A 57,671-nucleotide genomic window follows, 5' to 3' on the forward strand; every position below is an offset into this window, starting at 1 on the left:
ACGAAAATTATTAACAATTTGGTTCTAATGTGAATATAACATTAAGAATGCCCCAGGGAAGTTTTTCATTTTCACTGTCTTATAGATAGAAGTATCTGTGAATACATGAAAGACCCCTATGAAAAAACTTTTACCATATAAAAATATTGAAGCCTTTGTTTTCAGACTTTGGGAACGGGAAGTTTCGGAAGACTCAATTTCCAAAAAAGAAAATGAACTTTTAAAACAGTGGAAAAATCTTGCAGAAAAAGATCTGGACATTGTTCATCTTAAAGAATCCAGAGAAAGGGTATTGTCCGGACTGGAAAATTACTTTTCTCAAAAAGATATTGTATCTATCCCGTCAACAAAAAGCTTTAGAACACATCTTTATAAAATTGCGGCGGTTATTATTCTGCTTTTAACATTGGGCGGAGTTTTTACCTACTCCTTATTCATTAAGCCAGATGTTTATCTTGCAAAATCCGGAAATAGTATTGTTCGTCTTGAAGACGGATCTGTGGTTACTCTTTTACCAGGCGCTGTACTGACTGTAGAGAAATCTTTTCCTGCGTCCACCAGAGTCGTGGATTTAAAAGGCGATGCAATATTCTCTGTGGCAAAATCTAAAAAACATCCATTCATCGTTCGTGCGGATGGTTTTAGTACCAAAGTATTGGGAACGGTATTTAAGATTTCACAGTCAGGTAAGAAAAAAGCGGTTGATCTTTACGAAGGAAAGGTGGCTGTATCCACTCCCGGGGTTCCGGTTTCTTTCCTTAAGCCTAATCAGAAGTGGACCAACTTCGGAGTTGCTCATACTACAGCAGTTATTTCCCTGAAACCTGTAAAAAATTCAGCAGGCAGAATTACGTCAATATTGTCTCTGAGTTTTAACGATGTTCCTTTAAAGGAAGTAGTGACGGTCCTGGAAAGCAATTATCATACAAAGGTTCAATATCCTAAGGAAGCTGAAGATAAAAAAATTACTGCTGATTTTACGGGAGGAACGGTCGGAGAAAATATTGAATCACTGGCTTTCATCCTGGGACTGGAAGTACAGAAAAAAGAAAATACCTATATCCTTAAGAAATAAATCATTATAAAAAATAAATAATCATAATCAAGAGAACACTATTAAGTATGAAAAGTTTGAAATGTGGGATTACCATAGCAACCTTATTTTTTACTGTAGCCGCAGAAGCTCAGGAGCTGGTTCAGAAAGTAACATTTTCTGTACCTGCCAACAGGCCGTTGATTGAAGTTTTGGAAGAATTTGCCGGAAAAACGGGAATGAGACTGGCATATTCCAAGGTAGACATTAAAGAGCTGAAGGTAAAAGGAGTGAAATGTGAAAATACTTCTATCAACAACTGTCTGAAGGACATTACCAATGGACTTCCTATTATTTACCGACTGCATGGTGATCTAATTTCGATAAAATATGAAAGCTCTACTATTTCCGCATTGGGAAACGGACGAATTTCCGGTAAAATAGTGGATGAAGTAGGAAATCCCGTTACCGGAGCAGAAGTCACTGTAGCTCAGAAAACAGTGGTCACTGATAATAACGGTGACTTTACCATAGATCTTCCTTCCGGAACTTATAATCTGACCATAAAAGCTCCTAAATATAATACGCTGAGAGTTGAAAAATTGTCTGTTATCAATAACGAAACCAGTTCTGTCTCATTTGCTTTAAATAAAGCTTCTGATAAAATTACAGATATCAAAGAAGTTGTGATTACGGCAGCCCGTAAAGCAGATACTCAGGCGGGACTTCTTGCCCAGCAGAAGAAAGCAGCCCAGATGAGTGATGGTATTTCAGCGGAACAGATTTCCAAGACACCCGACAGCGATGTGGGAGGAACTTTGAAAAGGGTAACAGGAATTACCACCATTGATAATAAATATGTAGTGGTAAGATCCATGGGAGAACGTTGGAACACCGCGGCCATGGACGGAATCAACCTGCCAAGCACGGAAGCGTATAACCAGAACTTCTCATTTGATATAATTCCTACAGCAATGGTAGAAAGTGTGGTGGTAAGCAAATCAGCCACTCCTGATATGAATGCAAGCTTTGCAGGAGGTTACGTAGAAGTGAGAACCAAGGATATTCCCAATGAAAACTTTACAACCGTTACGTTAGGAACTTCGTATAATGACCAGTCGGCTTTCAAAGAATTTCTGACCCGCAAGCGAGGAAAGTACGACTATTTCGGGTATGATGACGGTACAAGAGATTTTCCCAAAGGACTGGAGCCGATGAACTGGACAGATCCAAGGTTTTTTGAACAGTCCAGGCAGTTTACCAATGACAATTTCAGCACCTATAAAACCAGAGGTGATATGGGATCTAATATACAGCTGGCATTGGGAAGAACCTACGCGCTAAAAAACAATAATAAATGGGGATTTGCCGGAGCATTTGTCATCAGAAATGAACAGAATAAACTGGATATTGACCATACGGGAAGAGGAAACTGGCTGGATACTACCGGAATGCCTGATGCAAACGGAGAGATTCCATTCTATAATTTCAAAAACAGTGGGGCCTCCTATAATTACAATTCGACACTGGCAGGAATGCTTAATTTTGGATTGCAACTTGGGAAAAACAGAATCTCATTCCGTAATTCATATACCCATATTTTTGATAATACGCTCACAAGAGTAACAGGCTGGAACGAATACTCAACGGGTAGTGGAATGGCATCCAATGCAGAATTAGCTTATAATTATTTTTATAACGGTGTCATCCCCAATAATGATCCGGCTCAGATCAAAAACTTAGACAGGCCTTATACAGATAATACCAATTACCCGATTTTTCAGACCCTTTTACAAAATAAACTGGAAGGAAGCCATAAAATAGGAAATACAGAGATCAGTTGGTTTGCGGCCCGTACAGGAGTAGCTTCTGATACTAAAGACTACACACAGTATATTACCAGGTACGACTTTATCGGAAATGAAATTCTCACATTTCATAAGATCTATAATTCCGGAGCCGATTTTTACAGAGGATATATAGAAAACAAAGAAACAGATTACAATTACGGTGCGTCTGTTAAGTGGGATATGGATGCAGGAAGCTTTAAAAATACCATTAAAACAGGATATGCCGGTGCTATAAAAAACAATACCAACCAGCAACAGAAGTTTTTTCTTCGTGTTGACGAAAACCGTGACGTTCCGAACAGCGAGAAGAACTATTTGACGATGTATGGTTCACTTGCTGACTGGTTTAATGGCTCCCATTATGTTCCGGGTGGTATTGGCTGGGAAACCAAAGCATTGTATAAAAATGACAAGTATGAAGGAGAGGTTAATCAACATGCGGTTTTTGTCATGTTTGATAACCGTTGGAAGAAATTAAGGTTAGTCTGGGGCCTTCGTGCAGAGTACTTTAAATATGATCTTATCTCACAACAATTAGATCCAAATGATACAAAGAATGTGGAAAGAGCAGCCGTTGAAGATAAACCGTGGCAATGGATGCCCTCAGCGAACTTTACCTACAGTCCTACCAATAAAATTAATCTAAGGCTTGCTTACAACAGATCTGTTATCCGCCCTCAGTTCAATGAAAGAACAGGACTTCCTTATTTCGATCCGATAGCTAATGGTTTAATTTATAATACAGAAATGACGTCCTCTGTCATTAATAATTATGATTTCAAATTTGAATGGTTTCCAGGATTGGGAGAAATATTTTCGGCAGGACTGTATTATAAAAATATAGACAGACCTATCGAACGTGAAGGCCATATTTCCAGCGAGGGAAATCTTTTCCTGTATAATGGAAATTCAAAAAATGCAAAACTGATAGGAGTAGAGGCTGAGGTAAGAAAAAGTTTAGGCTTTATTGCTGACGTAACTTTTCTGGAAAAGCTTTTCATAAGCGGAAATTTTACGTATAACCATACCAAAGTAGTGGCTTTTAAAGATCTGTACAAAACAGGTGATAATGATGAAACCTATGAAGTGAAACGCCCGCTTTACGGACAGACTCCTTATGCTTACAATCTTGGACTGATCTATGATGGAAACCGTTTAGGGATGAGTTTTTTGTATAACGCAAAAGGAGACCAGTACATCACAGTAGGATATGCGTACAAAGGAGAAGAAATCCAGCGGCCTTATGCAGTGGCAGACGCTCAGATCTCTTATAAATTACTTCGTAACAGAAATCTGGAAGTAAAATTAAATGTAAGAAACATTTTTAACAGGGTAAAAGAATATTATAACAATTTCAATTCTTATCTGGCTGCAAAAGATGGAGGAGGAAGTAATGTAGGGACAGAAAGAGAAGCCTGGGATCTGCTTCCGGGAGCAACAGACAGATATGATAAAAATATTGACAAGATCATGTTCAGGGCATACAGTGGAAGAATGTTCAGCCTGAGTGTGAATTATACTTTTTAAAGAAGTATACCAGCGATACAGAAAGATATCTTAAATATAGAAGCGTACAGGTTTCGGGAACCTGATCAAAAACTGAAGAATACTGATGATGCGCACAGCAGTACAGTTCTGAAAAAACCGGACGTTAACAGCTTTTCCCAGGTATTAACGATTCTCATGGGAACGCCCGCAATGCAGTTCCTCCTGCAGCGATGGGATGAACACCAAAAAACAAATCGAAGGAATAGAGAGGAAGATATTCCTGAATAAAAAACTGATCTGGTATAAAAATAATACAGCCGGATTTATTAAAAATTATAACAATGAAAAGACTAACTCTAATTGCAGTGGCAGCATTATCTCTTACAGCTTGTCAAAATGATCAACTGGCAGATTCATCTTCTCCATTCGAAATGAAATCTACTTCTGCTGAGTACCTTACAGCTTCTGCGCTTCCGGTAACCAGTGTAAGTGGTGATATTACTTCAAATACTACATGGAGTGGAGTAGTTGAACTAAATGGAATTGTAACGGTAAAAAATGGAGCTACATTAACAATCCAGCCGGGTACATTCATTAAAGCCAAGCCAAGCGCAAACAATACAGCTACCGGAGTTTTGGTAATTGCTAAAACAGGAAAAATCAATGCAGCGGGTACAGAGGCTCAGCCTATTATTTTCACCAGCTACAAATTGTTAGACGGAAACGAAGATACAACTGCTGCTCCTGGTGACTTCGGAGGTGTTGTTATATTAGGTGATGCGCCTACAAACACTCCATTCACAAAAACAATTGAAGGATTATCCGGTCCTGATTTCTATTACGGAGGTACCAATGCTTCCCATAACGGAGGAACATTAAAATATGTTCGTATCGAGTTTGCAGGATATGATCTTTTAGCTCCGAATTCAGGTAACGAAATCAACGGTCTTACGTTAGGAGGAGTAGGAAACGGAACTACTTTGGATCATATTCAGGTTTCTTTCGGGAAAGATGACTCTTTTGAATTCTTCGGAGGTACTGTAAACGCTTCAAACCTTGTTTCTTTTGCTGCAGATGATGATAACTTCGACTTCGATAACGGATATACAGGAACAATCACTTGTGCATTAGCTTTGGCAGATTACAACTCTACACACAGTCTTAGCGGATCAAGCCCGGATTCTAACGGTATCGAGCTTGATAACAACGCAGAAGGTTCTTCTACAACATTGTTGACTCATCCGGTGATCAACAACCTTACTATCGTTGGTTCTAAGAATTCTACTAAAGGTGCTTTATATGAAAACGGTATCCACATCAGAAGACACGGAAGATTAACATTAAATAACGCTGTCGTTACAGGTTATCCTGTGGGTATCAAAGTAGAAGGTACAGGTTCTGAGCTTTCTTCAGCTTCAGCATACAGCACCATCCAGGTTCACGGATTTACTACTTCAGTTACAGGTACAGGTACAGCAGGAATCCCTGCAGCTAACCTGGCGACTGGTACTCCTGCAACTCTATGGGGTATGAGCCAGCCTTTCTTCAACGAAGGTGGTTGGAATGTTTCTCCAAGAAACTGTGGAAACTTCCAGGGACTTTGGACAAAATACAACTTCTCCATTGTAGAATAATAAAAACTTTAAAAAGCAGGGAACAGCACATGCTGATTCCTTGCTTTTACTTCAAAAATTTTAATCATCAGCATTATGAAAAAAATAATTTTATCATCTGTTCTGTTTTTATCCCACCTGGCTGCAGCACAGTCTCTGGTATGGGGAAATTCGTTTGATACTCCTGCCGATCTTCAGGGCTGGACTTTTCATGACCTTAATAGCAATGGAAACGGATGGGTACAGGGAGAAAACATCTATCACAACGGAACTACCTTGGCCTATGGAACTGCAGGTGTTCTACGCCATTCTATCAATTTGGTTCCAACTGGAAATGCTAACGGATTCACCACAGAAAATGACTGGATTATTTCTCCTCAGATTGACCTTACCAATACTGCAGGAACCATTACACTGGCCGCCTATATCGGGAGACAGAGATCTACTCACACGATTGTTGCCAGAGAACTTTTTATCTATGTAAGCACACCGCAGAAAGAAGTTCCAACGTTATCGGACTTTCAGGCGATGACGGTAGATGCAGATGGAAATGATGTTCAGAGTATCTATAAAATACAGGTAGGTGACTCAGCCAATCCTTTTCCGGCAGATCTTACCCAGTTTGTAGAATCTCTTGTAGATCTTTCTGCTTTTGCGGGAAAAAAGATCTATATCGGAATGTGGTCAAACAGAAAAACAAGCGGAAATAATGTCCAGAACATCAATATTGATGAAATCGGAATTTATGCTACTTCATTTTTGGGAACTAAGGATGTAAAAAGAAACAAAATTGTAACACAAATAGCAGAAAATCCGGTAAGAGAATCTTTACAGCTGCAGCTTAATCCGGCGTTGAAAGAAAATACAACCGTAGTTAACATTTACAGCGCAGCAGGACAGAAAGTTCTTACCACTCAGTATTCTAAAGCGATCAACACAGAAGGGCTTACATCAGGAGCGTATATCGCAGAAATTACAGATGGAAAGACTACGGAAAGGCTGAAGTTTATTAAAAAATAATCATTCTATCCCCTTGGAATCTGATTTTAGGAACACCATGAAATTTTAAATAAATAACGGAGAGTCTTTGAAAAAGCTATCCGGAACATATCCAACTAGTTTTTTTATAATTATATATTGCCCGGCCCACGGGCCGGGCAATATTTTTAAGTTTTACAAGAAATAATTGAAGAAAGATGAATAAAATCTTCGCATTACTACTGTTTTTCACTGCACTTTTTTCATGTACAGACAGCAATACGATGGAGCTGTATGATAAAGTACAGAAACCCGGAGAGGTAAATATCAAAGGATTTTCCAAACCTGATGTCCTTCAGTTGAGGTTGAACGGGCAACCTGTATCTATTGATGGAAAAGCATCTTACACCAATAAAATTGAAACCCAGCTTCAGTTTGTTCTGGATCAGGAAGAAACTAATAAATTGTCTGTCTATAATCATGAAACAGGCGCTGAAATTGCAAAATACAATATTACCTATGACAATATAAATGATTATAAAAACCTCTACTTTTTTAATCTTCCCGGAATCTATCTGCAGACCTATGCCGTAAAACCCCAGGTGAATCTGGGGAAAGTAGGTTTTGAGTTTATTTTTCCCAACCTGGGTGAATTTTCCGGAACCTCTCTGAAAGAGGTAAAAGGTATTTTGAAAAGAGAAAACGGAGTGGTGCTTGCCGAGTTTGATAATATTGGAAAAGACAACTTTACGGCAGTGAAAATCTATAGTTTTTTCAGCTCAACAGCTCCCATATATCTTGAATTATACAAACCGGGAACTACAGAGCCTTACGCAGGATCTAAAATGATTCAGGTGAATTTAAAACAACATACGGGCGCTAATATGATTGTACTTCAGGAAAAAATGGAAAATGGAGAATGGGGGGTAAAAGGAGATATCGATATAGCAGAGTATCTGTGATTTGCATATGAAAAGCTTTTTAAAACTTCAATGTATTGCGGCCGCAGTCTTTCTTATTTCGTGTACCAATAATAATGACGAAAGCGCACCCGTTTTTCCGGAGGGAAGTACAGAATTTGTGAATCTATGGGTTCAGGACAGTATGAAACGGTATTATTACTGGGCAGATGAGATGCCTGCAAAACCGGATTATCAGCTTCCTGTAAAAGATTTTTTCAAAAGTCTGCTGTCTCCCAAAGATCGGTTTTCTTTTATGGTGAATACGGAAGATTCTTCTTCTTATCCACGTTCGATAAGGAATATGTACGGTTTTGATTATACCATTGTTCAGCTTGCTAATAATGAAGTGGTTACTGTAGTGAAGCTGGTGCTCCAAAATTCCCCGGCTTTCAATGCAGGGCTGGAGAGAGGAATGATCATTACCAAAGTCAATGGAAAAGTAATGACAGCCGCGAATGCCGAAGCAATGGCTTCATTCATTAAAGACCAGACGGTTGTAGAGCTTACCGTTGGAAAGTGGCAAAACGGAAGCGTTACGGATGAAAAAAACATCACCGTTTACTATGGTTTCTCTTTTGAACAGCCTGTTTTATCCAAAGTTTTTGAAAAAAATGGTAAAAAAGTAGGTTATATGTACATCTATGATTTCCCTGACGGAATGACTCAAACGCTATATCAAAAGTTTGGGGAATTGAAGGCCGCCGGAGTAAAGGAATTAATTCTGGATCTTCGATACAATTATGGAGGTTCGGTGTCATCTGCTGCAGCTCTTTGCTCCCTGATTCCTTCAGGATTATCATCCGGTTCACCGTTCATCATTTTTAAAGGAAATAAAAACGGAGGGGAAGTAAAAAGAACATTTGCCCAACAGATTGCTTACGATCCCAAAGCTTTGGACTTTACAACTTTGCGTGCGAATGCTTTGGGATTGCAGAAAGTTTTTATCCTCACATCGAACAGTACGGCATCTGCCGCCGAGATTGTTGTGAATAATCTCAAACCTTATATGCAGGTGATTCAGATAGGAGATACTACGCTGGGAAAAGATATGGCAGGATTTGTTGTGGAAGACAAACGTAAACCCAGAAAAATTTCCTGGCAGATTCATCCGGTGATTTATAAAGTCTTTAATGCCAGCGGAGCCGGAGAATACAGTAGTGGAATTTCCCCGCAGAGCAATGTCAATGAATTTGCCGGACTGCCATTATTACCTTTGGGAGATCCCAATGAAACCCTTATTTCTTCTGCACTTAACGGAGGTTATTTCAAATCAGCAGACCACGAAAAGAATGGAAATATCAAAATTTTATTTCAGAGTGACGTGCCTCCGGTTATGATGGAGAAATAAGCTGGATTCAAAAAACAAAAAATAATATAAAAAATATCTTTATCCTTTACCCATTCACAAAATAACTAAAATGATAAAATCATGCAGGGAATAGAACCAAAACTTCACATGAACCTGACCAGCCGTATTGAATATTACCGTCTGCTGATAGAAGCTGCAGAAGATCCTGAAAGCCAGCCTTCAGAGGTTATTACTCAGATTTCAGAACTGGGACATCTGTACGAAGAGTATCTGCTTAACAAGAAAAATTTGGAAAACAGCATCAAAAACTACCGTGCCTATCATAACGATTTGAGAAAAAAGCTCACGTCAAGACTTAGGGAGCTCAGAAGAAAGGATAGACAGAAATAAAGCCCGGAATGTACTTTATCGGTTGGTTTTACGGTGAAATTCATATCTTTATGACCACTAAGCTGAAGGATGAAAAACTTATGAATTTTAACCCAACAGAACTTTCCGGTTATTTACAGGTATTCTGGCAGTTTTCCTGGCCACAATGGTTGATATTCAGTCTGATCGTTAATATTTTCCTATATCTGTTTTCGATAGGGTTGTATATTTTTATCGAAAAGACTTGCCGTAAAAGTCAGTTGCAGGAGAAGAATCATCCTGTTACCCGATCTGACTTTTATCTTAGTCTGCTTACCATAGGATGTAACAGTTTTGTTATGCTTTTGGGGGCTTTTTTATGGAAAAAAGGATGGATTGTGCCGGGGCAGACAGAATCAGTAATTGGAATAATAGCGGAAGTAGCTGTTTTACTCCTCTTAATGGATTTTCTGATGTATTTATTTCATTTTGCAGCACATTTACCTTTGGTCTATAAAGTTCTACACGGAAAACACCATGAACATATCAGTACCAACTTTTTAAGTCTTTTTGTTCTGCATCCTTTGGAAACCATAGGGTTTGGACTGATGATGCTGGTTTTACTTGTAGGCCATGATTTTTCTGTGATTTCGATTTCAATATATCTTTTGCTTAATCTCATCTGGGGAACGATAGGACACTTGAACAGAGAGTTTTTTCCATCCTCTTTTGACCGTTTCTTTGTGGGAACAACGAGGTTTCATAACCAGCACCATTTGGATGAAAGTAAAAACTTTGGGTTTTATACTTCGATATGGGACAGGTTATTCGGGACATATAAGTAACTATGGATACTACAGTTTTATATTATTCAAAACTTTACCCAGCAGATAATTAAAGTTTTTTAATTCTTCAGAGGTAAGTATGGAAGCCGTCTGATGAGTGATAGCCTTACGGAAAGTTTCAGAATTATCTACAATAAACCTTCCTTTATCCGTTACTGAAAGATTGAATTTCCTGTGGTCTGCTTTCTCTTGTTCCCGGACAATCAAATCTTGACCGATCAGAAATTTCAGCTGTTTTGAAATGGCTGCCTGGCTAATGTTGAAAGCCAGTGATATTTCCCTTCCTGTTGCTGTTCCTTTCCTCATAATAAATTCAATAATATTATAATGAGCAGCAGTTACTCCGTTAATGTCACCCCGGTTCATATGAGCCAGAATAAGGCATTGGAAATCAGTAAATGTGTTAAAAAATTCTTTTTCAATGAGTTTCATTACAAATATGCTTAACTTAGTTAAATATTAACAAAGTTAAACATTTTTATCATGGAAAATATAGAAATTACGAACGCTCGTCAGAATAATCTCAAAAATATTTCCATAAAAATTCCAAAGTACAAGATCGTGGTTTTTACGGGAGTATCGGGATCCGGAAAATCATCTTTGGTCTTTGAAACGATTGGAGCTGAAGCACAAAGACAGATTAATGAGACCCAGAACAGCTTTATCAGAAACCGCCTGCAGCATTATGGCCTTCCGGATGTAGATAAAATTGAAAACCTTAATGTTCCAATCATTATCAATCAAAAACGGTTGGGCGGAAATGCCAGATCTACGGTGGGAACGGCAGCGGACGTGTCTGCTTCTTTAAGACTTTTGTTTTCCAGAATGGGAGAGCCGTTTGTAGGATATTCCAATGTATTTTCATTCAATCACCCGCAGGGAATGTGTCCTGAATGTGAAGGATTGGGATTTGTTCAGACATTGAATGTGAATACCTTGATTGATCGTGAAAAATCTTTAAACGAAGGTGCAGTCCGTTTCCCAACTTTTCAACCTGGAGGATGGCGTTTAACAAGATATACTTTGTCAGGCTATTTCGATAATGATAAAAAACTAAAGGATTTCACCGATAAAGAATGGGAAACTTTGCTGTATGCACCGGAGCACAAACCTAAACATCCACATAAAGAATGGGGAAAAACGGTAAAATATGAAGGTATTGTTCCAAGAATTGAAAAAGCATTTCTGAAAAAAGATTCTAAAGAAAACATCACAAGAAAAGACGCCCTGAAGAATATTGTGATTACCAAAACCTGTCCGTCTTGCCAGGGAAAACGTCTGAATGAAAAAATCCTGTCCTGTAAAATTCAGGGAATGAATATCGCAGACTGTATGACTCTTTCTGTAGATGAATTACTGGAATTTATCAGTTCTCTGGACTCCGGTGCCTATGAAGTTATTATTAAGGAGCTTTCCGCAAAGCTGCAGAATATCATTACGATAGGATTGCAGTATCTGACTCTTGACAGAAGTACCAACACGCTTTCTGGAGGAGAATCTCAGCGTATAAAAATGGTGAGGAGTTTGGGAAACAGCCTGGTAGATCTGTTGTATATTTTTGATGAACCCAGTATTGGACTTCATCCGAAGGATCTGCAGAATATCATCACTATCATTCAGCAGATCAGAGACAAAGGAAACTCTGTTTTAATCGTTGAGCATGATCCGGATCTGATCAAAATGGCGGACAGGGTGATTGATATTGGCCCCGGTTCAGGAAGAAACGGAGGAGAAGTGATCTATGACGGGGCGTTTAAAGATTTAAAAAAATCGGTAGGTAAAACAGGTTCTTATTTCGCAACAAAACCTTCCATCAAACAAGAATTCAGAAAACCTGATGGCTATCTGGAAATTAAAAATGCCAACAGATATAATCTTAAAAATGTGACGGTAAATATTCCGACAGGAGTAATTACAGTGGTTACCGGAGTGGCAGGATCCGGCAAAAGTACCCTGATAAATCGTATTCTCCCGGAACTCTATCCGGATGTAACTATTATTGATCAATCTTTGTTTGCTGCAAGTGCCCGCTCCAATTTGCTTACTTATCTCGGAATATCAGATATTGTACGTAAGCTTTTTGCACAATCTAACCATGTTTCAGATAAACTCTTCAGCAGAAACAGTGACGGAGCCTGTAAAAACTGTAAAGGTTTGGGAATAGAAAAGATTGACCTGGCTTTTATGGATGATATTGAGCAGCCATGCGAGGTTTGCGGAGGTTCAGGATTTGATCCTGATGTACTTCAATATACCTACAGCGGAAAAACAATTGCAGAAGTCATGAGCATGACAGTTTCTGAGGCCGCTGATTTTTTTAAGGAAGAATTGGTGCTCAGAAATTTTGATCTGCTGATACAATTAGGACTAGATTATCTGACATTAGGACAAAGACTGGACAGCTTTTCCGGAGGCGAAAGACAACGCCTGAAACTGACAAGAGAACTGAAAAATACCAATCAGATCATTATTCTTGATGAACCGAGCACAGGACTGCATCCAAGTGATACTCAAAAGCTTCTTAGGTTTTTTAATGGTCTTGCAGATCAGAATAATACGCTGATTGTTATCGAACACAATCTTGATATTATTTCTCAGGCAGACTGGATTATTGATATGGGACCGGGCGCAGGAAAATTTGGAGGTGAAGTATTGTTTGAAGGAACTCCGGTGGATCTTTTGAAAAATAAAAAATCATTCACTGCAGAGTTTTTGAGGAAACATATCCAATAAAAACAAAAGAAAAGCATTAAGTTGAACTGAACCATGAGATTGCTTCACCTATGGTTCGCAATGACAGTACAGTTCAACTTAATGCTCCTAAAACCTTATCAGCCTTAATGGTTCAAGATTTTTTATTTTCCAGCCTTTACCGCAGATTTAATGGCTTTTTCAATCACTCTCCAGTCATAATAATGAAATACTCTGCCATTGCTCATCGCAACAAAAACGCCTTTCGGGAATTTTGGACCCAAGTTAACATGGGTCACTTCAGAACCATCACTTTCTAATGTAGAAACCGGAATTTCTGCAATTCTCCCCTTTGATTGGTCTTCTCTTAAGTAGACATTGAAGGTATCATTCTGCTGATTCGAAACCAGAATATAACCTTTCCCTTTATCAGTAGGATAGATGGAAATTCCTTCCACATCAGATTTAAAATCACCTTTTCCGAAAACAGCTAATTCCTCATTACTTTTTTCCGGATCAGCATAGTATTTGTGAACCCCGAACTGCTCATCAGAATAGTAGATATAGCCCATTTCGTCATCTACAGCAATGCTTTCAATCTCTTTCAGGCCACTGTATTTTCCGAATTTACGGACAACTTCTCCGGTGATAGAGCCATTTTTCTCCGTAAGCTTATATTGCCATAGGTAGCCATCAGCAGGACCAGATTTTCTTCCTACAATGACAAATATTTCTTCTGTCTGCGGATTTTTATACATGGAAACTCCCATCGGACCACGTTCCGTTTCTCCTTCAAATACAGAGACTTCTCCCACTTCTTTCAGTTCAGGAAGCGAATATAATTTTACTTTGTTCGTTTCCCTTTCCGTTACGGCAGCGATGTCTGTTTTCTTTCCATTTAAAATAAAACCATATTCAAGATCAACATTGTTGGGACGCTTCAATCCTAATACTTTATGGATGATTTTTCCGTTAAGATCAAAGGCGTACAAACCTCCATCTGTATCTTTATCTGTTCCGATGATAATACTTTTTGAAGGATCCTGAGAATTGATCCATATGGCAGGATCATCTGTATCATGAATCACTGTTTCTGTAATAACGGTAGGTTTTAATTTTTCTATAACTTCTTTCTGCCCTGTACAGCTGACCACAAAAGGAAGAACTGAAAGAGCCAGTATATAATGTAGGTTTTTCATGTTTATTTTAAAAATCAAATTTCACTCCCATTGTAAACCTTGGTCTGTAATATTCAGCCTGTGCGGTTCTGCTTGGGATTCCCTGGTAGTATCTTAACGGCTGGTTCGTCAGATTATTGGCTTCTGCAAAAACTCTGAGCTGGGTCGTAATCTTGTAGGAAGCATTAGCATCAAGGAAAAACTGTTTGTCGTAATAACGGTCATCAAATGCCTTGCCACCAAGCTCATCAATATAATGAGAAGCATAGTTCATGGAAACTCTTGCTGAAAAACGTTTGTTTTCCCATGAAAGAGATCCGTTGAACATATGAGGAGCAGATCCCGGAAACCCTACATCTGTTCTTTCAATGCCTTCTTCATTGGTAATTCCTTTTGCTTTGGATTTAGTATAAGTATAGTTGACATACACTCCAAGTCCTTTCCAGAAAGCTCCGGGAATGAAATCAAGCTGTCTTTGCAAAGCAACTTCAAACCCATAAATATCTACATTGTCACCATTACGCTGCTGGGTAAATTTCCAGTTGCTTTCTCCGGCCGGAATTGGGTTGGTTTGTCCCGCAAAATCATTGGCAAAGTCATTCGCGGTATAATTTCTTTTGGAATACGTATAAATGAAATCGTTAAGATTTTTATAGAAAACACCTCCGGAAAGAATCCCTACAGACTTGAAATATTTCTCTGCCATGAAATCAAAATTGTAGGCATAGGTTGCCTTCAGGCCAGGGTTTCCGGCTGCAACGATTTCATCTTCTGAAATAACATTCAGGTAAGGAACTAAAGAATAATAGTTAGGGCGGGCAAGAGCGGTAGTAAATGCTGCACGAAGTACAAGATCCTGCACCGGAACATATTTGAAGGAAATATTCGGAAGGACATTGGAATACGTATTGGTATTATTGATTTGCCCTACCAGATCCTTCTCATTCATCACATAGTTTCCGGTGTAATCAATCTGGGTTGTTTCAATACGGGCTCCAACGATCATCGATAGTTTATCATTAAAATCCTGATCCCAACGGATATAACCTGCATAAATCTGCTCCTTTGCATTGTAGTTGCTGGAAAGATACTTTTCAGGTTTCAGCTTACCATTAAATAAAGTTGGATTGAATAAATCCAATCCGCCAAGGAAGGAAGGATCAACAAATGTTCCCGGAACATAATTTCCCGGCTGGAAGTTTTCACCATTAAGATGTATGGTTGGTACCGATAAAAGGCTTCCCATATTGTTAACAGGGGTAAAAGCATAGAAATCATTCTCTCTTTCCTTTTTCTTCAAACGCATGCGGAAACCGGTACGAAGACGTCCTTTTTGCCCATCAATTACAGAAAACGGAAAACGTACATTTACTTTTGCGCCTAATTCTTTTTCCTGAGTAAAGTTATTGGCATCCGAAAGATCACTCAGTTTATAGCTTCCCGGATTGTCTGCTGCGAGAAGATTGAACATTGGTTTTTCAGGATTGCTAAGGTCAGGAGCGAAGTTCATTTTGCTGTTTTCAAACTCTATATAACGCTGATGAGGCTTATCTTCACTTGCGATGGCGTAATTGACAGCCCAGTCGAGGTCAACTTTAGAACCTAATAAATGTTCTCCTCGTAAAGCATAGTTCTGAACTTTTTGTTTTTCCAGACGGGTATTGTCATTATCGGCATCACCTCCTTTGTTTTGTCTTGTGATACTTCCTTTCCAGTCTGTAATCTCAGTTTCGTCGGCATTATAGACTGGTTTTATTTTATATCCTAAGGCATATCGGTTTTCTTTATCATTTCTGAAGTTATACATCGCAGAAGCATAGATCTTGTTTTTGGAATTGAACTCATAATCCATATTGAGATCAAAGCTGTGTCTGATACGGTGTTCATTATAATAGCGAACTCCCATTTTGCTTACATAAACCGTTTGGGCAAGATCATTGGCCTGGCTCCATACGGGTTCTATATTGTCCGAACCAAAATTGTTGTTGTTATAGGAAAAACTGAATACCGCGCCTAATTTTTTATCCAGAAAACGGTTTCCGTACACAAATCCGGCAGTGTAATTTCCTTTTTCACGGATGGGATTGTATCCTCCGGCAACGGTTGCGGAAATCCTCTGTCCGTTCGGGGAAGCCCTGGTAATAAGGTTTACGGAACCTCCGATGGCATCGGCGTCCATATCCGGAGTGAGGGTTTTATTAACTTCTATAGTAGAAATCATATCGGAAGGGATCAGGTCCATCTGTACATTACGGTTATCTCCTTCAGCAGACGGAATCCGGTCGCCATTCAGCGTAACGGAGTTCAGATTGGGAGCAAGCCCTCTGATGATAAGGTTTCTGGCTTCACCTTGGTCATTTTGTATCGTAATTCCCGGAACACGTTTCAAAGCATCTCCGATATTGGCATCCGGAAAACGTCCGATCTGATCAGAAGAAATCACATTGGTAATATTGGCGTTATTTCTTTGTTTATTCAAGGCTCTTGCCTGATTTTTCAGAGTCGCTCCCGAAACTACAATGGCTGCAATGGATGTCTCTTTCTTGTCGAAAATAATATTCTGACGGGTATTTTTTTCAGGTTCTACCGTTACAGTATACTCATGCACACCATAACCGAGGTAGTCAATTTTCATGGTATAGCTTCCAGGAGGAACATTCAGAAATACAAAGTTTCCGTGCTCATCCGAAGTGGTATATATATTTCCCGGGCTTAAAGAGATCTTGGCTCCAGGCAGGGCTATTTTTGAATCATCATTGATATTTCCGGACAAAGAACCGGTTTGTGCATAGAAAAAAATAGAGGCACAAAATAAAACAGACGTAAAAATTTTCTTCACTTTTAATATTTTAGATAAAAATAACAGCAAAATTAAACGTCTGTTTGGCAAAGGAGTTGAAGAGAAAATTAAGAATATCTTAAGAATTGTTAATATAGCGGGATAGAGCTATTATCTATCTTTCAGAACCTAAATTCTTTTCAACAGCATTTCCCTCTACGAGCAAAGTCAATTCATTACATCGTATAATCTGATGATTCTGGATGGTAAATTCTGCCAATACTTTATGTACCACCTTACTTCCATCTTTTAGGGTGGATTTTGCTATGTGGTGGGTAAATATGATATTCCCATTTTCAGCGTGACTGATGATATCAAGCTTTTGTTCAGCCACTTTTTCTTTCAGTTTTCTGATGTGAAGAACAAATTCATCATAAGTAAGCTGAGAATGATCAACAATCTGAATGTATTCTTTTGAAAAATATTTCTCAATTAATAATTCGTCAAATGCCGGATTTTCCAGTATATCGTTGAATACCTGCCGGATAAAATGCTTCATAACTTTATTATTTTGAAGCAAAATTACCCTGCAAACTCATGACTGAACGATAACAATTGTAAAGAAATTATCTCCGGTTGCGTATTCTGCTTAATGAAACACTTGTGATTCCGAGATAAGAGGCAATATAATGCTGTGGAAAGCGCAGAAGAAGCTCCGGTCTGTTTTTGAGCAGCTGCTGATACCTTTCCTGAGGTGAATCTCTGATAAAAGAAATCAGCCGTTTATTAATTTCACAGAAACGTTTGTAAAAAAGTGGCAGGAAAATATGCTGGAATTCTTCATTTTCCATGAGCCTGTGAAAAGTTTCAGCCTGTAATTCATAAACGGTAGTTGATTCCAGAGTTTCAATAACAAAATCGCTGGGATTGCCATTCAGGAAGCTGTCAAAAGATGAAACAGCCTGATTTTCTGTTATAAACTCCAGGGTAAGTTCTTTTCCATCCTGATAGAAGAATACTCTCAATGCTCCTTTTTTTACCAGGAACATCTTATCTGAAATTTTTCCCACTTCAAGCAGGATAGTTTTAGCAGGATAAGTAATTTCAGTTGATAAATGATGGTCTGTTTTCAAAAAAGAATGAAGATCCGGAATGTGCATGGCTGAAGGATTAATGGGAGGCGTTCAGTATATCCTGTACGATCACTTTAGATTTTTCAATCAGTTCATTGGATCTGTAAAGCTGGCTGGTCAGGATCGAACTTTCAAAAAGAAGATAGATATGGGCTGAAATCATATCGTTTTGGATATCTTCATTGAAGGATTCTCTCAACTTTATTTTATGATCACGGATTACTTTATGAATTTCTTCCTTATCTGCAGGAATTTCTGACAAAATATTCAGAAAGCTGCATCCTCTGAAATCTTCTCTTTCATTCATGTCGATCAGGAAATCGAAGGATTTCCGGAACTTTTCTTGTAGTGTTTCTGCTTCTGCTGTGAATTTTTCAAGTTCGGACACCCAGTAATCATATCTTTTATTGAGAAATTCTATACAAAGATCATCTTTAGATTTAAAATGCTGGTAAAAGCTTGCCTTGGATACCTTAGACTCCTCAATGATTTGATTGATGCCCGTATTGTTGTAACCTTGCCGATGGAAGAGAACCATTGCTGTGTTTAATATTCTTTCGCGAGGTTTGGGCATAATGTAAAATTTTTACAAATGTAAATAAAATATGAACAGACTGGTAGGTGTTGGTTTTTAAATAAATCCTTTTGTATAATATAGCTGAATAACAAAGAAAAGTAAGGTAAAAAACCATACGATATAAGGATGGTAGCTGAAATTATTCTTCAGGATATAGTGTAAAGCTTTGAAAAGCTTGAAGATCCCGATAATTCCAATGATAATAAAAACCAGAAAAACCAGAAAGAACAAATATTCTCTTGTTCCATAACTATTTATCTTGTCCAGGTTTTGTATATAAGCATCTACATTCAAAGTTTGTCCCAGAAACATAGCCGAACTGACTAATATAAAAAAAGGAGTAGAGGTGTATACGGTTGTATAAATAAAAGAAAATAATAAGGTCCGGAAGGTGACGGTATTCACTTTTTCTTTTTTGTACCATAATATCGCAACGGTGAATACTACCGCAGTAATATTATTCATCAAAAATATAAAGAGCGCTTTTTCTACCATACTGAGCCCTTTGATCTTTGAAATAATATTATGCTCACCACTATAATCCATTAAAATTACAGAGACAATCACGGAGGTATATACAGATAGTTTGATAGGAGAAAGGTAGTCGTGAAAACGTTCAGTTTCCTCTTTTTCCATCTCGTGAGCAGAAAGGTCATAACATCGGCGGGGATCCTGAAACAATTTGAAGATCGTTACAGGAACCAGTAAAATTTCAATAATAATCTGAAGGCACAGCTTCTCAAAGCTATCGATTAATTTTTCAAACATGTATGTGTATTTTTGTATTTAGGGAACGTTTGCAATTTAATTATTTTTTGCAATACATCTCAAAAGTGAATAAAAAAAGTGGATGATTCGCTCGGAATCATCCACTTTTTTATCTAAAAGGTTTTTATTTTGGCAGTCCTTTTTTCAAAGCGATATGGGCTTTTTCTACTGCTTTTCTTTCTTTCCAGTCCATATACCTTTTCTTGTATCTGGCTTTCATAAAGTTATCAAAATTACGCTGAACAGCAAGATTCCAGAGAGAATGTGCTTTTACCGCCCAGCTTTTATCCCAGGCACGCAGGGAAATAGAGAAAGATCCGTCCAGATATTTCATCCAGTGCCACCAGCCTGTAGGCATAAATAAGGTATCTCCGTGTTCCAGAAAACATTCAATGCCTTCAATACCATCTAATGCCGGAAATTTTTCAAAATCAGGATTGGCGATATCATAATCTTCCAGTGCATAGGTGGCATAAGGAAGTTTATACAGACGTGTTTTCCACTTGTATTCAAACAGAAGAACATGCTTTCTTCCATTAAAATGGGTATGGAAGATATGCGGCATATCAATATCGTAATGAAGGAATGTCACAGAACCTTTACCTCCGAAAAACATACTGGGATATTTATCTAAAAATCCACCCATAAGATTCTTTGGCGGAACATAGTCGTCCAACAGTTTGGGCGCAAATTTTATAGGGTCAAAGAAAAAAATTCTCAGATCAGTAGGCTCTTTCTGAATAAGATCAACATAATCACGAAAAGGCATTTTTGTAGTCGGAGTATTGATAGGAGCGGCAGGATCTGCTTTGGAACTATCATAAAGGGGAACTTCAACATCGCCTACTACTTCTTTCATGTAATCCATCGTCCATTTCTGATAAGCGGGCCACTTTTTTGCCATATTTCTGATTACCACCGGCTTACATGGCTTTAGATATTTTTCACGGAAATCTTCCTGTGAAATGTCATCTACAATATCAATTGGTTTAAGGATTATTCCCATTCGTTCAAATTATTAAGCTAAAGTATTAAATATTTGTGATAAAAAGATGGAAAGAATTAAAATTATTTGGAATTAATATAAATAAAGAGTAAAATGCAGATTTACACCTTACTTTTTTGGAGTTATTATGATGAGGATGTTTCTGTTATTCTTTTAATTCTATTGTGTGCAAACGATAAACGATATTTGTAGAATACAATAATTGTATGTATCATTGTTTTATTAAAAACAGCCATGAAGCGTATTTCGACTATTCTTCTTTTGCTTGTATTTGCAAGTGCTTTTTCACAGAAATCAACAAGGATTTTTACTTCAGATATTGATAATTTTTGGATGGCTTATGACAGCATTCAAAAAACAAATGATTATTCCGGAAAGCTTGATCTTATCAAACGACTCTATACTGATAAAGCAACAAAAGGGTTAAAAGCTTTTATGGATGCCAGAGATTATAACGATAGTGTATATGTAAAAGTCATAGAAAAATACCCTAAATTCTGGAATTCAGTAAGGCCGAATACCTTAATAATAAAAACCAAGACCAAAGAGTTGGAAGCTGGTGTTGTCAGGCTGAAGCAATTGTATCCTGAACTTAAAGATGCCGAAATGTATTTTACAATTGGGGCACTTAACTCTGGCGGAACTGTGAGCGGAAATATGGTATTGGTAGGTGCAGAACTTGCCAGCGGAACAGAAGCAACAGAGGTCTCAGAATTTAAAGATGAATGGCTGAAGGGTGTTTTTGCCAATCAGTCTCCGGATAATATCGTTTCCCTGAATATTCATGAATATATCCATACCCAGCAGAGCGGAAATCAAAACAGGGTTTTAAACCAGGCTATAAAGGAAGGATCATGTGATCTGATTGCCGAACTTGTGATGAATGAACCTTTGAAAAGGAAATATATTTCATACGGAATGGCTCACGAAGCTGAAATTAAAGCTCAGTTTAAAAAAGAAATGTTTAGCGGTAATCTTCCCAACTGGTTTTATAATGGAAGACAAAAAGGAGAGGGTGCGGATTTAGGATATTATGTAGGCTATGTGATCAGTAAAATGTACTACCAGAATGCAAAAGATAAAAAGCAGGCCATCAAAGATATTATTGAGCTGAATTATGATGATAATAAAGTTGTTGAAGATTTCCTGGGCAAATCAAAGTTTTTCAAGGAAAAAACCGCTGATCTTTTGAAAGAATATCGTAAGAAACAGCCATATGTTGTAAAAATAGATCCTGAAAATGGCTCTGCGAGCGTAAGTACTGATATAAAAGAACTTAAAATTACTTTTTCACAGGAAATGGTACCCGGATACTATTCTTTCAATCTTTCAGATAAAGGAAAAGAATATATGCCGATGACCAAAGTGAAAGGAATGGAAAATAATGATAAAACGTTGGTCTTGGGAGTAGATGTAAAGCCCGGCAAAGAATATGAATTTATACTTACCAATAAAAGTTTCAGGTCTAAAGAAGGATACCCTCTGAAAGATGAAAACCTGGTTATAAAATTTAAAACGAGGGAAAAATAGTTTGATTACAAATGAGCGATAACCAGCTTTTATATACAGTTTCAATAGTTTGCTTTTTGATTGTTATTGGATCTTTCAGTATTACAGAAAGTTTGGGGTAAATATATTCCTGTTCTGTTTATGGGGCTCGGTTTTATATTATCATTTGTTGTTTGGCAGAGTTCGAAAAAAGCTGCAATAGTAAAAGCTTAGTTTGCTTTGCGTAATTCCATTCATTAGAAAATCATTATATTCGGCTTCGTAAAAATAATGATATGCAAGTATATGAAGGGATTTCTGTGGGGTTGTATCTGTTATTAATGATAGGTATAGGCATATATTCTTATAGAAAATCAACAAGTAATTCAGAAGAGTTTTTAATTGGCGGCCGGAAAATGGGAGCTGCCGTAACAGCATTATCCGCGGGAGCAGCCGATATGAGCGGATGGCTTTTGATGGGGGTTCCGGGAGCAATGTATCTGTCCGGAATTTCAAGTTCGTGGATTGCGATAGGGCTAACCATTGGTGCTTATCTCAATTATATTATTGTAGCCCCAAGACTCAGAATTTATACCGAAGTGGCACAGAATGCCATTACGTTACCTGTATTTTTTGAAAACAGGTTTAAAAATAAAAATCAGCTCCTGAAAATTACATCGTCCATTTTCATTCTGGTATTTTTTACCCTGTACACTTCTGCGGGAATGGTATCCGGAGGAAAATTATTCGAATCTGCTTTCGGAATGGATTATACGGCGGGCTTACTTCTGACAAGTCTGGTGGTAGTGCTGTATACATTTTTAGGTGGATTTCTGGCTGTAAGTCTTACAGATTTCGTGCAGGGCACCATCATGGTCTTGGCATTGGTGATTGTTCCGATTGTAGCCATCACACAGATCGGAAGTGTGGGCGAAACGTTTTCTCTGATTGAAGCAAAAAATCCAAAATATCTGGATTTGTTCAGAGGAACAACGACTGTAAGTATTGTGTCTTTACTGGCATGGGGATTAGGATATTGCGGCCAGCCCCATATTCTGGTACGTTTTATGGCCATTGATAAACCGAAAGATCTGATCAAAGCAAGACGCATCGGGATTACATGGATGATCTTTACTGTTGCAGGAGCTTTGGCCATAGGATTGGTAGGAATCGCTTATCTGCAAAAATTCGATATGAATACCATGATGAAGTTTGACGGATCAAAGACGGAAGCAGAAACTATTTTCATTTATTTCTCCCGTATATTATTCCATCCGTTCATTGCAGGATTTCTACTTACAGCCATTCTTGCAGCGGTAATGAGTACGATTTCCTCTCAGTTATTGGTGACTTCAAGCTCATTAACAGAAGATATTTACAAAGCTTTTCTTAATAAAAAAGCAACTCCTAAGCAGTTATTAATAGCAAGCAGGCTTTCTGTTTTACTGGTAGCTGTCATTGCTGTACTTTTATCTCTTAATCCTAAGGATAGTATTCTCAATCTGGTAGGAAATGCATGGGCCGGCTTTGGTTCTGCATTCGGACCACTGATCCTGCTGTCTCTTTTATGGAAAAAGGCAACATGGCAGGGAGGCTTTGCCGGGATGATGGTAGGGGGAATTATAGTGTTAGCCTGGGTTTATCTGCAACATCCGCTGAAAGACTGGTACGAAATCATTCCTGGGTTTACGCTTTCCCTGCTGACTAACGTGATTGTTTCATTATCAACATATAAACCAGATGCTGTTATTGAAAGTGAATTTAATGAGGTTAAAAAAATTATGCAGGAGTAAACCCCAGAACTTAGATATTACATTTTATTAAATAGAATTTCCCCTTGCACAAACAAGGGGTTTTTTATGAATCTCAGGTATGCTGATGAAAAATATTTATCTTTAACATCAAAAATCTGCAACCTTCAGATGAAAATATTCTAAAAATAGAACTTTTAGTCCCCATTGAAAAAACTTTTACACCATTTAAAATTCAGACTACATCAAAGTTTCAGGCTGCTAAACCTGAATCCAAGAGCAAGTATTCCTGTTCTGATCATGCTTGGAGCACTGATTGTCGTGAAGCTGCCTGAAGCCTGTTATTATCCACCTTTGTTTTTTATACTGGCATTGCTGTTTCATTATGAAAGAAAAGACATTCCTTTTTTGAAAAAAGTTTTTGTCACCAGCTGGCGATGGGTTATTATGTTGGAGGCTGCATTTATTTACAGTATTGTACTTTGTGGAAACATCCATTATAAACTGGAGAAAACCGCATTGTTTTCATTACCTGCATTGGTCTTGCTGGCTTTTATCACACCAAGGACAAGATCCTGGCTGGCATTACAATGGAATTATATTCCGGATGATTTATTTGAATGGAAAAGTTTTCTGAGAAAAAATACCTGGCTAGCCATTTTAGGCTTTATGGTGATCTGGGGTTCAGCTTATCATCCTGTAACGTTGATTCTTGCGGGAGTATTTGCGCTGGATTATGTCTCACATATTTATGAGCTTAATGAAAATAAAGAAATGCTTGAAATGTATTTCAGGAAATATACTTTAAAAGAAAAGCTCAGAAGAAATTCTCTGTTTTTTAATGTTTTGCTATTGCCTGCGTATGGTTTGTTTCTCGTTCTGCATCCTGCTGAAACGTTGTACATCCTTTATTATTTCATCTTTATGAATTTGTATTTCTTACTGATTCTGACCAGGAAATACAAACAGTATCATTATAAAGAAAAGGGGAATTACTTTAATATGGGAGTTTTTATTGAATATACAATATGCAGTATGACCATCATTCCTGCAGTATTTATATTGAAAAAAAATATAAAAGAAGCTTCTCAAAATATCAAAACTTATGTTGGAGATTAAAAACGTACATGTTCATTTTAAAAATCAGAACGTTTTAAACGATCTGAATCTAACCATAGAAGAAGGCTGCATTTTAGGATTGCTTGGAAAAAACGGAGCTGGAAAGACCACCTTGTTTGAATCTCTGTACCAAAGTACTCCGTTTTCCGGAAAGATCACATGGAAGAACGAACAGTTGAAACGGGAAATGATTTCCTATCTTGAAACTGAAAACTATTTTTATCCCTACATTACAGGAGAAGAATACCTTGCTTATTTCACCTCAAAAAAAGAAGAAGAAATTAAAGGCTTCCTTGAAAGATTTAATCTTCCTTTAAAAAAATATGTACAGTATTATTCCAGCGGAATGAAGAAAAAGCTTGCCCTTACGGGAATGCTCATGCTGGATAAGCCTATTAATATTCTGGATGAACCTTTCAACGGAGTAGATTTTGAAGGAGTTCATATTCTTTATGATATTATCAGACAGTTGAAATCTGAAAATAAAGTGGTGGTGGTAAGTTCCCATATTATTGAAACCCTTTTTCATACCTGTGATAAAATTGCTCTTCTTCAAGATGGGAAAATTGAAAAGATCTACAGAAAAGAAGATTTTGGTCAATTGAATGCTCTTAAATTTTAAAAATAGAATCGCAAAATTTATTAATATTTAACAGTCTGTGCTAAAGGTGCTTTGCCATTTTTTTTTTTACTATTTTTCCATTTCAAACTAATAACTTATTTATTATGAAAAATCTAAAAAAAATTGCGAGACAAAATTTAAAATCAATCACAGGAGGTCGCCCGCCTGCAGCCAGTGAATGTATGGCATGTGGTTGCCCAACCCCGATCTGTTATTATCTTAATGGAAACGGCGGCGGTGGAGGTTGTGGAACCCTTTTATGTGCATAATCATCTTATGAAAAAAATAAATCCTTCTATTTTTGGAAGGATTTACTTTTATACTACAATTGAGCTTTTGTATCATTCCTTTTAATAATTAACATAATAAGTGCAAGGATAAAGCCTATAATGCTCGACCATATTATATTTTCAATACCATAATGGGCAATCCAGCTCCCTCCAAGCAGAGTTCCGGCTGTAACTGCAAAATTCCCGCAGGAAGTAAAAATACTGTTGATGAACTCAGAGGTCTCTGATGAGGAGGACGTTACATTGATATTGCTGATCAGAAAACCTCCGGAATGAATAAGCCCCCAAAAGGTTACAATCAAAATCATCGGTATAAAATAACTTCCGTAATGCCCAATCAGAAGGTGGATTCCGGATAATAAAATCAGGAACACAAAAGTAGTCTGAAACGGAAACCTGCTCATATATTTTCCTGCAATTCTGTTTCCTGCAATTCCTGCGGTTCCAAACAGAAAAAATAGTATACTGATCTGTTTCCCGTTAATTTGGGTGACATTCTTTAAAAAATCTGCCATATAACCATAAGTTGAATACATGGCTGCAATGATGAAGAATGCCAGAAAAAGCCCGTTCCATAGATGTTTATCCCGGAATATTTTACTGGGAAATTTACCTGAAGATGCTCCCGTATTCTGAATGGATGGCAGATAAAACCATACTCCCGCCAGAGCAACTCCATTAATGGAAGCGGTAAGTAAAAAAGAGGATTGCCAGGAAAGCAGGTCAGACATAAATGTTGCCAATGGCACTCCTAAAACCGTTGCTAGTGTAAGCCCGGAAAAAATAATACTAACAGCCCTGGATTTCTCTGCAGGATCTGAGGTTTGCCCGGCGACAGATAAAGCAATGGACCAGTATACCGGATGAAAAAATGCAGGAATCATTCTAACGATGAGAAGGAGATAAAAATTGGTAATAAATGCAGACAGGATATTGGCAGCAACAAAAACCGATAAAGAAAAAATCAATAAGTTTTTCCTTTTGAAAGAAGACAATATAAGAAGCATGAACGGCCCGAAAACAGCAACGATCAATGCAAATGCACTCAGCAGCCATCCCGCTTTTTCAATGGAAACCCGGAATGCGGAAGCGAGTTCGGGTAATACTCCAATCACTCCGAACTCTGTAGTGGTAATTCCGAAAACACCTAGTGCCAGTACATAAAGATTTCTGTTCATATTCATTATTTTTTTGCAAATTTGCAGAATAGACTATCAGAAAACTATATACTTACCTTTTAGTTCTATACTTACCTTTCTGAAAGTGTAAATCTAAAAAACGTTGTTATGCCTGAATTTTTCCATGATAAAAGACTGTATTATACCCCTATTGAATTTGCGTTAAGCCATATCGGCGGAACATGGAAGATGCCGATTTTGTGGAGACTGCAGGAGAAGCCACTCCGTTTTAGCGAGCTTAAAAAGGATATTCCTCATATTACAGATAAAATGCTCACCAGTCAGCTGCGTGAGCTGGAAGCTAAAGAGATGATTCACAGGGAAGTATTTCCCGTAATTCCTCCAAAAGTAGAGTATAGTCTTACAAAGAAAGGAGAGAAAGCCATTCCGGTTATTGAAACTATCATGAAATTTGGTTACGATCTGATTAAGGATGAGGGAATTGTCTTCCCGCCTAAAGAATGATAACACTTCATTTTCTGTTACATAAAGCTTTTTTTATACCTTCACCATAAAATTGATCCAACAGTATGAAGCTGAAATTAGGGATATTAGATCAGTCACCCGCTACCATGGGCGGCAGTGCGGCATCTGCATTGAAAAACAGTCTTAATCTTGCTGTAATGGCTGAAGAAACAGGGTTTCACAGCATCATGTATTCCGAACATCATGGAGTAGAAGCTTATGGAAGTTCCAGTCCCGAGCTTTTAGCTGCAATTGCTCTCAGCAAAACAAACCGGATTAAAATAGGAACTGCCGGAATCATGATGAGAAACTATTCTGCCTATAAGATTGCAGAATGGACTAAAATGTTATCAACACTATATCCTGAACGCTTTATTCTCGGCCTGGGAAAAGCTCCCGGAGGTTTAAAAGATGCTGTCATGGCACTGAACAATCATAAACCGGTAGTTTTATCCAATATGGAAACAAAGCTGGAAGAGATCATTCAATTCATAAAGGACGAAGAAGGAGTTTATGATGGACTTATTGCACAGCCGACTCATGTACAGCATATTCCGGAAATTATGTGGCTGGGCTCAGGAATGACCTCCGCCCGGGAAGCTGCAAAGCATGGAGTTGGATATTCATTCGCTGCTTTTATGAATAGTGAGAACGGAAAGGAAAATACAGATACTTATCTCAGAGAATTTGACATAACACAATATTTTTCCCGGCCTTCTCTGCAGGTTGCCGTATCGGTATCAGTAGCAGATACAATAGAAGATGCCAGACGGAATGCGTACGGAATGGCCTATCAGTTTTTACAGTCCCGGAAATTAGAAAGTCCGGATGCGGTTCTTTCTCCGGAAGTGGTGGAACAGAAGATTCTGGGAACCAAGGATGAAGAAGAATTCTATACGGTTTTAAACAGAATTATTATAGAAACACCGGGATCTGTTAACCAGAGATTAGATGAAATTGCCCAAAAGTACAATACCGATGATCTCCTGATATTGTGTAATATGTACCGGGAAGAAGACCGCATCAACACGTATAAAAGTATCATTAAAAATAACAGATAAACTCCGCAGTATGAAATTCTGCTGTATGGTGGAGTTTTATACTATAATTCAAACCCATGAAACAGAATATTTCAACATTCTATATCATTACCGGAGGTCCGGGAGCAGGAAAAACAACGTTGCTGGATGAATTAAGCCACCGTGAACTGATAACTGTACCTGAAGAAGGAAGGAGAATCATTAAAGAACAGATGGATTCCGGTGGTGAAGGGCTTCCATGGCTTAACAAAGAACTTTTTGCAGAACTGATGTTCGAAGAATCCGTAAAAACCTACCTGAGAATAAGTCAGACAACTTCTGCAAAACCTGTTTTCTTTGACCGTGGAATACTGGATACACTTGGTTATATGAAACTTGAAAATATTCCTGTTCCGGAATCTATGGAGGTTAAAGCAAGAGAAATGATTTATCATAACAATGTTTTCATTCTGCCGCCATGGAAAGAGATTTACGAAAATGACCCTGAAAGAAAACAAACCTTCGAAAAATCTATGCTTACCTTTGAATGTATGAACGAAATTTATCAGGAATATGGTTACAATACCATAGAAGTCCCGAAAATTTCAGTAGAAAACAGAGCCCGTTTTATCCTTGACAGGCTCATATAAAGTATTTTTCATCACCTATTAATTATCACTCATCGATTATCAATTATCAAGTATGAACCATCTTCCTTTTGAAAAAGAACTGATCGAAATGGCTGACAAAGATCTGTCCATAAGAGAAAAACTATTGCTGGCTGGAGAATTATCCGGAGGCTATCATCCCGAAATGGAAAAGATCCATAGAGCCAATGCACAACGGCTGCGTGAAATTATAGCAGAAATCGGTTATCCTACCATCTCAAAAGTAGGTGAGGAAGCTAATGATGCAGCATGGCTGATCATCCAGCATGCTATCGGCGAACCCGAATTTATGAAAACAAGCTACGCTATGATGGAAAAGCATTGTAATGATATTAATCCTATCCATAAAGCCTATTTATACGACAGGATTCAGGTTTTTCAGGGTAAACCTCAAAAGTATGGTACCCAGCTGACCTCTGAAGGAATAATTTATCCCGTAGAAAACAAAGAAAAGTTAAATACAGAACGCGAAAAGGTAAATCTGCGGGTCCTTTCCGAATCAGATATCAATAAAATCCCGGGGGCCGAAGACATTCCGGAAATTGATAGCAAAGACGCTGAATATACCGCCTGGAGGAAAAAAACAGGATGGATTTAAGACTCTTTTAATAAAGGTCTCGGATCAAACAGAACTTTTAAAGTACGGATCTTTCCATCCTTTATGTGATACCATCCCGAAGATTCTATTGTTTTTTCTCCCATATCAATATTGTACCAGAAACAAACATCTTCACCGGAAGTAAAAGTCTTAAGAATTTCATACTTAAACTTCATCTGCTTCATATCTTTGATGTAAACAGAGGCTCCTTCTCTCTTTCCCATTACCCCTATAAATTTAAAATCAGGATCAAGACAGCTTTCTGCCTTATCGAAATTTTCTTCATTTAAATATTGGATAAACAGTTCTGCTGTATTTTGAATTGTAGTGTCCATAATATTCTGTTTATTGTCTATACAAAATTAACGGATCACCGGAGATTCTTCTTGTGACTATAATCACAAAAGCTTATCTATTTTAAAGCAGGAATTCTTCCTTTTGCATAGGCAATCTGCTCTTTTTCCTTGTCCTGATCAGGATTGTTTTTAAGGTACATCTGATAATATGTTGCGGCATTCTTAGACTGCTTCAGATTGAGATCATAAAGAAGCCCCAAACGGTAATAAATAATATTGCTGGTACCAAAAGTTAATCCTCTTTTATAAGCTGTCACAGCATCATTATACTGGTTTTTAGCTTCATAAATGCCTGCAAGTGCAGCATAATAAAGGTTGGTGTGATCTGAAATAGCTTCGTCAATAGTCTTTTGTGCATAGATGGCAGCATTGTTATAATCTTTCAGTTCACGATAGCTCAGGGCCATAAAATATAATGTGCCTTCATTTTGTACTCCCATATCTTCCAGTGTTTTATAAAGCGTAATACATTTCTGATAATCCTTTACATAAAAAAAGGCCTGTCCCAGATCATTCATAACATTAACATCAGCATGGTTTTTCAGGAGCTTTTCACCTGTTTCAATCACTTCCGGATATTTGTGGAGTTGGTTGGCTGCCGGCAGTAGAGCCTGCAGTAAAGTAAAGTTCTCAGTATCGGCTGCAATGGCTGTTTTCAATACATCATACGCAGACTGGTATTGTTTGAGGCTGATGTAAGTTGCAGAGAGATCATAAGCCACATCAGGATCTGCAGAATTAAGGATATTGGCTTTTTTGAGGTAAGAAAGTCTGGACTCAGGTGTTTCCGCATAAGCAGCGAGCTGTTTAAAGGCACTGAAGTTAAGACTGTCCAGCCGGATAATCTGCTGAAGATACGTTTGGGCATTGGAAACATTTCCCCGCCTGGAATTGATACTTGCCAAACTGAATAGGGTGGGCAGGCTGTCGGGTTGAATGGTGTTGATCTTCAGATAATTTTTTTCTGCTTCCGGTAGTTTTCCGGCCATCATATTACAGTAAGCAATTTGTGAAAGGGCTTTTATATCCTGTGTATCTCCGGGATATATGCTCTGAAGATAAGTAGCCGCATCAGCATAACGTTGTGTTTCGTAATACTCAAGAAGTTTTTCAGTATCAATTTTTGCAGACTGGGCAGTAAGATTTTTAAAGCTTAATAGAATAATACACAAGCAGATTCCTCTTTTCATCATGGTTATTTTTAACTAAAATATAGGTTATTTACCAGGCATCCAAATTTTAGTCTCACTTATCGGGGATTTTTTTATTCTGAATGGTTTATGATGAAACACTAAGTCAGATTTCTTATATTCACTTTATATAAAAATCAGGCAAAAGATATGGAAATAAAAACTGTACAGTCATTCATTGATTATTATGAAAAAATAAGAGAGAGAACCAACCGCATTATTGAAGTTGTTCCTCCTGAGCATATTGATTTTTCCTATAAACCGGGAAAATTTACCATTGGAGATCAGATAAGACATATTGCAGCCATCGAAAGGTATATGTACGGCGAAACCATATCAGGAAGGAAAAGTGCTTATCCGGGTTGTGGTAAAGACATTGCCGACGGCTATGGGGATACCGTTAAGTTTTTTAACGAAATGCATAGGCAGACGCTTGAAATCATCACAGGGCTTTCAGATGAGGATCTTACCAGGAAATGCCTTACTCCTGCCAATCATGAAATTTCTGTGTGGAAATGGCTCCGGGCTATGATAGAACATGAAATCCACCACAGGGCAGAATTATATATCTATCTGAACCTTCTGGATGTAAAAACGCCACAGATCTATGGATTTTCTGCAGAAGAAGTACAGGATATGAGTGTGAAACTATAGTGCTGAAAGGGAATAGCCGAAGAATATTCAATCGGTTGAGGTTAATTTGTATATTAGCCCATTCAAAAAAATAATAATGGCCAGACCTCTTATCATCCCTCTTTTGCTATTCTTAAACAGTGCATATGCACAGACTCATCTGGAGCTTAAACCAGGAGACACCCTGAAATATTCACCACAATCTTACAAACCATCATGGATCTCAGTACAGTCGGCTGATGCTAATCTGGGAATTGCTTTGTTCATGGATGGAAAGAAACTGAAAGAACAGGATGATTCCAGAGGAATAAAAAGTATCGAGCGCCTGTATTTTACTCCTGAAAAAGGAAAGAAATATGAAGTAAAGATCTGGGCTAAATCTTATCTTGAAAAAAGTAAAATCGTAAAAGTATCTATTGCTGAATCTAAAAGCGTACCTGTTCTGAACGGCCAGTTCAGTTCCGATCAGTTTGTGGAAGATCTCAGAACATTCCGCCTGATCAGGGGAAAAGCAAATTCCGGACTCTATGTGTACAGAAGTAAAAAGCAGATAGACAGCATCTACCAGCAGGCAGAAGCGGAAGCCAGAAACAGTAAAAATATTTTTGATTTCTATAAAATCATTGCCAGACTTACCGGATTTGAAGGAAGCTGCCATAATTATACGGATTTACCTAATCACGCCTCCTATTATCTCACCCAGAAACCTGAATATCTGCCCATCACTCTGAAGAATATTGACGGACGCCTGCTTCAGGATTCAAAAGAGGCAGCAATACCTCTTGGTGCCGAAATTCTTTCCATCAACGGAGTTCCTGCAAAAGAAATGATCAGCCGTTTCTCGCAATACTATTTTTCTGATGGCTATTCCATGCCTTACAAGGAAACAACAGGTTTTGAAAGAGGAATGCTGGATAAATTTTATATGGAATTCGGAAACCATAAAAATTATGTGATCCGATATCAATGGAATGGTGCCGTAAAAGAAGTTTCTCTGGAAGGAATACCATTGGAAAGTTTCAAAAAACTTCAGGAATCAAGATATTCGCTTGCCTTTGACAAAAAACTGCTGTCTGAAAAATATAGCTTCAGCAAAGAAGGAGAAGGAATTTACAGATTATCTTTGAGAGGATTCGATTTTGCCACCGGAAAAGAAGATCCGGCCTATAAAAAATTCAGTGTTTTTCTTGATCAGATGATGGATACTCTGGAAAAGGAAAAAATACAGAATCTGATCATTGATCTCAGAGGAAATACAGGAGGCACAGGAGCTCTTTATGAAAAAGTATTCTCTTATCTTACACAAAGACCTTTCCGTGACAGTCACTATGCGTACACCCAATTCAATGAAGTCCCCTTGGAGGAAAAACTCATTATAACTCCTCTTTTTCTCTCTAACGGAGTACAGGATAAACATGGCCTTAATGCCTATCTGAAACAGCTTTACCCTAAAAGTGTTCAGGGGAAATATTACTGGGCAGATGACAAGAATCCATCCGTTTTGCCTAATGAAAGAACTTTTAAAGGACAGCTGTATCTGCTTGTTGATCAAAGGGTAGCTTCTGCAGCTTCACACCTTGCTTCCCTTATTAAATCCTATACCAATGCTGTTGTGATTGGAAAAGAAACGGTAGGAGGCTATTATGAACATAATGGCCATCTTCCATTAGTGTATGAACTTCCCAATACCGGAATCCAGACCGGATTTTCTATTGTTCACGTCATCCAGGATGCTCAAAATCTTCCTGATCAGAAAAGAGGACAGGGGATTATTCCTCATGTGACAATACAGCAGACCGATCAGGAATTTCTTGATCAGACCGATGTTTATCTGAAAAAAGTAGCAGAACTTAGAAAACAATAAAAAGTTTTTCACACGCATAAAGCCAGCTGTAAATTCATTGTTTGCAGCTGGTTTTTTTATTCTAACAGTACAATAATATTTTATATTATTTCTATTTTAAGTGATAAATTTATCATTTTCATTTATTAAAAATTGTTAAATATTTATTTGATATAGAGGTGTTTATTTCTTTTTTTTTAATCATTTATTTTGGAATTATTGATGAAAAGTCGTAGAACTACGACAAAATTTCAGATTATCCATTGAAAATTTCCTGAATAGCAATTACCGCTTTATCTTTGTAATACCACCAATCCAATTACAAAAAATTAATAATGATTACAATCTGCATATTACAACAATAAAATCAGGTGAAATCCTGAATTTCAACAGGGATACAAAGTAAACTAATAGTTGTGCTTTTCCTTTTAACACCCTGTTACGATCTCAATATCCGGATTCCTCTTTACAGATGAAGCACGGATAGTGAAATGATCTGAACTTTATGGTCCGGATCACTTTCAGCTTAAAAAAATCTGACACCCAATCAATCAAAATATTACCATTATGTTTCAGGACGATCATTCACCCAAATTGCCTGTTTCCAAAGATAAAATTTCAGCTGTAAAGAATGTTAAACAAACATTGACGGATGAGGCCGTTCATAAAGCTGCTCAGGAAGTACAGGAAAAATCGAGTGGAACCATTAAAAAAGCTTCAGAAAAAATGGCTCAGGCCCAGGCCTATACAGGGATGGCTCAAAACGGGTCCCAAATGTTTATGAACCAGGTTAAACAATCCAACCCTCCCACACTGGTAGAAGATAAAGTATGGGCTAAACAGCCAACTTCAGGAATTTATAATGCCAGTACGATACCTGGAAATCAGGTAGCCGGAATTAACCGTGTGGTAAAACTTGAAATCGTAATTGACGGAAAGGTCATTAAGCATTTCAAACATTTTCAGTTAAAACAAAGTGCTGTAAAACATCATGAATTTGATCTGATGCTGGCTCACGATAGTTTGGGAAATTCCGAAAACCACAATCTGGAAGAAGCTCAGAACTTTCTGGGAAAAAGAATTACGGTTATTTTCAGATATAAAGACGTTGAAGACGGTCCGGAAAGAAATTTCGTTGGAGTCATCACAGAAGTAGGTTTCAGCCAGGAAAAAGGAAGCCTGGGAAATATCGTTCTTACAGGATCCAGCCCTACGGTTCTTTTAGATGCAGCACCCCATATTCAAAGTTTTGGCGGAGCCCAGGAAATCAGTCTGAACAGTATTGCAGATCAGGTGATCAAAGAAGGTCTGGGACAAAATACGTTCGATTTCAGAGTAGACGCAGCCCATGGAAATGTTTCTTACAGCTCACAATATGAAGAAACTCATTATAACTATCTGGCCCGAATTGCGGAAGCCTACGGTGAACAGTTTTATTATGATGGCGAAGTACTGCATTTCGGGAAACTTCCACCGCAGGAAAAACCTGTAAAGCTAACCTATGGCAGCAGTGTGAGTGATGTCAAGATAAAAATGAAGGCACAGCACGTGAATCCGTCATTTTACGGTTACAACAGCAGTAAAAATGAAAAATTAACGGCTGGAAGCTCAAAGATTAATCACACCTCAGATATTGCGAAGAGAGCCTATGAAATTTCAGAAAAAACATTTACCACTCCATCGCTGAGGGTAGCTCCAATAAAAGCGGTGTCTTTCATGGATGTGGAAACTTCTCAGAAAGGAACTGCCGGAAGTAAGGCTGCTGAAGTCTTTGTTATTTCAGGAGTTACAACAGTACCATTCCTTTATCCCGGCTGTATCGCTGATATTGAAATGAGAAAAGCCGAAAGCAGTGAAACAACCTATTTTACCAAACTGATGATTACAGACATGTATCATGAGGTAGATGCCAGAGGATATTATACCGGCACTTTTGAGGCAATAGCTTCTGATACAGGATTTATTCCCCGTCCGGAGTTCCATACCCCCAAAGCGGATGCCCAGTTTGCCAAAGTAATTTCCAATGCAGATCCTTTAAACCAGGGAAGAGTGAAAGTACAGTTCGACTGGCAGAATGGTTCTACTACCACAGAATATATCAGAGTAATGACTCCTGATGGCGGAGGCAGCGAAAAAGTGAGTAAAAATCGTGGATTTATGGCGATTCCGGAGGAAGGAGATCAGGTAGTGGTCAATTTTGCACACCAGCATCCTGACCGTCCGTTTGTGATGGGAGGAATGTTCCATGGCGGAGTTGGCGGTGGCGGCGGTGCCGGAAATAATATTAAAAGCTTAAGCAGTAAAAGCGGACATACCATGAGTCTGGATGATGCAGGAGGAATTACCGTAAAAGATAAAGATCAAAATTCTGTTTTTCTGGATGGAGCAGGAAATATAAGCATAGACAGCAAAATTTCCATTACGCTGAATTGCGGAAGCAGCTCGATTTATATGGATAAAGAGGGAAATATTCAGATTAAAGGAAAAGAAATATTCGTACAGGGAGTCAATATTGGTGTTGGTGGCACAACGAGTATCGGAGTTGGAGTAGGGCCTGAAGACGGTGAACCTACTTCAGGTGTCGGAATCAAATCTGATACACTGGATATCGGAACCAATACGCTTTCCATGAGAGGTGATACAGAAGCCAATCTCAGCAGTGGAGGAAAAATCAATGTCGGTGGAGGAAGCGAGACGAATATTGTAAGTGGAACTGTAAAGCTGAATTAATGAATCCGGTAGATTTGGAGTTGGTAAAATTAAAAAGACAATGGCAGAAAGTGGTTTCAAAAAACGAAGAAAAGCCTATGCTGATCTGTTTGGGAGAAAAACATGAAACCGATCTTTTTGATGGATTTATCAAGTCGAAACTTTCTGAAGATGAAGAAGGAGATGATGTTTTTTTACTCCATTACCAGGAATTTAACGGAATGAACTCCTTCGGACAAACCTTATTGGATGAATGGACTGAGTTCTATGAAATGCTGAGGAAAAGCGAGGCAGATATTCCCCATTGGAATCTGGAAAAGCCGGATGAAAGTTTTAAAACAGATGCTTACAAAGCTTTTTACCCTTTGCTGGAACTAAAGAAAAACTTCCCGAATATTAAGGATTCTAAAATCTATATCTACATTGCTCCGCTCAGGATTAATGATACCGAAGAACTTTCTTTATGGGTGAAAGAATGGTGCAGGATCTGTGAAGCAACGGGAAATAAAGATATTAAACTGGTTTGGGCGGAACATCACCATTACAGGACTCTGCCCGGTATCTCTTCAGCCCATAGCTTCAGAATAGAGGTAGACATTCATCAGTTAATGCAGAATACTGCCGCTCATACCAACCGTAAGAAGAACAGCCCGGATACAGACTTCCAGCAGCAGATTCTTATAGCGAGTAATCATTTAAGCAAAGAAAGATTCAAAGAAGCAGAGCACGCATTGAAAAAGGCGGTGAAGCTCGCCGGAGAACAAAAAAATAAACAGGGCGAAATTTCTGCCTATTTTATGCTTACCCAGGCATATATAGCGGACAGGAAGAAGGATAGGGCAGAAGATACCTATCGGACAATATTTGAAAAAGTAGAACCTGATACTCCTCTGGAAGTTCAGATGTATATGAATTATGGCAGCCATTTATTAGGCAACTCCAAAAAGTCCAGGGCAGAAAAAGCATTTGAAAAAGCCGCAGAGACGGCTCATAAAATAGGAGAATATGCAATGGCGATTGAGTGTTACAGGATCATCGCTACATTGAATGATACGGTGCTGACAAAAGATAAAATGATCCGGTATTTTGAAAAATGTCTGGATATAGCAAAACTGATGGATCCTTCAGCAAGAGAACAGAGCAGTCTGAGGTTTGTTGCCTCAATGCTTATTCTCAAATATGAAGGCGATACTGATAAAAAAACAAAACTGGATAGTGAAATGAAGACTTATTTTGGTGATGACTGGAAGGTGAGCGTGGAAAAACCAAAAGCAGGGTAATCTCAAATTAAAAGAATCATGGCAGATCTGAATAAAAAAACAGTAAAACCCATTAAAGTAGCAAAACCGGACATGAACCCAGACCGCTCATGGAAGGTAAATACAGATGTTACTTCGGTAAGCTGGGATAAAACCAAACAGGGATGGAAGAACGGAATGAAAAATAATTTCGATTCCCTGAATCCTGTTTCCATGGCTAAATCCATAGTGGGAGGAGACGCCGGACAGCCGGAAAAAAGCAGCGGAGGCGGAGGTGGTGACAGTGCCGTGACAGTAGAAAAGGCCGCTCCGGAAAGCAAAGTGAAACTGATTAAGGTCAATAATCCTGCAATGCCTTCCACAGCCATTCAGCATACAAGTAAACATTTTGATATCGTACTGGCCATTGATATCCACTGGACTCTCATTCCGCCGCCGCCTTCATTCATGTTTATTCCACTGCCGCTGCCCCATCCGTTTATCGGGATTGTTTTTGATATAATGGATTATATTACCATTAAAATTACAATTCCACAATTTGCCAGAAACCTGATGCCTTCTCTTCCGGAAACTATTCCGCTGGGAGGCTCTATATATGTTCATGGAAGACACAAAGCAACCACCACGACCAGTGTGATGGGAGTGGTCATTCCGTTCAGACATGTCACATCGCTTATTCCGGTGTATATCATTCCTTTTCCTCAGGAAGCTCCACACGAAGGAGAAGTGTATTACGGTTCGCAGACCGTTCTGGCGCAGGGAAGTAAAATGAGCGGTAACCAGCCTCAGCAGGTATTAACCTGTATGGGATTTCCTTTCGGAATGACAATGCTGCCCGCAATGCCTGATAAGCCGAAGAAAAATCCGCTGGCCTATTTTGCTTTCTACAATAACTTTTCAAGCATGTATATTCAGATCAATACGGGTGGACCTGTATTGGTAGGAGGCGCTTTTGTACCCCATGTTTATACACCCGGAGAAATGGTGATGCGTCTTGCCGGAATGTTTTTAATGAGAAGTTTAACCAAGAAATTAGGAAAACTTGGTGCTAACGGTTTAAAAAAGCTAAACAACAGTGTTCTTAAAAAAGCTCCTTTCAATAAATTCAAATTAGCCAATGCTTTATCCAAAAAATTATGTCATTACGGCCTTGAACCTGTGAATTTTGCAACCGGTGCCATGGTTTTCGAATGGGATGATTTTATAATTCAGGGCAGTACACCATTAAGCTGGAAAAATATCTGGCACAGCGACAGACCTTATGATTTCGGACATCTTGGAAATGGTGTTTTCAATAATCATGATCTGTTTATTCTTCCTGATGAAGATAATAAGTTTGCAGGCTGGATGCATCCGGACGAAAATATGGCAATGCTGATTCCTGCACCGGAGATTGGAGAAGAAATGACTTATTTCAGAGATCAGAAAATATGGCAGTACAGACCCAATAGCAGTATCTGGATTGTTCGTAAAGGAACTGATGTTTATACATATAAACGTTTTCATCATATTTCGGAAGGAGTTGTTTATAAGGTAACCCGTATTGAATATGGTGACGGAACAATCAGGGAATATGAGTATGAAGCCAGGAACATTGTACTGAAAAGTATAAAAGATGTAAAAACTGGCTGCAGTATAGAAACTGTAATTCACCCGACATATAAAAAAGTAACAGAAGTTTACTATTGTTATAAAAACCAGAGAGATCTGCAGGTTAGGTACGACTATGATGAACGTGGCAACCTTACCCATGTCTGGGATATTCACAAAAAGGCCATTGTGTTTGACTATGATGGAGAAAACCATGTTGTGAAAAGAACCAACCGGAACGGGATGAGCTATCAATGGGAATATGATAAAAACGGAAGAGTAGTTCATACCAAAGGTACGGATGGATATATGGAAGGAAGACTTCATTACCATGATGAGGAAGGTTACACAGAAGTTATCTATCCAAAGCAAAACAATAAAACCGAGGAATATCATTATGATGAAAACTTTCTGGTTTACAAAAAAGTAAATGGAGAAGGTGGAGAAACCTGGTACGATTATACAGCCCACAACGAGTTGAAAATGACGGGGTCCCCGGAAGGAAGAGTTCAGGGATATACCTATGATGAAATGGGAAATATTAAAATCTTCCATACCCCGGATGGAGAAGAATACCATTATCAATACAATGAATTCGGACAGGTAATTGCCCGTTTCTCTCCTTCGGGAGCTTCGGAAACATGGAGCTATGATGAAGAAGGAAAACTAATCAGCTATACCGACCCTGCTGAAGAAAGTGTATACTATGAATATGCAGACGGTGAAAGAATTCCTGAAAGAAGCAGCAGAGAAGAGATTGCTACTTATTATAAATATAACCAGAGAGGCCAGCTTACTCAGCTCACCAACACTGCCGGAGCCGAGCAGTACTGGAAATATGATGAGTATGGAAGGCTGACGGTGTTCAGTCCGGGCCCTTTGAACAGAACCCTCTGGAACAGGGATAAAATGGGAAGAGTGGTTGAAGTGAACGAGCAGGGGCAATTCCCGTTAAAATTCCGTTATGATGCCTATGATCTTCCGGTGTATGCTACCGACGGGCGTGCAGAATGGCTCATGAGCTATACGCCGATGGGAAGCCTTAAACGTCAGGTCCGCAGGAATGCTCTTTCCCATAAAAAAGAAGAAACATTGTTTTTCGGGTATGATGCTTATGAAAATTTAATGAGCATTACCAATGAGAAAGGAGAAGTCTATTCTTTTGAAAGAAATAATAATAATGATATCATTGGTGAAATAGGGTTTGACGGCCAGAAAAAGTTCTTTGTAAGAGATAAAGACGGAATGGTTACCCAAACCAGGACTCCTCAGGGAAAAGATATTTTTCATGAATATGATCTGGGCGGAAGATTGACACAGACCCATTATCCCGACGGAACCTGGGAAGCCTATCAGTATGACACTTCAGGATTATTGGTTAAAGCAGATAATGAAAACAGCAGTGTCGCTTTTCAGAGAAATAAATTAGGACAGGTCACCAGTGAAAAACAGGGTGAACATATCATTCAGTATGAATATGACAGTCTGGCAAATCTGATCGGTTTGAAAAGCAGTCTGGGAGCCGAAGTAGACTATTCTTATAATGATCTGGGACAGCTTACATCGGTAACTGCCGCTACTCCGGAAGTGCATGCACCCTGGCAGATGAATCTTGAGATCAGCCGAAACGGGCAGATGCATTCCCGTGAAATGACCGGCGGGGTGGAAAGCATTTTTGAATTTGACCATATCGGAATGCCGGTAAGTCAGAAAGTAACAGTGAATAAAACCAATACTACCTTCCATAAAGACTACGGCTGGGGAGCCGGAAACCGGTTGCTTCATACCCTGGACAGGGTGACGGGCGGAAGAACAAGATTTGATTACGATGCTTTCGGAAGCCTTGTTGCTGCAGAATATTCAAGCGGAGAAGTGCAGTACAAAAATCCGGATGCTACGGGATGCTTATATGAAAGCGCCCGGCAGACTGACCGTATCTACGACAAAGGAGGAAAGCTGATGCGTGATAAAAACTGGTTCTACCATTACGATGAAGAAGGAAATTTATTGTTAAAAAGTAAACGGCCAATCAACGATGCCAGATCTGAGCGTAAAGAAGAACAGGAGAATACGCATCCTTATTATAAAACCATTGCTTCAGATTGGATGAACAGCCCGAAACTGCCGGATGGAGCTGATTTACCCAATGTAGCCGAAAATTCTCCAACAGAAATTCAAAGCACGGAATGGTCCGCCGGAGACTGGGCATATTCCTGGAATGCCAACGGAATGCTGGCCAAAGTAAAACGCCCTGACGGCAAAGAAGTAAGCTTTGAGTATGATGCCCTCGGAAGAAGAACCTCAAAAATTGGTCTGAAGAAAATAACTCGTTATATTTGGGATGGTAACGTTCTCCTGCATGAATGGAGCTATGATGCTGAAGAAGTTCCTGTAACGGTTGTAGATGATGACGGGAATGTCAGCGTTGGAAAAGAACCTGTGGAGAATGTGGTGACCTGGGTGTATGAGCGAAATTCATATATACCATGTGCTAAAATTATCAATGGAAAAAGTTACTGCATTGTTTCTGACTATATAGGCAGACCTGTTCAGGCTTTTGATGAAGGAGGGCAAACCGTATGGAGTACAGAATATGATGCCTATGGAAATCTTAAAAACTTAAAAGGAAATAGATATTTTATTCCTTTCAGACAGCTTGGACAATATGAAGACCAAGATACTTGGTTATACTATAACAGGTTTCGTTATTATGATATAGAAAGTGGAAATTATATTTCTAAAGACCCAATTGGATTAAAAGGAGGATTAAGCCTTTATAACTATATAAAAGATATAAACTGGTGGGTTGATATTTTTGGTCTAGCGGGATCTGGGGGAGCTTATCTGTTTGGATTTGCAAGTGGGGATAAGTATATAGGAAAAGGTGAAATTGGAAGAATGAATCAATCCATTTCTACAAGAACTTCACAAGTTGGTAAAATGGGTGGAGATAATACTCTTATTGGAAAAGCACATGTTAGTACAGGAGGAAATAATGATCTTGGAAAAATGGTTGAGTATAAAACAATGAAAGATGCAGGCTTCAGACCTGGTGGAGCTGGAGTACCGGCGGATTATTTAAATAATCATATGAGTGGTAAATCTACTTGGGATGCAAACCCTCAATTACAAGCAAGAGCAACAGAATTGGCAGATAAATTACAAGCTGATTATGATGCTGATGTAAAAGCAAGAGCAAAAGTAAATTATAATTGATTTTAGTATATTATATGGAAAAATATAAAGTAGATTTTGGTGAAACTTCTCATTTTAAAGGAATAACGATTTCTTATGATCACATTGAGGAAGGTCTGGACTTTGCCCAAAAAAATAATATTAATGAGGTATGTATATCGACTGATGATATTGATACAAAACAAGTGGTAAATTTTGATTTTTTAAAGGGAAGGAATTTTATTACAACTTTTCATTGGCTGGTTCCCTTAGCTAAAAAATCTAACATTACAGGTTTGTATAATTTGTCAGGATTGGAAGATTTCCGTTGGAGTGCTGGTACAGATTTTAATCTTGATTTATCAAAGATACCTAATTTGAAAATTCTTAACATTGGCTACTATAAAGGTTTAGAAGGTTGGGAAAACTTAAAGTCACTAAATCGTTTATTAATTGGAAATGTAAAAACTGATGATTTATCTTTTCTAAGCGAAACTGTTAACTTAGAATTTTTGCGTATCATACGGGGAACTTTTATCTCTGTTAAAGGAATTGAAAAGTGTAGTAAATTAAAAACAGTATTTATTCAAAGTTGTAATTCTTTAATTCATGTAAAAGAAACCATTAAGCAAATGAAGAGTATTGAAAATTTGCTTTTAGAAAAATGTAAAAATGTAGACCTGGAAGGAATTGAGTTGTTAGGATTAAAAAATATCTCAGTTATTTAATTTATAGATACGATAAAAGATAAAATTCAGGCTCTGCAAATTTTATATTCCACAAGAATTTGATAAATAATTTGGATAAAGTAAAATTAGACAAGAAGCCTTAGACATTATAAAAAAACATCATGATTCACATATGATAATGGCTTGGCAATATCTTTTGAAAGTTGGTATCTCAATTGTCTTGAAGAGGTTAGTTGGTGACAGGAGAATTGATTGAATTTAAAGTCATTATAAAAACAAGTATTGTAAAGTTTATTAATTCATTAGAATAACACCTACTGTATAAACTATGTAATCCAAATCCAATTCAAATATATTATGAAAAAAATATTCTCTGAACTTAAAGGTTTCGTGATATTCAGTCCACAGCTTTTAGCACAGTATCTGCAGGACTATCATCTTTCAGGTACTAATATTTTAAAATATTTCGTAGAAAATGAACATGGCGATGAAATAACAAAGTCGGGAATCGCTATTCCGATAATAGGGGTAGAAGAAGATTATTATGCATTCCGGGTTTCTGTGAATGATGAAAAGATTCTGAGTGATGAAGAAGTAGAGGTGGAATCAAAAGGCTGGATATTTCAGACGGCGAATAATGAAGTAAAAATTGTCGGCATTGGATATCTGAAGGATATCGCTGCCATCAGTGAAGAAAACAGTGTTACCCTTTCTCTTGAAAACGGGTGGTACTCCTTAAAAATAAGGGGCGGAAATAAAAATGGTGAAAGATTATTTGAACTGAATATGCAGAAACAGGACATGCATCCTGCTTTTAGTGGAGATATCACCACTGAATATTACTACGGATAGTATTTAAAGCTTAATACTTTCTGTGTAAGGATAAATAGCTGATGGTGAGTTCTTAATGTTTATGTTTGACAAACTTGAGAAAATAAAGTTTTCTGCAAAGTTGCAGAAATACGAATTTTATTGAAAAAATATTTTGTCAGTAATAAAAAACTTTCTATATTTGCACCACTGAAAACAACGGTGCTACCAGAGTTTAAGGAGAGTTGGCAGAGTGGTCGATTGCGGCAGTCTTGAAAACTGTTGACTGTAACAGGTCCGGGGGTTCGAATCCCTCACTCTCCGCAAAAATCCTTGAATCAAATGATTCAAGGATTTTTTTATTGCTCATCATTCTAAAGAGCAATTCCTTAGAATCACATCTGATAAATGATTTTTCATATTCTGGACATTGTCCTGAATTCGGTAGGTCTCATATTGGTAAGTTGATAAAAATTATTGCTGAAAGCGGCAATATGGGAGTACCCAATTTCATAGGTAATTTCAGTCATATTCAGATCGGTATCTTTAATTAATTCCATAGGCCGGAAAATCTTAAGCATTTTTTAGGATCAAGAAAAGAAAATATACATTATTAGAAAGCAGGTGATTCGTTAATGTAAATCTTTCAGATATTTTTAAGTTCAAGATTGGGAAAACGTAACTTTCATCTAATCCTGCAGAATCCCATTTTTGCAGGTTTTTTTGTTCTCTGATTTCCGAAATTTTCAGGTGTTTCCAGGTGCTGTTTTGTGGAGTGTTTTCATGTTTACATTCTTATATCATATTATTGTTTAGGCTGACTGTTTCGTAATTATTTGTAGTTAGAGCGTAAAAAATGGTAATCGAAAATGATGATTTGCCTCTTTTTTAATAATGAAAAGTGTGCTTTTTACATTTTTTTTTCGTGCAAAATGAAAAAAAAAATAATTGTTCTTATCATAATATTTATTCAAAAAAAAATAATCTTTTTAAGGGTATTGTGAAATTGCAATTGATTGTGAATTCATGTCTTATGAAATAAGTAAGTGTAAAATTAATGATAACCTTATCATATTTTTTATACAATTGATATCATAAAAATTCGATATGTAAATCATTGATAAGCAGTAGATAATAGCGGATTTATTTTTTTTATTCAGATGAATTTTTATATTTGTAATGTTACCAAAATGTTAACAAACTAATGAATCAGAACTTTATTCATACCTATGTCTCTGTAGATTGTGTTGTCTTTGGATTTGACCATGAAAACAGGTTGAATATATTACTAGTACAACGCCATGTTGATGACGTTCCGTTGGAAAAGCAGATCAAACTTCCTGGAAGTCTTATTTTCAGCGATGAGGATGTAGATGATGCAGCACAAAGGGTACTTCATGAACTTACAGGGATTAAAAAAATGGTTCTCAAACAGTTCAAATGCTTTGCCGATCCCATGAGAGCGAGCAATGCCCATGATATCAAATGGATGGATCAGGAATACAAACATCATATAGACAGGATCATTACAGTGGCCTATCTTTCTCTTTGTAAAATAGATCATAAGATCAACAGTACAAAATATGATACCGTAGACTGGTATCCTATTGATGAGGTTCCGGTACTGCCTTTTGATCATAACAAAATTATCACTGAATCTTTAATGGAGATCAGAAAATGGATTGAATCTGATTTCTCCATTATTTTTGAGCTGCTGCCTAAAAGATTCACCATAAGACAGCTTTATCAGCTGTACAGTGCTTTAAATGAAAAGAATATTGATATTAAAAATTTTCATAAAAAAATATCCTCATTCCCCTATATCGTTCCTTTGGATGAAATTCAAAAAGATGTATCACACCGCGCAGCAAGATATTACCGATTTGATGCTAAAATCTACAAGAAAAACAATACAAAACTTATAAAATAACCCTTTTAAAAAAATTATGTACTTACTAGGCTATGACATTGGCAGTTCTTCTGTGAAAGTGTGTCTCATTGAGGCGTCCAGCGGAAAAGTGATTGCTTCTGAATTTTCTCCCAAAAAAGAGATGAAAATCACTGCTATAAATCCCGGATGGGCAGAGCAAAATCCGGTAGACTGGTGGATCAATCTTAAGTTGGCACACGAAGCTGTCATGCATGAATCCGGAGTACATGCAGAAGATATTAAAGGAATCGGAATTACCTGGCAGATGCATGGGTTGATTCTTGTAGACAAAGATCAGAACCTTTTAAGACCATCCATTATCTGGTGCGACAGCCGTGCTGTACCTTATGGTGAAAAGGCTTTCAAAACCATAGGAGAAGAAAAATGTCTTTCACATCTGTTGAATTCACCGGGAAACTTTACAGCATCAAAGCTTGCCTGGGTAAAAGAAAACGAACCTGAGATCTTTGAAAAGATAGATAAAATAATGCTTCCCGGAGACTATATTGCCATGAGACTTTCAGGGCAGATAGGAATGACCATTGAAGGATTATCAGAAGGAATATTCTGGGATTTTAAGAACAACTGCATTTCGGAAGATATCATTAACCACTATGGAATTCCTGAAAGTTTCTTCCCGGAAATTGTACCTACATTTGGTATTCAGGCAACAGTTTCAAGGGCAGCAGCGGAAGAATTAGGCTTGAAGGAGGGTACACCTATTTCTTACAGAGCAGGAGACCAGCCCAACAATGCGCTTTCCCTGAATGTGTTTAACCCTGGAGAAATTGCCTCTACAGCAGGAACTTCAGGAGTGGTTTATGGAGTGCTGGACCAGCTGGAATATGATAAATTATCAAGGGTCAATACATTTGCCCATGTCAATTACACACCGGAACAGATCAGGCTTGGGGTTTTACTGTGTATCAACGGAACCGGAATTTTAAATTCCTGGCTGAAACACAATTTTGCAACTTCGCTTTCTTCCTATGGTGATATGAATGATATGGCTTCACTTTCACCCATCGGATCGAAAGGGTTAAGTATTATTCCTTTTGGAAACGGAGCTGAAAGAGTGCTGGAAAATAAGGATACAAGCTGTTCAATTCACGGAATAAACTTCAATATCCATTCAAAAGGCGATATTCTTCGTGCAGCACAGGAAGGTATTGTATTCTCTTATGAATATGGAATGGATATCATGAGAAATATAGGCATGGATATACAGGTGATCCGTGCAGGAAATGCCAATATGTTTTTAAGTTCAATCTTTCGCCAGTCGCTATCCAGTGTCAGCAATGCGGTTATTGAACTTTATGATACCGATGGAGCGGTAGGAGCAGCAAGAGCTGCAGGAATGGGAATAGGATTTTATTCAGATTCCAGAGAAGCATTCTCTTCACTCGAAAAAATAGCGGTGATAGAGCCCGAACACGAAAAACAGGAACAATATTTAGAAGCCTATGCCAGATGGAAACATCATCTTAACGAAATAATCTAGGACCATTACAACAGCATTTTTCATCCTCTTACTGACTTTTCAGAATCAGTGAGAAGGGAATTTCTACGCAAAAAATTAAAAACAAAAATAAAAATAATCAAATAAATATGAACACTTTAACAGGTACAAAAGAGTTTTTTACAGGTATTGAAAAAATTAAGTTTGAAGGGAAGGAAAGTAAGAACCCGTTGGCGTTCCGTTACTATGATGCGGAAAAGATCGTGATGGGAAAACCTATGAAAGACTGGACAAGATTTGCGATGGCATGGTGGCATACCTTATGTGCCAACGGAAGCGATCCGTTCGGAGGACCTACCATTCACCATCCTTGGGATATCGGAAACGATCCGGTAACAAGAGCAATGCACAAAATGGATGCAGGTTTCGAATTCATGTCTAAAATGGGATTCAATTACTACTGCTTCCATGATATCGATCTGGTAGACCCTGCCAACAACTGGAAGGACTACGAGAAAAATATGCAGACTATTGTGGAATATGCAAAACAAAAACAGCAGGAAACAGGAATTAAGCTTTTATGGGGAACAGCCAATGTTTTCACTCATGAAAGATACATGAACGGTGCTTCTACCAATCCAAATTTTGATGTAGTAGCCTGTGCAGGAACTCAGGTGAAAAATTCAATAGATGCCACGATAGCGCTTGGTGGTGAAAATTATGTTTTCTGGGGTGGAAGAGAAGGATATATGAGCCTTTTGAACACAGACATGAAGCGTGAAAAAGATCACCTTGCCCGTTTCCTTTCCATGTCAAGAGACTATGCACGCCAGCAAGGTTTTAAAGGAACTTTCCTGATTGAACCTAAACCAATGGAGCCTACCAAGCATCAGTACGATTATGATTCTGAAACAGTAATCGGATTCCTTAGACATTACGGATTAGATAAGGATTTTAAACTGAATATCGAAGTGAATCACGCTACATTGGCAGGTCACACATTCGAACATGAGCTTCAGGTTGCAGTAGATGCAGGACTTTTAGGAAGCATTGATGCCAACAGGGGAGATTATCAGAACGGATGGGATACAGACCAGTTCCCAATTGATTATTATGACATGGTTCAGGCGTGGCTGGTGCTGCTTCCGGCAGGAGGTCTGGGAACCGGAGGGGTGAATTTTGATGCCAAAATCAGAAGAAATTCTATTGATGCTGAAGATCTGTTCATTTCCCACATCTCAGGAATGGATGTATTCGCAAAAGGTCTTCTTGCAGCGGCTGATATCCTTGAAAATTCAGATTACAAAAAGCTGAGGACAGACCGTTATGCTTCTTTTGATAACGGAAACGGAAAAGCATTTGAAGAAGGTTCACTTACACTGGAAGATCTGCAGAGAATAGCTCACGAAATCGGCGAACCACAGCCAAAAAGCGGAAAACAGGAATTGTTTGAAGCCATCGTGAATATGTATATATAATTAAAAATAAAAGGCTTATCAACACTAAGGATTTTTATACACAATAATTATTAAAGAGCCTTTTATTCAACAACTAATACTAAAATAATAATTATGAACCGATTTTATTTCAATAAAAGCAATAGAGCAGCACTGTTTTTTGCAATGACTCTATTGCCTTGCGGCATAGCATATTCACAGGTTAAGAAAGATACAGTAGCTAAAGAAAATAAAATAGATGAAGTTGTTGTGATAGGATATGGAACCCAGAGAAAAGAGGCTGTAACAGGTTCTGTAGCCACTGTAAAAGGAGATGCCCTGCGTGAAGTACCTTCTGCCAACATTACCCAGGCATTACAGGGAAGAACGGCAGGGGTAGATATCTCGCAAACCTCCACTAAACCGGGTGCTGCCATGCAGATCCGTATCAGGGGAACACGATCTCTGACAGGAGATAATAACCCATTGATTGTATTGGATGGTATTCCTTTCGTAGGATCACTGGGAGACATCAGCTCAAGTGATATCAAAAGTATTGACATCCTGAAAGATGCTTCTGCTACAGCCATCTACGGGTCAAGAGGAGCAAACGGTGTTATTCTCGTTACAACCAACAGAGGAGCAAAAGGGCAGAGGCCTAAATTTACCTATAACACCTTTACAGGAGTTCAGACCTTGTTTTCAAAATATCCGATGATGGATGGTCCTAAGTTTGCAAAACTGCGTGCTTATGCCATTCCTGCGGGAAATAAAACGCCATTGTATTCCAACGGGGCTGATGAAAATAACAGCGTCAATACTGACTGGCAAAGCCTGTTTTATAAGCCGGCGATGATGACCAGTCACGATGTAGGGGTTTCAGGAGGAACAGAAGGTGGAAATTATAATGTAGGATTATCCTATTTTAAACAAAATGCATTAATTCCTATTCAGAGTTACGAAAGATTTGCCCTGAGAATGGCGATTGACCAGCAGGTAGGATCTGTCTTTAAGTTTGGTTTTACAACCAATACAAACTATTCTGTCTCTGAAGGAAACGGAGTAAATCCGGGAGCGGTTCTGGGATATTCTCCGATTGCCAATCCTTACAATGCGGACGGAAGCCCGAAAAGAGTAATGAGCACCGCAGGCGGTATCGATCAGACATGGATTTATACCAGAAGAAGCCTGGAGAGCCTGGCAGAGAAATATATTGATGAAACCAAATCTTTTGCATCCTATAACAACCTTTACGGAGAAGTCAGCCTTCCAGTCAAAGGATTGAAATACAGGTTAAATGTAGGGTTGGATTTCCGTACTTCAAACAGTGGAAACTATAGTGGTGTAGGAGTTTTCAATACAAATCCTCTGGGACCGTCAGCGGCAGGAAAAGGGAATAACCAGACTTATCACTGGGTATTGGAAAACCTCCTGACGTACGACCGTACATTCGGAAAACATAAGATCAACGCAGTAGCATTATACTCTGCAGAACAGAACAAGTATACAAGCTCATACATGAGTGCAAAAAATGTCCCTGCAGACTTTTTCCAGTATTATAACCTGGGACAGTCACCTCAGGCAGATATTACAGTAAGACCTGAAGACCAGGCGTACTGGAAAACAGGCCTGCTTTCAGCGATGGGAAGAATCATGTATACGTATGATAACAGGTACATGCTTACAGCCACACTCCGTGCCGACGGATCTTCCAGACTGGCACCGGGTAACAAATGGCATACCTATCCCGCATTATCATTAGGATGGAATGTTACCAACGAATCCTTCATGGAGAATATCAAAGCGATTAATCTCCTGAAATTCAGAGTAGGATGGGGGCAGACTTCCAATCAGGCAGTAGATCCATACACTACGATGGGAAGATTTAACGTGGCTCCTTATAACTACGGAAGCGCAGGAAGTGCAGGAATCTATGGAAATCAGCCGCCTAATCCAAACCTTGGATGGGAATATTCAAAAACACAAAACTACGGGGTAGACTTCGGGATCCTGAACAACCGCCTTACGGGAAGTGTGGAATATTACAAAACCCATACATTTGACCTGTTGACACAAAAAAGTCTTCCGGCAACAAGCGGTTGGTCATCCATCGTTTCCAATGTAGCCGAAACGGAAAATAAAGGGGTGGAAATTTCCTTGAACGGAGTTATTTTTGATAACCCGGATGGGTTTACATGGGAAGCCGGAGTTAATTTTTACACCAATAAAAACAAAATTTTATCTCTTGCATCCGGAACACAACGGGACATCAATAACTCATGGTTTGTAGGGCATAATATCAATTCATTGTATGATTATCAGTACATCGGTCTTTGGCAGGCTGGCGACCCGTATCAGAGCATTCTGGAGCCGGGAACTGCTGCGGATGTTATAGGATCTATCAAGGTTCTTTACACCGGAGGCTATAATGCTGACGGAACTCCGGTAAGAGCAATAGGACCGGATGACAGACAGATTTTTGATACCGCTCCGAAATTCCAGGGAGGATTTAATATGCGCTTTGCCTACAAGAATTTTGAACTGAGCACAGTAGGAGCTTTCCAGCACGGAGGAATCCTGGTGAGTACGATTTACGGATCTGCAAGTTATCTTAACAGATTAACGGGTAGAGGAAATAACGTGGATGTGGATTACTGGACAGAAGATAATACCGGTGCTTATTTTCCGCGCCCGGGACGTCATTTGAGTGGCGATAATCCAAAGTATTCTTCTACTTTAGCAATGTTTGATGCTTCTTACCTTAAGCTTCGTACCATTACATTAGGCTATAATGTCAATAAAGATTTTTTAAAGGATCTGAAAATTACCAGCTTAAGAATTTACTTTACGGTAACCAATCCTGTTGTGCTATTCTCACCTTATCATAAGTTCTCAGGAATGGATCCGGAACCAAACTCTTTCGGAAATGAAAACCAGGCAGTAAGCGGATATCCAAACCGCCAGCTTGTCATAGGAACGAACAACCCTTCCACAAGAAATTACTTAATGGGACTTAACTTAACCTTTTAAAACTGTACTGTCATGATAAATTTTAACAAAAAACTGCTATTAGGAGCAATCTTTTTATCCTTAACATTTACAGGTTGTAGTGAAATTCTTGATGAGCAGCCAAGAGCAATCTATACAGCTGACTATTTTAATACACCGGATGGAGTTAATCAGGGATTTACGGCTTTATACAGACAGATGAGATTACTGTATGGCAATGGCTATTTTATGAGCAATTGTCAGAACGGAACTGACGAATCTACCTGGGCACAAAGTGCGGATGGAAACTTCAAAGAATTGGATATGTCCGGAAACGGTATTATCAATTCCAATACTTTTCCTACCAGTATGGTCTGGAACTCCGTATTTCCATATATTAATACTGCCAACGGAATCATTGAAAAAGGACCTGGATTCGGAATTGCAGAATCTATGATTTCTGAAGCCCGTTTCTTCCGCGGATTTTACTACTTCATGCTCGTACAGACCTATGGAGGAGTTCCTCTGGATTTAGGAGCAGGGGAATTGAAATATAACACTCTGCCTTCCACCTCTTCTGTAAGAAATACCGTACCGGAAGTATATACAAAAACTGTTTTTGCTGACCTTAAAAAAGCAATAGAAAATTTACCTGCATCACCAAGGGTAACAGGTGGTGTAACTAAAAATGTTGCAAGATTGATGCTTGCCAAAGCTTACCTTACTTATGGATGGTGGCTGCAGAATCCAAACAGCATTCCAACTTATCCTGAAGTGGCAAGAACTGATCCTGACGGACACAATGCCCAGTGGTATTTCCAGCAGGCTTATGATATCGCCATGGAAGGAATCAACAATCCCGGACCTTATACGCTTCAGCCTACTTTCTATGATGTGAATGTAGGTTCCAATGACAGGAATACCGAATCTATGCTGTATGCAGACCATACACAGTCAAGTACATACTACAACGAAAGTGATCCTGTAGGATTTGGATCAGGCTGGGCTCCGGACAATTTTGCAGCATGGATGCAGACCTGGAACTATACTGCCATCAAAAGCAGTAAAACCACAGCGTGGGAAGGAGCGGACGTTGTAAGCGCCGTACAGAGAGAAGCAGCACAGCCATTGGGACGTCCATGGGTGCGTATGTGTCCTACCTTAGGTGTTATCAAAAATACTTTTGCAGATAAAACCAACGATTCCCGTTATGATGGAACTTTTGTAACCACCTACAGAGGAAACTGGAACAAGAATGGAACAGGCCTTACAACGGTTCCTGTACTTTATAATGCCAATAATTTACCTGTACAGCCGGGAGGAGCTATCTTAAGCTTCCTGAATGATGACAGTCAGACTCCTTCTTACCCTACAGGATCCGGACAAAGTGGTGTAGGAGCAGGAACCCTTCCGGGAAGAGCAGACTGGGTGATCGCACCGAACGGAATCAGCAGAATTGTATATCCGGGTCTTTGGAAAATAGGAACTTACCGTACCGATGATCCAAATGGATTAGGATATCCGAATGCAGGATTAACCCGTCCTTTCAGTGTTGCCAAATTTTCAGAATTCTATTTTATTGCCGCAGAAGCAGCTGTAAAAGGAGCTTCAGGAGCTATGACAGCCAGAGATCTTATCAACGTCATCCGTGCCCGTGCCGGAAAATGGAAGTTCAATAATGCACAGAATACCGCTTATGTGGCAGATAACAGTGCCGCAATGACTGCTGCTACGCCATCTGTAATTACCATTGATTATATCCTTGCAGAAAGATCCCGTGAATATTACGGAGAATTCTACAGATGGTATGATCTGGTACGTACACAGAAGTGGGGAGATTATGCGGCAAGTTATCAGATTGGAGGAGCTTCTTATGGAGATCATGATCCGCAGACGGTGACAAGAACAATAAAACCTTTTCATTATCTGAGACCGATTCCTCAGAATCAGATTGATGCGATGGAAGTATCGGCAGATATTAAAGCAAAATATCAGAATCCGGGATACAATTAATTTCATTCTACATTCATATCAGTAACAGAGTAGGTGTGAAAAGCACCTGCTTTGTTTATCTGAATTAAATTTTAAAACTATGGAAAAAACCTGGCGTTGGTTTGGCAAAAAAGACAAAATAGCACTCAGCACACTTCGTCAAATAGGAGTAGAAGGAATTGTTTCTGCCCTACATGATATCCCCAACGGAGAAATCTGGAATTCAGAGGCCATCAATGATTATAAAAACTATATAGAAAGCCACGGACTTCGCTGGTCTGTTGTGGAAAGTCTTCCCGTGAGCGAAGCCATCAAATACGGAGGTGAAGACCGTGACTCTTTATTAGAAAATTATATCATAAGCCTTGAAAATCTGGGTAAAGCAGGTGTTACAACAGTTTGCTACAACTTCATGCCCGTTCTCGACTGGGCAAGAACCGACCTCTTTCACGAATGGGAAGATGGTTCATCCTCACTTTATTTTGACAAAGCCAAGTTTGCGTACTTCGAAATTCATATCCTTAAAAGGGAAGGTGCAGAAAACGATTATGACCCGGAAATACTTCAAAAAGTAGAAGAATTAAAAAATACATTAACGGAAAAAGATAATCATGACCTGATCGATTCAGTCATTGTAAAAACACAGGGTTTCGTGAATGGAAATATCAAAGAAGGAGAATTGAATCCTGTAGAAAAGTTCAAAAGTCTGCTGGCTTTGTACGATGGTATAGATAAGCATCAGCTTCGCCAAAACATGAAATATTTTCTTGAAAAAATAATGCCTGTATGCGAAAAATGGAATATCCAGATGTGTGTACATCCTGATGATCCGCCTTTTTCATTACTGGGCTTACCCAGAATAGTAACCAATGAAGAAGATATCGACTGGCTTCTGAAAGCTGTTGATAATCCTCACAACGGATTAACATTCTGTGCCGGATCTTTAAGCGCCAACCTTCAGAATGATGTTCCAAAGCTTGCGCAAAAATTTGCTCACCGTACCAAATTCGTTCACCTGAGAAGTACAAATGTCTTTGAAAACGGTGATTTTATCGAAGCTCATCACCTGGGAGGAAGAGGAAAACTCATTGAAGTAATCCGTGTATTCGAAAAAGAAAATCCTGATCTTCCGATGAGAATTGACCATGGAAGACTTTTAACGGAAGATATTGACAAAGGATATAATCCCGGCTATTCATTTTTAGGAAGAATGCTGGCATTGGGCCAGATCGAAGGAGTAATGGCTGCAGTACAGTCGGAATTACAAAAAAATTAATCTGCGTTTGTAATAAATAATAAAAAGTAAAATGAAAGACCTGTTTAGTATTGAAAACAAAGTAGCAGTCATCACAGGGGCTTCGGGCGTTTTGGGAGGCAGCCTTGCCAAAAGTTTTATAGAGGCCGGAGCAAAAGTTGTTGCACTGGGAAGAAACCAGGAAACATTGGATGCCCGGGTAAAAGAACTGACAGATTTGGGTGGGGATACACTTGCTGTAGAAGCCAATGTGATGGATATTGAAAGCCTTGAAGCCGCTTCAGTGAAAATAAAGGAAAAGTATGGACGTATTGATATTCTGCTCAATATAGCGGGTGGAAATATTCCGGCAGCCACCTTATCTCCCGAACAGTCATTTTTTGATATGGATATGAAAGGATGGGCAGAGGTTACCGATCTGAATATCAACGGAACTGTTTATCCGAGCTATGTTTTCGGAAAAGTAATGGCTGAGCAGGGGAGCGGAAACATTATTAATATTTCTTCCATGGCTGCCTATTCAGCAATTACAAGAGTGGCCGGATATTCTGCCGCCAAATCAGCAATTACCAATTTTACGCAATGGCTGGCTTCTGACCTGGCATTGAAATTTGGAGATAAAATACGCGTTAATGCCGTGGCTCCCGGATTTTTCATTGGAGATCAGAACCGCGCAATCCTTCTGAATCCGGATGGAAGCTTAACGGAAAGAAGTAAAAAAGTAATGGCGAAAACACCTATGCAGAGATTTGGAGAAGTAGAAGAACTGAACGGGGTTGTACAGTTTCTGTGTTCAGATGCAGCAAGTTTTATCACAGGAGCACTGATTCCTGTTGATGGAGGTTTCAGCGCATTCAGCGGAGTATAAAAAGCTAATTTCTTCATATCATCAAACAGGACCTTAGTGGTTTCATTAAGGGTTCTGTTTTTAAATGTAGACACCTAAGTGTTGTGAAAATCATTGATTTTCATCTTATGTGAACTTTTCTGCATAATCATAATTGAAGTGTTCTAAAAACAAAGCTTTTGTGACTTTTGTGGTTTTGCAGAGTGTAAACAAGTTAATTAAAATCCAGGATTGTAAAAATAAATAATGAGTAATTCCATTAAAAATAAAAACGTTTTCGGAGAATTGTTTTTGCTTGAATCAGCAAAGGCAGAAAATCTGTATTTCGGATATGCCAAAGACATGCCGGTGATCGATTATCACAATCACCTGGAACCGGATGTTATTTCTGCTAATCAGAATTTCCGTTCTCCAAACGCTATCTGGCTGGATGGTGATCATTACAAATGGAGAGCCATGAGAAATTTTGGTATTGATGAACAGTATATTTCCGGAAATGCTTCTGATCACGAAAAATTCATGAAATGGGCAGAAGTGGTGCCTTATACCCTCCGCAACCCACTGTTTCACTGGACTCATCTGGAACTTAAAAATCCTTTTGGGATTAACGAATATTTATCACCCAATAATGCAGATATGGTGTATCATCAGATGAATGAAAGTCTGCAGACATCTGGTTTTTTACCACAATCCATCATTCAGAATTTTAAAGTAGAAGCGTTGTGTACTACGGATGATCCTGCAGATGATCTGGTTCATCATAAAGCTTTAAAAAGCAGCAGCTTCCAGACAGCTGTTCTTCCTGCTTTCCGCCCTGATGCTTATATCAATATGATTAATCCCGAACAGTATCTTTCAGGAATTAAAAAGCTTGAAAAAGTCTGTGGATTTTCCATCGTGTCAGCTTCTGATCTGTTGAATGCACTTCATGGTAGAATCAATTATTTTGTGGAAGCAGGGGCAAAAGTAGCCGACCATGGCTTTGAATATTTTCCGGATACCACAAAGTGGAATCAAAACCTTGAAAAAGAGTTTTCAGAATTCCTGAAAGGGAATATTTCAACATTTTCCGATCCGGATGCCTTATGTGGCTATATGCTGAAAGAGCTTTGCAAAATGTATGCAGAAAAAGGCTGGGTACAGCAGTTTCATGTAGGGGCAACCCGAAACAACAATTCAGAAATGTTCAGAAAAATGGGCGCCAATGCAGGATATGATGCCATTGGAGAACCATATTATGCACAGCGATTGAGTGTTTTGCTGGATGCATTGAATTCAGAAGAAAAACTGGCCAAAACCATTATATACAATCTGAATCCGGCATTTAATGAAGTTTTGGCATCCCTTGCCGGAAACTTCAATGAAGGAGGCATCAAATCCAAAGTACAGTTTGGAGCAGCCTGGTGGTTTCTCGATCAGCTCGACGGGATGACGAAACAGATGAATACACTTTCCAATATCGGTCTGATCAGCACTTTTGTCGGCATGCTGACCGATTCCCGAAGCCTGCTGTCATTCTCAAGACATGATTATTTCAGAAGGCTTTTGTGCAATCTGTTCGGAAGTGAAATGGAAAGAGGTCTTCTTCCCGATGATGAAAAATGGGTAGGAAAGATCATTCAGGATATCTGTTATCACAATACAAAAAATTATTTTGAAATCTAATACCATGCAGGACTCGACGAAAATACTATGTTTCGGGGAACTGCTTCTCCACTTTGCCCCGGATTCCGAAGGAAACTGGTTGAACGAGCA

The 57,671-nt window shown here is 38.6% G+C and carries 46 protein-coding genes and 1 tRNA gene (1 of these 47 cut by a window edge); 35 read left to right on the plus strand and 12 right to left on the minus strand.

Features of this window, described 5'->3' with window-relative positions:
* The first annotated feature begins 118 nt into the window (after positions 1-118).
* The 8 genes from ACLI50_RS11545 to ACLI50_RS11580 all read left to right on the plus strand — a co-directional run bounded on the left by ACLI50_RS11545 (position 119) and on the right by ACLI50_RS11580 (position 10,426).
* Entirely contained in the window at positions 119-1,075 is a 957-nt protein-coding gene (locus ACLI50_RS11545; RefSeq protein WP_411413828.1) for a FecR family protein, read from the plus strand.
* A gap of 47 nt (positions 1,076-1,122) precedes the next feature.
* On the plus strand, positions 1,123-4,410 hold the full coding sequence (locus tag ACLI50_RS11550; RefSeq protein ID WP_411413829.1) for a TonB-dependent receptor: 3,288 nt from the start codon (positions 1,123-1,125) through the stop codon (positions 4,408-4,410).
* A gap of 302 nt (positions 4,411-4,712) precedes the next feature.
* Positions 4,713-6,005 (plus strand): hypothetical protein, encoded by a 1,293-nt coding sequence (locus ACLI50_RS11555; protein ID WP_216444871.1) that lies wholly within the window; start codon positions 4,713-4,715, stop codon positions 6,003-6,005.
* A 75-nt stretch (positions 6,006-6,080) separates the two neighbouring features.
* Complete coding sequence (locus ACLI50_RS11560) at positions 6,081-7,004, plus strand: T9SS type A sorting domain-containing protein (RefSeq protein ID WP_411413830.1); 924 nt, start codon at positions 6,081-6,083, stop codon at positions 7,002-7,004.
* Positions 7,005-7,180: 176 nt separating this feature from the next.
* Positions 7,181-7,924 (plus strand): hypothetical protein, encoded by a 744-nt coding sequence (locus ACLI50_RS11565; protein WP_411413831.1) that lies wholly within the window; start codon positions 7,181-7,183, stop codon positions 7,922-7,924.
* A 7-nt stretch (positions 7,925-7,931) separates the two neighbouring features.
* Complete coding sequence (locus ACLI50_RS11570; protein ID WP_343640416.1) at positions 7,932-9,272, plus strand: S41 family peptidase; 1,341 nt, start codon at positions 7,932-7,934, stop codon at positions 9,270-9,272.
* 81 nt (positions 9,273-9,353) lie between these two features.
* The gene (locus ACLI50_RS11575) at positions 9,354-9,623 is read left to right on the plus strand and encodes a hypothetical protein (protein WP_202843012.1); all 270 of its coding nucleotides are present in this window, start codon (positions 9,354-9,356) and stop codon (positions 9,621-9,623) included.
* 50 nt (positions 9,624-9,673) lie between these two features.
* A complete protein-coding gene (locus ACLI50_RS11580; RefSeq protein ID WP_343640413.1) occupies positions 9,674-10,426 on the plus strand; it encodes a sterol desaturase family protein in 753 nt (250 codons plus the stop codon).
* Positions 10,427-10,435: 9 nt separating this feature from the next.
* Here the strand turns inward: ACLI50_RS11580 and ACLI50_RS11585 are convergent, their stop codons facing one another.
* A complete protein-coding gene (locus ACLI50_RS11585; protein WP_062670438.1) occupies positions 10,436-10,858 on the minus strand; it encodes a MarR family winged helix-turn-helix transcriptional regulator in 423 nt (140 codons plus the stop codon).
* A gap of 51 nt (positions 10,859-10,909) precedes the next feature.
* Here ACLI50_RS11585 and ACLI50_RS11590 point away from each other — a divergent pair, with 51 nt between their 5' ends.
* Positions 10,910-13,159: an ATP-binding cassette domain-containing protein gene (locus ACLI50_RS11590; protein WP_411413832.1), complete on the plus strand. Its 2,250-nt coding sequence runs from the start codon at positions 10,910-10,912 to the stop codon at positions 13,157-13,159.
* Between the two features lie 122 nt (positions 13,160-13,281).
* On the opposite strand, the gene ACLI50_RS11595 is transcribed toward ACLI50_RS11590, so the two are convergent.
* The 7 genes from ACLI50_RS11595 to ACLI50_RS11625 form a co-directional block, all read right to left on the minus strand.
* Positions 13,282-14,316, minus strand: coding sequence for a phytase (locus ACLI50_RS11595; RefSeq protein WP_411413833.1), 1,035 nt, complete (start codon positions 14,314-14,316; stop codon positions 13,282-13,284).
* 7 nt (positions 14,317-14,323) lie between these two features.
* A complete protein-coding gene (locus ACLI50_RS11600) occupies positions 14,324-17,134 on the minus strand; it encodes a TonB-dependent receptor (protein WP_411413834.1) in 2,811 nt (936 codons plus the stop codon).
* A gap of 115 nt (positions 17,135-17,249) precedes the next feature.
* Positions 17,250-17,633, minus strand: coding sequence for a hypothetical protein (locus ACLI50_RS11605; protein WP_411413835.1), 384 nt, complete (start codon positions 17,631-17,633; stop codon positions 17,250-17,252).
* A gap of 67 nt (positions 17,634-17,700) precedes the next feature.
* On the minus strand, positions 17,701-18,234 hold the full coding sequence (locus tag ACLI50_RS11610; protein WP_411413836.1) for a Crp/Fnr family transcriptional regulator: 534 nt from the start codon (positions 18,232-18,234) through the stop codon (positions 17,701-17,703).
* Between the two features lie 10 nt (positions 18,235-18,244).
* A complete protein-coding gene (locus ACLI50_RS11615) occupies positions 18,245-18,781 on the minus strand; it encodes a TetR/AcrR family transcriptional regulator (RefSeq protein WP_411413837.1) in 537 nt (178 codons plus the stop codon).
* A gap of 57 nt (positions 18,782-18,838) precedes the next feature.
* Positions 18,839-19,552 (minus strand): hypothetical protein, encoded by a 714-nt coding sequence (locus tag ACLI50_RS11620; protein ID WP_411413838.1) that lies wholly within the window; start codon positions 19,550-19,552, stop codon positions 18,839-18,841.
* A gap of 124 nt (positions 19,553-19,676) precedes the next feature.
* Positions 19,677-20,558 carry a cupin-like domain-containing protein gene (locus ACLI50_RS11625; RefSeq protein ID WP_411413839.1) on the minus strand — a complete coding sequence of 294 codons (882 nt, stop codon included), beginning with the start codon at positions 20,556-20,558 and terminating at the stop codon, positions 19,677-19,679.
* A 234-nt stretch (positions 20,559-20,792) separates the two neighbouring features.
* Here ACLI50_RS11625 and ACLI50_RS11630 point away from each other — a divergent pair, with 234 nt between their 5' ends.
* The 5 genes from ACLI50_RS11630 to ACLI50_RS11650 all read left to right on the plus strand — a co-directional run bounded on the left by ACLI50_RS11630 (position 20,793) and on the right by ACLI50_RS11650 (position 25,807).
* A complete protein-coding gene (locus ACLI50_RS11630; RefSeq protein ID WP_411413840.1) occupies positions 20,793-22,088 on the plus strand; it encodes an Ig-like domain-containing protein in 1,296 nt (431 codons plus the stop codon).
* 254 nt (positions 22,089-22,342) lie between these two features.
* Positions 22,343-23,839 carry a sodium/proline symporter PutP gene (gene putP, locus ACLI50_RS11635; RefSeq protein WP_411413841.1) on the plus strand — a complete coding sequence of 499 codons (1,497 nt, stop codon included), beginning with the start codon at positions 22,343-22,345 and terminating at the stop codon, positions 23,837-23,839.
* Positions 23,840-24,004: 165 nt separating this feature from the next.
* Positions 24,005-24,916, plus strand: a complete 912-nt coding sequence (locus ACLI50_RS11640; RefSeq protein WP_343640388.1) for a hypothetical protein — start codon at positions 24,005-24,007, stop codon at positions 24,914-24,916.
* Entirely contained in the window at positions 24,903-25,538 is a 636-nt protein-coding gene (locus ACLI50_RS11645; RefSeq protein WP_034698637.1) for an ABC transporter ATP-binding protein, read from the plus strand. The genes ACLI50_RS11640 and ACLI50_RS11645 overlap by 14 nt, the downstream gene beginning before the upstream one ends.
* A gap of 104 nt (positions 25,539-25,642) precedes the next feature.
* Positions 25,643-25,807 (plus strand): bacteriocin-like protein, encoded by a 165-nt coding sequence (locus tag ACLI50_RS11650; protein WP_156106547.1) that lies wholly within the window; start codon positions 25,643-25,645, stop codon positions 25,805-25,807.
* 53 nt (positions 25,808-25,860) lie between these two features.
* On the opposite strand, the gene ACLI50_RS11655 is transcribed toward ACLI50_RS11650, so the two are convergent.
* Entirely contained in the window at positions 25,861-27,006 is a 1,146-nt protein-coding gene (locus ACLI50_RS11655; protein ID WP_411413842.1) for an MFS transporter, read from the minus strand.
* Between the two features lie 108 nt (positions 27,007-27,114).
* On the opposite strand from ACLI50_RS11655, the gene ACLI50_RS11660 reads away from it, so the two are divergent.
* From ACLI50_RS11660 to ACLI50_RS11675, 4 genes are all read left to right on the plus strand, one after another.
* Positions 27,115-27,471 (plus strand): winged helix-turn-helix transcriptional regulator, encoded by a 357-nt coding sequence (locus tag ACLI50_RS11660; RefSeq protein ID WP_110009755.1) that lies wholly within the window; start codon positions 27,115-27,117, stop codon positions 27,469-27,471.
* 65 nt (positions 27,472-27,536) lie between these two features.
* On the plus strand, positions 27,537-28,532 hold the full coding sequence (locus ACLI50_RS11665) for an MsnO8 family LLM class oxidoreductase (RefSeq protein ID WP_202842980.1): 996 nt from the start codon (positions 27,537-27,539) through the stop codon (positions 28,530-28,532).
* A gap of 56 nt (positions 28,533-28,588) precedes the next feature.
* Positions 28,589-29,140, plus strand: a complete 552-nt coding sequence (locus ACLI50_RS11670; RefSeq protein WP_411413843.1) for an AAA family ATPase — start codon at positions 28,589-28,591, stop codon at positions 29,138-29,140.
* Between the two features lie 52 nt (positions 29,141-29,192).
* A complete protein-coding gene (locus ACLI50_RS11675) occupies positions 29,193-29,756 on the plus strand; it encodes a DUF6624 domain-containing protein (RefSeq protein WP_411413844.1) in 564 nt (187 codons plus the stop codon).
* On the opposite strand, the gene ACLI50_RS11680 is transcribed toward ACLI50_RS11675, so the two are convergent.
* Both ACLI50_RS11680 and ACLI50_RS11685 read right to left on the minus strand, forming a co-directional pair.
* Complete coding sequence (locus ACLI50_RS11680) at positions 29,753-30,091, minus strand: nuclear transport factor 2 family protein (protein ID WP_411413845.1); 339 nt, start codon at positions 30,089-30,091, stop codon at positions 29,753-29,755. The genes ACLI50_RS11675 and ACLI50_RS11680 overlap by 4 nt on opposite strands.
* A gap of 77 nt (positions 30,092-30,168) precedes the next feature.
* Positions 30,169-31,305: a tetratricopeptide repeat protein gene (locus ACLI50_RS11685; protein WP_411413846.1), complete on the minus strand. Its 1,137-nt coding sequence runs from the start codon at positions 31,303-31,305 to the stop codon at positions 30,169-30,171.
* Positions 31,306-31,452: 147 nt separating this feature from the next.
* On the opposite strand from ACLI50_RS11685, the gene ACLI50_RS11690 reads away from it, so the two are divergent.
* From ACLI50_RS11690 to ACLI50_RS11725, 8 genes are all read left to right on the plus strand, one after another.
* On the plus strand, positions 31,453-31,956 hold the full coding sequence (locus ACLI50_RS11690; RefSeq protein ID WP_411413847.1) for a DinB family protein: 504 nt from the start codon (positions 31,453-31,455) through the stop codon (positions 31,954-31,956).
* A gap of 76 nt (positions 31,957-32,032) precedes the next feature.
* Positions 32,033-33,799, plus strand: coding sequence for a S41 family peptidase (locus ACLI50_RS11695; protein ID WP_411413848.1), 1,767 nt, complete (start codon positions 32,033-32,035; stop codon positions 33,797-33,799).
* Between the two features lie 546 nt (positions 33,800-34,345).
* Positions 34,346-36,508: a type VI secretion system Vgr family protein gene (locus tag ACLI50_RS11700; protein ID WP_411413849.1), complete on the plus strand. Its 2,163-nt coding sequence runs from the start codon at positions 34,346-34,348 to the stop codon at positions 36,506-36,508.
* Complete coding sequence (locus tag ACLI50_RS11705) at positions 36,508-37,767, plus strand: tetratricopeptide repeat protein (protein WP_202842965.1); 1,260 nt, start codon at positions 36,508-36,510, stop codon at positions 37,765-37,767. The genes ACLI50_RS11700 and ACLI50_RS11705 overlap by 1 nt, the downstream gene beginning before the upstream one ends.
* An 18-nt stretch (positions 37,768-37,785) precedes the next feature.
* Complete coding sequence (locus ACLI50_RS11710) at positions 37,786-42,552, plus strand: RHS repeat-associated core domain-containing protein (protein WP_411413850.1); 4,767 nt, start codon at positions 37,786-37,788, stop codon at positions 42,550-42,552.
* 14 nt (positions 42,553-42,566) lie between these two features.
* The gene (locus tag ACLI50_RS11715; protein WP_411413851.1) at positions 42,567-43,238 is read left to right on the plus strand and encodes a hypothetical protein; all 672 of its coding nucleotides are present in this window, start codon (positions 42,567-42,569) and stop codon (positions 43,236-43,238) included.
* A 318-nt stretch (positions 43,239-43,556) separates the two neighbouring features.
* Positions 43,557-44,051 (plus strand): hypothetical protein, encoded by a 495-nt coding sequence (locus ACLI50_RS11720; protein WP_411413852.1) that lies wholly within the window; start codon positions 43,557-43,559, stop codon positions 44,049-44,051.
* Between the two features lie 197 nt (positions 44,052-44,248).
* A tRNA-Ser gene (locus tag ACLI50_RS11725) sits at positions 44,249-44,333 on the plus strand.
* A gap of 92 nt (positions 44,334-44,425) precedes the next feature.
* Here the strand turns inward: ACLI50_RS11725 and ACLI50_RS11730 are convergent.
* A complete protein-coding gene (locus tag ACLI50_RS11730) occupies positions 44,426-44,569 on the minus strand; it encodes a helix-turn-helix domain-containing protein (protein ID WP_238349688.1) in 144 nt (47 codons plus the stop codon).
* Positions 44,570-45,213: 644 nt separating this feature from the next.
* Between ACLI50_RS11730 and ACLI50_RS11735 the strand changes: the two genes are divergently transcribed.
* The 9 genes from ACLI50_RS11735 to ACLI50_RS11775 all read left to right on the plus strand — a co-directional run.
* Positions 45,214-45,939, plus strand: coding sequence for an NUDIX hydrolase (locus ACLI50_RS11735; protein WP_047430953.1), 726 nt, complete (start codon positions 45,214-45,216; stop codon positions 45,937-45,939).
* A gap of 16 nt (positions 45,940-45,955) precedes the next feature.
* Positions 45,956-47,440 (plus strand): xylulokinase, encoded by a 1,485-nt coding sequence (locus ACLI50_RS11740; protein ID WP_227941534.1) that lies wholly within the window; start codon positions 45,956-45,958, stop codon positions 47,438-47,440.
* A gap of 107 nt (positions 47,441-47,547) precedes the next feature.
* Positions 47,548-48,876 carry a xylose isomerase gene (xylA, locus tag ACLI50_RS11745; protein ID WP_110009770.1) on the plus strand — a complete coding sequence of 443 codons (1,329 nt, stop codon included), beginning with the start codon at positions 47,548-47,550 and terminating at the stop codon, positions 48,874-48,876.
* 93 nt (positions 48,877-48,969) lie between these two features.
* Entirely contained in the window at positions 48,970-51,864 is a 2,895-nt protein-coding gene (locus tag ACLI50_RS11750) for a SusC/RagA family TonB-linked outer membrane protein (RefSeq protein WP_343643302.1), read from the plus strand.
* Between the two features lie 12 nt (positions 51,865-51,876).
* Positions 51,877-53,835 (plus strand): RagB/SusD family nutrient uptake outer membrane protein, encoded by a 1,959-nt coding sequence (locus tag ACLI50_RS11755; RefSeq protein ID WP_343643303.1) that lies wholly within the window; start codon positions 51,877-51,879, stop codon positions 53,833-53,835.
* A 79-nt stretch (positions 53,836-53,914) separates the two neighbouring features.
* The gene (gene uxuA / locus ACLI50_RS11760; RefSeq protein ID WP_343643304.1) at positions 53,915-55,090 is read left to right on the plus strand and encodes a mannonate dehydratase; all 1,176 of its coding nucleotides are present in this window, start codon (positions 53,915-53,917) and stop codon (positions 55,088-55,090) included.
* Positions 55,091-55,121: 31 nt separating this feature from the next.
* On the plus strand, positions 55,122-55,937 hold the full coding sequence (locus ACLI50_RS11765; RefSeq protein ID WP_343643305.1) for an SDR family oxidoreductase: 816 nt from the start codon (positions 55,122-55,124) through the stop codon (positions 55,935-55,937).
* A 225-nt stretch (positions 55,938-56,162) separates the two neighbouring features.
* On the plus strand, positions 56,163-57,581 hold the full coding sequence (gene uxaC / locus ACLI50_RS11770; protein WP_411413853.1) for a glucuronate isomerase: 1,419 nt from the start codon (positions 56,163-56,165) through the stop codon (positions 57,579-57,581).
* Positions 57,582-57,585: 4 nt separating this feature from the next.
* Positions 57,586-57,671: the 5' end (the start) of a sugar kinase gene (locus ACLI50_RS11775; RefSeq protein ID WP_411413854.1), read on the plus strand. The gene runs 913 nt beyond the window's last position; only the first 86 of its 999 coding nucleotides appear in the window; the start codon lies at positions 57,586-57,588; the stop codon falls past the right edge of the window.

This window comes from Chryseobacterium cupriresistens (genome assembly GCF_046614675.1).
GTDB classification, from domain to species: domain Bacteria; phylum Bacteroidota; class Bacteroidia; order Flavobacteriales; family Weeksellaceae; genus Chryseobacterium; species Chryseobacterium cupriresistens.

Excerpts from the sequence above, each read along its gene's own strand:
- ACLI50_RS11570 (WP_343640416.1), top strand. The coding sequence starts at position 7,932 with ATGAAAAGCTTTTTAAAACTTCAATGTATTGCGGCCGCAGTCTTTCTT.
- ACLI50_RS11755 (WP_343643303.1), top strand. The coding sequence starts at position 51,877 with ATGATAAATTTTAACAAAAAACTGCTATTAGGAGCAATCTTTTTATCC.
- ACLI50_RS11735 (WP_047430953.1), top strand. The coding sequence starts at position 45,214 with ATGAATCAGAACTTTATTCATACCTATGTCTCTGTAGATTGTGTTGTC.
- ACLI50_RS11695 (WP_411413848.1), top strand. The coding sequence starts at position 32,033 with ATGGCCAGACCTCTTATCATCCCTCTTTTGCTATTCTTAAACAGTGCA.
- xylA (WP_110009770.1), top strand. The coding sequence starts at position 47,548 with ATGAACACTTTAACAGGTACAAAAGAGTTTTTTACAGGTATTGAAAAA.
- ACLI50_RS11545 (WP_411413828.1), top strand. The coding sequence starts at position 119 with ATGAAAAAACTTTTACCATATAAAAATATTGAAGCCTTTGTTTTCAGA.
- ACLI50_RS11605 (WP_411413835.1), bottom strand. The coding sequence starts at position 17,633 with ATGAAGCATTTTATCCGGCAGGTATTCAACGATATACTGGAAAATCCG.
- ACLI50_RS11750 (WP_343643302.1), top strand. The coding sequence starts at position 48,970 with ATGAACCGATTTTATTTCAATAAAAGCAATAGAGCAGCACTGTTTTTT.
- ACLI50_RS11565 (WP_411413831.1), top strand. The coding sequence starts at position 7,181 with ATGAATAAAATCTTCGCATTACTACTGTTTTTCACTGCACTTTTTTCA.
- ACLI50_RS11715 (WP_411413851.1), top strand. The coding sequence starts at position 42,567 with ATGGAAAAATATAAAGTAGATTTTGGTGAAACTTCTCATTTTAAAGGA.
- ACLI50_RS11580 (WP_343640413.1), top strand. The coding sequence starts at position 9,674 with ATGACCACTAAGCTGAAGGATGAAAAACTTATGAATTTTAACCCAACA.
- ACLI50_RS11700 (WP_411413849.1), top strand. The coding sequence starts at position 34,346 with ATGTTTCAGGACGATCATTCACCCAAATTGCCTGTTTCCAAAGATAAA.
- ACLI50_RS11655 (WP_411413842.1), bottom strand. The coding sequence starts at position 27,006 with ATGAACAGAAATCTTTATGTACTGGCACTAGGTGTTTTCGGAATTACC.
- ACLI50_RS11660 (WP_110009755.1), top strand. The coding sequence starts at position 27,115 with ATGCCTGAATTTTTCCATGATAAAAGACTGTATTATACCCCTATTGAA.
- uxuA (WP_343643304.1), top strand. The coding sequence starts at position 53,915 with ATGGAAAAAACCTGGCGTTGGTTTGGCAAAAAAGACAAAATAGCACTC.
- ACLI50_RS11560 (WP_411413830.1), top strand. The coding sequence starts at position 6,081 with ATGAAAAAAATAATTTTATCATCTGTTCTGTTTTTATCCCACCTGGCT.
- ACLI50_RS11740 (WP_227941534.1), top strand. The coding sequence starts at position 45,956 with ATGTACTTACTAGGCTATGACATTGGCAGTTCTTCTGTGAAAGTGTGT.
- ACLI50_RS11650 (WP_156106547.1), top strand. The coding sequence starts at position 25,643 with ATGAAAAATCTAAAAAAAATTGCGAGACAAAATTTAAAATCAATCACA.
- ACLI50_RS11705 (WP_202842965.1), top strand. The coding sequence starts at position 36,508 with ATGAATCCGGTAGATTTGGAGTTGGTAAAATTAAAAAGACAATGGCAG.
- ACLI50_RS11675 (WP_411413844.1), top strand. The coding sequence starts at position 29,193 with ATGAACCATCTTCCTTTTGAAAAAGAACTGATCGAAATGGCTGACAAA.
- ACLI50_RS11550 (WP_411413829.1), top strand. The coding sequence starts at position 1,123 with ATGAAAAGTTTGAAATGTGGGATTACCATAGCAACCTTATTTTTTACT.
- putP (WP_411413841.1), top strand. The coding sequence starts at position 22,343 with ATGCAAGTATATGAAGGGATTTCTGTGGGGTTGTATCTGTTATTAATG.
- ACLI50_RS11625 (WP_411413839.1), bottom strand. The coding sequence starts at position 20,558 with ATGGGAATAATCCTTAAACCAATTGATATTGTAGATGACATTTCACAG.
- ACLI50_RS11610 (WP_411413836.1), bottom strand. The coding sequence starts at position 18,234 with ATGCACATTCCGGATCTTCATTCTTTTTTGAAAACAGACCATCATTTA.
- ACLI50_RS11620 (WP_411413838.1), bottom strand. The coding sequence starts at position 19,552 with ATGTTTGAAAAATTAATCGATAGCTTTGAGAAGCTGTGCCTTCAGATT.
- ACLI50_RS11555 (WP_216444871.1), top strand. The coding sequence starts at position 4,713 with ATGAAAAGACTAACTCTAATTGCAGTGGCAGCATTATCTCTTACAGCT.
- ACLI50_RS11615 (WP_411413837.1), bottom strand. The coding sequence starts at position 18,781 with ATGCCCAAACCTCGCGAAAGAATATTAAACACAGCAATGGTTCTCTTC.
- ACLI50_RS11670 (WP_411413843.1), top strand. The coding sequence starts at position 28,589 with ATGAAACAGAATATTTCAACATTCTATATCATTACCGGAGGTCCGGGA.
- ACLI50_RS11680 (WP_411413845.1), bottom strand. The coding sequence starts at position 30,091 with ATGGACACTACAATTCAAAATACAGCAGAACTGTTTATCCAATATTTA.
- ACLI50_RS11710 (WP_411413850.1), top strand. The coding sequence starts at position 37,786 with ATGGCAGATCTGAATAAAAAAACAGTAAAACCCATTAAAGTAGCAAAA.
- ACLI50_RS11685 (WP_411413846.1), bottom strand. The coding sequence starts at position 31,305 with ATGATGAAAAGAGGAATCTGCTTGTGTATTATTCTATTAAGCTTTAAA.
- ACLI50_RS11665 (WP_202842980.1), top strand. The coding sequence starts at position 27,537 with ATGAAGCTGAAATTAGGGATATTAGATCAGTCACCCGCTACCATGGGC.
- ACLI50_RS11720 (WP_411413852.1), top strand. The coding sequence starts at position 43,557 with ATGAAAAAAATATTCTCTGAACTTAAAGGTTTCGTGATATTCAGTCCA.
- ACLI50_RS11645 (WP_034698637.1), top strand. The coding sequence starts at position 24,903 with ATGTTGGAGATTAAAAACGTACATGTTCATTTTAAAAATCAGAACGTT.
- ACLI50_RS11575 (WP_202843012.1), top strand. The coding sequence starts at position 9,354 with ATGCAGGGAATAGAACCAAAACTTCACATGAACCTGACCAGCCGTATT.
- ACLI50_RS11630 (WP_411413840.1), top strand. The coding sequence starts at position 20,793 with ATGAAGCGTATTTCGACTATTCTTCTTTTGCTTGTATTTGCAAGTGCT.
- ACLI50_RS11585 (WP_062670438.1), bottom strand. The coding sequence starts at position 10,858 with ATGAAACTCATTGAAAAAGAATTTTTTAACACATTTACTGATTTCCAA.
- ACLI50_RS11765 (WP_343643305.1), top strand. The coding sequence starts at position 55,122 with ATGAAAGACCTGTTTAGTATTGAAAACAAAGTAGCAGTCATCACAGGG.
- uxaC (WP_411413853.1), top strand. The coding sequence starts at position 56,163 with ATGAGTAATTCCATTAAAAATAAAAACGTTTTCGGAGAATTGTTTTTG.
- ACLI50_RS11730 (WP_238349688.1), bottom strand. The coding sequence starts at position 44,569 with ATGGAATTAATTAAAGATACCGATCTGAATATGACTGAAATTACCTAT.
- ACLI50_RS11590 (WP_411413832.1), top strand. The coding sequence starts at position 10,910 with ATGGAAAATATAGAAATTACGAACGCTCGTCAGAATAATCTCAAAAAT.
- ACLI50_RS11690 (WP_411413847.1), top strand. The coding sequence starts at position 31,453 with ATGGAAATAAAAACTGTACAGTCATTCATTGATTATTATGAAAAAATA.
- ACLI50_RS11595 (WP_411413833.1), bottom strand. The coding sequence starts at position 14,316 with ATGAAAAACCTACATTATATACTGGCTCTTTCAGTTCTTCCTTTTGTG.